Source organism: Curtobacterium sp. MCBA15_004, from assembly GCF_001865055.2.
Taxonomy (GTDB): Bacteria; Actinomycetota; Actinomycetes; order Actinomycetales; family Microbacteriaceae; genus Curtobacterium.
This window is the reverse complement of the sequence record NZ_CP126266.1, coordinates 2,854,759-2,910,882: the sequence shown is the minus strand read 5'-3', so window position 1 is coordinate 2,910,882 and position 56,124 is coordinate 2,854,759. Positions and strand designations below refer to the sequence as shown.

The following is a 56,124-nucleotide window of genomic DNA, read 5'->3' as shown; positions in this document are numbered from 1 at the left end:
GCAGCCGGCGACCGAGCAGGGCGCGGCGTGACCGACGCGGCGGACGCCTCGCACGTCCGGGCCCGTGGCGACGGCTCGTCGGGCGGGTCGAAGCGCGACCTGAGCTACCCGCCGCTGCCGCAGGCGCTCGTCGTCCCGGTCTACGACAACCACACGCACATGGAGATCGCCGACGGCGTCGGTGACGGCGGTGACGGTCCGCTCGACTACCGCGAGCACCTCGACCGTGCGTCGAGCGTCGGGGTCCGCGGTGTCGTGCAGGTCGGGACCGACCTGGCGACCTCGGAGTGGTCCGCGCAGATCGCCGCCCGCGAGCCCCGTGTGCTCGCCGCGGTCGCGCTGCACCCGAACGAGGCACCCGTCCTCGACGAACAGGGGCTGCTCGCCGAGCACCTGGCCGGCATCGAGCGGCTCGCGGCGCTGCCCCGGGTGCGCGCGATCGGCGAGACCGGACTCGACTTCTTCCGGACGGGCGAGGACGGCCGTGCCGCCCAGGTGCGCTCGTTCGAGGAGCACATCCGGATCGCCAAGGAGCACGACCTCGCGCTGACGATCCACGACCGCGACGCGCACGACGCCGTGGTCGAGGTCCTCGACCGTGTCGGCGCCCCCGAGAAGACCGTGTTCCACTGCTTCTCGGGCGGGCCTGACCTGGCTCGCCTGTGCGCCGAGCGCGGCTGGTACATGTCGTTCGCCGGCACCGTGACGTTCAAGAACGCCGAGCTGCTCCGCGACGCCCTGCGGGTCGCGCCGCGGCACCTCGTGATGATCGAGACCGACGCGCCGTTCCTCACGCCCACGCCGTACCGCGGCCGGCCGAACGCGCCGTACCTGATCCCGCACACGCTGCGGTCGATGGCCGAGACGCTCGGTACCGACGCCTCGATGCTCGCCGCGCAGATCGCGTCGAACACCGAGCTCGTGTACGGCGCGTGGGACGCCGAACCCGTCACGGTGGACGAGTAGCCGTGGGCGCCCTGCTCGGCCCCGCGGAGATCCGCGACCTGGCCGCCAAGCTCGACGTCACGCCCACCAAGAAGCTCGGGCAGAACTTCGTCCACGACGCCAACACCGTGCGCCGCATCGTCGCCGCGGGTCGGGTCACGGCCGATGCCCGCGTGCTGGAGATCGGCCCGGGGCTCGGGTCGTTGACGCTCGGGCTCACCGAGACCGGCGCTCCCGTCACCGCCGTCGAGATCGACGGTCGCCTCGCCGCGCAACTGCCGGACACCGTCGCTGCCATGCAGCCCGACGCACGCCTGCGGGTCGTGCACCAGGACGCGCTGACCGTCACGGTCGACGACGTGCCCGAGGCACCCACGCACGTGGTGGCGAACCTGCCGTACAACGTGTCCGTGCCGGTGCTCCTGCACCTGCTCGCGACCTTCCCGTCGATCGAGCGGATCCTCGTGATGGTCCAGGCCGAGGTCGGGTACCGGATCGCCGCGGGACCGGGCAGCAAGGTCTACGGGGCGCCGAGCGTCAAGGCCGCCTGGTACGGCTCCTGGTCCACCGCCGGCCAGATCAGCCGCCAGGTGTTCTGGCCGGTGCCGAACGTCGACAGCGTGCTCGTCGGGTTCGACCGGCACGACCAGCCGGGCGACGAGACGCTGCGCGCGCAGGTGTTCGCCCTGGTCGACGGAGCGTTCCAGCAGCGCCGGAAGATGCTGCGGCAGAGCCTGTCCGGTGTGCTCGGCAGCAGTGCCCGGGCGTCCGAGCTGCTCACCGCCGCCGGCATCGACTCCACGGCTCGGGGTGAGGCGCTCGCGCCGGAGGACTTCGTCCGACTCGGTCGGACGGTGCTCGCCGCGTCCTGACCGGCCCGCACGACCCGGTCCGGCCGCGGGGCGCTCTCCGCGTCCTGACCGGCCCGCACGACCCGGTCGGGCGGTGCTCGCCGCGTCCTGACCGGCCCGTGCGCCCCGGTCCGGCCGCGGGGCGCTCTCCGCGCGGCGCGGTGCGCTCCTGCGCTCGCGGAGCCCCCGGTACCCGCGCCCCCGGCGCCGTGGTCCCGGCGCCGTGGTCCCGCCGTGGCGCGACGTGCTCCCGCACAACGAGAAGCACGTCGCACCACGGAAACCCGTGGTGCGACGTGCTTCCTCTTGTGCGAAGGCTCGGAGGCCCGGCGTCCCGTTGGCACGGAGACCTGGAGTCACGAATACAACATGTTCGTGGTTCAGGAACGACGCTGGGTACGGTCGCTCCACCTCATCGAAAGGAGCACCCATGACGACGACCGACCCTGCCCTGGCCGCGTCCCGCCGCACAAGGCCGACCAGTACGCGGGTCTTCTCGCGCGAGGAGATCGACGCCATCACGGCGCGGACGCCCGCGCCCGTCGGCACGCCAGAGGAGCGCCGGGCCCGCCTGCACCGAGCGCTCAACACCTTCGCGTCGGACAGGGAGTTCACGCCGACCTCTCGGCTCCTCCGCCGAGGATGATCACGGATGCCGTCGTTCGACGACCCGGGCGCGCGTGGCGTGCTCGCGTTCGAGCAGTACGTCGACGTGCCGCGCAGGGTCGTCCTCGACTCCTGGTTCCTCCGACGGGCGATCGACACGACCGTCTGCGGGCACAGTGCGCCGGCGGCGTTCCTGCAGCGGTTGGACCTCATGGCGACCGATTGCTTCTACAACGGCCTCTCCGAGCTGGAGATGATCGAGTCCGCCTACTCGATGGGACGACGCGGGTTGCTCGTCGAGTGGGAGACGGTCAAGTCGACGACACGCGTGCACTGGGTGGGGGTGGACGAGGTCGCTGACGACGTCGAGGCGCTGGTGGACCGGTACGGTCTGACGGCGAGCGGTGCGATCCAGGTCGCCACGACAGTCGCGGTCGACGCAGACGCGCTCGTCAGCGTCGATCCGGGCCTGGGTGTCGTCGACGCCGGGACGCTGCCCCTGCTCGTGGACGCCGACAACGTCGACGCCGCACGACGTCATCGCGGACGGTCGAGCTGAACCGTGCTCACCGGGATGCGGGGTCACCGGCGTCCGTGCTCGTCGAGCTGTGCTCCCACGCCGCCGTGGCGCGACGTGCTCCCGAACTACGAGAAGCACGTCGCACCACGGAATTCCTTGGTGCGAGGTGCTTTCCCTTGTGCGAAGGCGCGCCCGCCCGTCGCCCGTCGCCCGTCGCCCGTCGCCCAGCGCGGCGCCCGCCCGTCGCCCGTCGCCCAGCGCGGCGCCCGACGCGCGCCCGCGGCCTCAGTGCCCGCGGCCGGCCATCGCCTCGAGGATCTGCCGGTGCGTCCCGTCACGCTCGGCCCACCGCAGCGGCTGCACGTTCTCGACCAGGACCTCGTCGGCCCCCGAGGCCAGCAGCGTCATGACCTCGTCCGCGAAGACGTCGAGCGGCATCCCGCCGAAGTCCTGCCCGCCCATCAGGTCGGTCTCGACGGCGGGCGGCGCGAGCTCGACGACCGCGACGTCCGATCCGACGAGCTGCTGCCGGAGCGCCTGCGTGTAGGAGTGCACCGCGGCCTTGGTCGCGCTGTAGGTGGGGGTGGCGGTCAGCGGCACGAACGCCAGGCCGGAGGAGACCGTGACGACGGTCGCGGTCGGTCGGGTGAGCAGGTGCGGCAGGAACGCGTCGATGAGGCGGATGGTGCCGAGCAGGTTCGTCTCGATCGTCGCGACGGCGTCGTCGATGTGCCCGGGGTCGCGCAGGTCCTCGTTGCGCATGATGCCCGACATGGTCACGAGGGTGTCGAGGTCGGGGTGGCGTCCGAGCACGGCGGACGCGGCCTCGCGGACGGACGCGGCGTCGGCGACGTCGACCGCCACGGTGTCGAAGCCGTGCTCGGCGGCCAGGGCGTCGAGCCGGTCCTGCCGACGGCCGCCGATGACGACGGTGCTGCCGGCGGCCTGCAGGCGCTGGGCGAGGGCGAGCCCGATGCCGGAGGTGGCGCCGGGGATGAAGACGGTGCTGTTCGTGGTGTCCATGCGCTCCAGCGTGCTCCGCCGCACGGGCGGCCACCAGGGCGCGCGCATCGGGGGACCGGCGATCCCTGGCTCGACCGTGGCCCAGGCGGCACGATGGGCACATGGACCGTCCCGCCCTCGCCGACTTCCTCCGACGCCGCCGCGAGACGCTCCGCCCGGACGACGTCGGACTCGGCACCGGGCCCCGTCGGCGCACGCCCGGCCTCCGCCGTGAGGAGGTCGCCGCACTCGCCGGCATGAGCGTCGACTACTACACCCGGCTCGAGCAGCAGCGCGGCCCCCAGCCCTCCGAGCAGATGGTCGCGGCGATCGCCCGGGCGCTCCGGTGCAGCCTCGACGAACGGGACCACCTGTTCCACCTCGCCGGTCACACCGCCCCGGTCCGGATGCACCGTAGCGACCACGTCGACCCGGCGATCCTGCGGGTGCTCGACCGCCTCGAGGACACCCCGGCGATCGTCGTCAGCCTGCTCGGCGAGACGCTCGTCGAGAACCGGTTGGCGACCGCCCTCCTCGGCACCTCGGTCGGCCTGCCCGGCAACGAGCGCTACCAGGCGTGGCGCTGGTTCGTGACGGGGACGGAGCTCGCGAAGTACGCCCCCGAGCAGCACGACCGGCTCGGGCGCGTCGTGGTGGCGTCGCTGCGCGCAGCGGTCGGCCTCGCGGGTCCGGGCGACCGCCGCGCCACCGAACTGATCGCGGACCTGCTCGACCGGAGCCCCGCCTTCCGCGAGCTCTGGGAGCGGCACGAGGTCGCGACCCGGTGGTCGGACAACAAGACGATCGTGCAGCCGGAGCTCGGGCGCATCACCGTCGACTGCCAGGTCCTGCACACCGACGACCAGGCACAGGCCCTGCTCCTGTTCACCGCGCCCCCGGGCAGCGAGGACGCTCAGAAGCTCGAACTCCTCGGCGTCCTCGGCACCCAGCAGTTCGGCTCCGAACCGGCGCGGTAGGACTGCAGCACGTCGCCGAGCGTCGTGGGGAGCCGGTGATATGATGGAGGAGCAGGACGCTGCAGAGCCTCCCGCACCCAGCCAACGCCCCGCCATCGGCGGGGCGTTGTGTCGTTCGGGATCAGGATCATCCCGGTCTCACGGTGCCCAGACGTAGTCCACGATCGTGATCCGTTCGAGGATCGCCACGATCTTCGCGACTGCTGCGGCCGCCCGCTCGTCCTTCTCGACAACTGTTCGTGAGCGGTTCATGAAGTAGGTCGCCAGGTCTGCTCCCTGCAGCATGCGACTCTCGTGCGAGGGGCCGAAGTAGATCGTGTCCGCGATCCGGGTGAGCGGCTTCTTCGTGTAGCCGGGAACGCTCTCGACCTTGAAACTCCGGAGGCTCCGGCGAGCGCCCGCCGCCGAGTGGTGTTCGTCTGCGAGCACGAGACCGAGACCGTCGCTGCGGTCCAGCGAGCCCAGCCGCTCGTGCACGCACTCGAGCAGCTGGGCGAGAGTGAGGAGGTGCGGAGGGAATGCGCGTGAGCCGTAGCGGCGGCGGTGGGCCTGCAGGTCGATGCCGCGGAGGACGTACGAGGCCGAGGACCGCGCCAGGACCTTCGCAGCCAGGGTGCACGCCTTGACCCGCCACCCGACGGGGACTCCCTTCCACGGACCCTCGCCGTGGAACATCTCCACTCCGTGGAACTCCCCATCCGGCTCGAAGCCTCCGACATGTGCGGCCACCAGTCGGCCGATGTCGTCGAACCCCCGCTCGATGGACCTGATCGCGTCGGCGTCGGCGACGAGCGCGCCGAAGAAGTAGAAGTCGTCATCCCTCGCTGATTCGTCGATGAAGATGAGGCGCACCACGCAACCGTACTGATGTTCCAGAACATCACCGGCCGAAGCAACGGCGCGTCACACTCCTGGCACCGCCCGACCACCCGTGCCTAGGGTGGGGCGGTGAGCACTCCGCGCGTGTACGTCATCCACGAGAACCCCGAGTGGTTCCCGCCGCTCGCCGCCGCCTTCGCAGCCGAGGGCGTCCCGGTCCAGGAGGTCCTGCTGACCGAGGGCCGGATCGACCTCGGCGCCGATCCGGAGCCGGGCGTGTACTGGAGCCGGATGTCGGCGAGCAGCCACACCCGCGGTCACGAGCACAGCAAGGAGTACACCCGCGCGGTCCTCGGCTGGCTCGAGCGGGCCGGTCGCACGGTCGTCGGCGGCAGCCACGTCCTCGAGCTCGAGGTCTCCAAGGTCGCCCAGCACGGACTCCTGCGGGCCGCCGGCTTCGACGTGCCGCGCACCACGGCCGTGTTCGGCACCGAGCAGCTCTCGGCGGCCGCTCGGGACTTCACCGGCGGGCAGGACGTCCCGTTCATCACGAAGCACAACCAGGGCGGCAAGGGCCTCGGGGTCCGCCGCTTCGACTCGCTCGCCGAGTTCGACGCGTACGTCGGCAGCCCCGAGTTCGAGGCGCCCGTCGACGGCATCACCCTGCTGCAGGAGTACCTCACCGCGCGCGAGCCGTTCATCACGCGTGCCGAGTTCGTCGGCGGCGAGTTCGTCTACGCCGTCCGTGTCGACACGAGCGCCGGCAGCTTCGAGCTCTGCCCGGCCGACGCCTGCGCCGTACCGTCCGGAGCGGACACCCCCCAGGTCATCGCCGGAGCCGTCTGCGACGTGCCCGGCACCGGGACCGAGACCGGGACGCCCGGCGCACCCCCGGCCTTCAGCCTCCGGGACGAGGTCACCGCCGAGCACCCGCTCGTGCAGCGCCTGCGCACGTTCCTCGCCGAGCAGGGCATCGCGATCGCCGGTGTCGAGTTCATGGAGACCACCGACGGCCGCACCGTCGTGTACGACATCAACACGAACACGAACTACAACCCCGCCGTCGAGGCGGTCGCGCCGGTCTCCGGCCCGCGCGCGATCGCGCGCTTCACCGGCGCGCTCCTCGAGCGCGAGTACGCGGCCGCGACCCCCGCCTGAGGCGGCACCACCCACCGGACGGGAGGCGCGGCGCGGCCCTGCACCGCGCCTCCCGTCCGTCCCACCACCGGCCGGGAGGCGCGGGTCGGGCCCGCCCCGCGCCTCCCGGCCGTCACTCCCCACCAGCAAGGAACCACTCGTGCGATTCGGATACTGGACCCCGCTCTTCGGCGGCTGGCTGCGCAACGTCGAGGACGAGGCGATGCCCGTCACGTTCGACTACGTGAAGCGGCTCGCGCAGCGCGCCGAGCGCATCGGCTTCGACCTGACGCTCGTGCCGGAGCTCAACCTCAACGACATCAAGGGGACGGCGGCGCCGAGCCTCGAGGCGTGGGCCCTCGCGGCGGCGCTCGCGGCGACGACCGAGCGCCTGGAGATCATGGCGGCGATGCGCCCCGGCTACCACCTGCCGGCCGTGACGGCGAAGCAGGCGGCCACGATCGACGAGATCTCGTGCGGGCGGTTCACGTTCAACGTGGTGAGCGCCTGGTGGGCCGAGGAGGCACGGCAGTACGGCGGCATCTTCTCGGAGCACGACGACCGGTACGCGCGCACCGAGGAGTTCGTCGCGATCCTCAAGGGACTGTGGGCGGAGACGCCGTTCTCGTTCTCGGGGGAGTACTACGACGTGCAGAACGCGCACCTCGAGCCGAAGCCCCGCGTCACGCCGCGCATCTACGCGGGCGGCGAGAGCGAGGCGGGCAAGGGCGCGATCACCCGCTTCGCCGACGCGTACCTGACGCACGGCGGCACGGTCGACGACCTCCGGACGAAGATCGCCGAGATGCGACGTCGGCGCGAGGAGGCCGGGGCCGCGCCGTTCGAGGCGTTCGGCATGGCCGCGTACGTCATCGTGCGCGAGACCGAGGCGGAGGCGCAGGCCGAGCTCGCGCGGATCACCGACGTGCAGCACGGGAAGGCGTACGAGTCGTACCAGGACTTCATCTCGAAGTCGCAGCTCGAGCACGTGCCCTCGCTCGAGGACTACTCGGTGTCGAACCGTGGCCTGCGTCCCGGGTTCGTCGGGACGCCGCAGCAGGTGGCCGACCGGATCCGCGCGTTCGAGGACGCCGGGGTCGACACGCTCCTGCTGCAGTTCTCGCCGCAGGCCGAGGAGATGGAGCGCTTCGGCGAGCAGGTCATCCCGTTGGTGCGGCCGACCGTCTGAGTCGCGGGCGTGCGCGGTCCGGCGGCGCAGCGTGCGACGGCGGTCCGTCGTCGGGAGGATAGGTTGGTGCCATGACCACGCCGGCCGCTCCGACCCGCGTACGGGTACGCGCCCCCGGCAAGATCAACGTGTACCTGTCCGTCGGGGCGCTGCAGGACGACGGGTACCACGACGTCGCCACCGCGTACCAGGCGGTCTCGCTGTACGAGGACGTCACCGCCGAGCACGCCGATGACTTCTCGGTGCGGTTCACCGGCCCGATCGACACGAGCGGGGTGCCGACCGACGAGTCGAACCTCGCGATCCGGGCGGCCCGCATGGTCGCCGACGCGTCCGGACACCGCGGCGGGGTGCGGCTGACGATCGACAAGCAGGTCCCGGTCGCCGGGGGCATGGGCGGCGGGTCGGCCGACGCGGCTGCGACCCTGCTCGCCGTCGACACGCTCTGGGGCACCGCGCTCGGGCGCGACCAGCTGCTCGGTCTCGCGGCCCGGCTCGGCGCCGACGTGCCCTTCGCCTTCGCGGGCGGGACCGCGGTCGGCACCGGCCGCGGCGACGAGCTGAGCCCGGCGCTCGCCAAGGGGGAGTTCCACTGGGTGCTCGCGCTCAGCGACTCCGGGCTGTCCACGCCGGCGGTCTACCGCGCGCTGGACGCCCACCGCGAGCGGTACCGGGCGGACATCGCGCCCGCGCCGACGACCCCGGTGGTCGAGGCCCACGTGCTGCAGGCGCTGCGGGCGGGCGACCCGGGCCTCCTCGCGGACTGCCTGCACAACGACCTGCAGGCCCCCGCGATGCGGCTGCAGCCGGCCCTGGCGGCGACGCTCGAGGTCGGCGAGAAGGCCGGCGCGCTCGCGGGCATCGTGTCCGGGAGCGGGCCGACGGTGGCGTTCCTGGTCGCCGACCGGGACACCGCGCTCGAGGTGCAGGTCGAACTGAGCGCCGCCGGGTTCGTGGCGCTGCGGGCGACCGGGCCGGTGCACGGCGCGCGCGTCGTCCACCAGTGACGACGGCGCCCGGGCACTGACGGCGGGGGTCAGCCCTTGACGTACTCCGTCAGCACGACGCGGCCGGTCTTCCAGTGCTGCTCAGCGTGGAAGCCGTGCTCCGCCAGGACCGCGGCGGTCTCCGGCTCGATGTTCCGCGCCTTCGGGGTCCCGCCGACGAACCACACGGTGTCGATCTCGCCGAGTCGCTCGGGGATCGTCGTGGCGAGGTCGCCGTTCTGGTTCCACAGCACCCCGGTCTCGGCGCCGATCTTGCGCGCGCCGAGGTCGGTCATGCCGGTGAACGCCCACGGGTAGGAGATCCGGATGATGTCGGCCGTGGTGCCGGGGTGGCCGTAGACGCTGCCGAACACGACGCCCTCGTTCGCACCCGCACGCCCGGCACGCTCCGCGGAGACGATCGAGGCGGCGTTCGCCCAGGTCGAGTCCTGCTTGGCGCGGGGCATCTTGACGGCGCTCGCGGTCGGGATGCTCAGCACGAGGCACACGGCCAGCGCGGCGCCGAGCAGTGCCTTGGGCCGCACGAGCGTGATGGCGAGGGCGATGAGGAGCGCGACGAACGGCAGGCTCAGCGACGCGTACTTCGGCGTGTACAGGTGCTTGCCGAACGCGGTCGCCAGGAGCAGCACCGCGGTGGGCAGCACCACGAGGGGGAGGGCGACCCGGACGGCCTGGGCACGCAGGAGCGCGCGCACCGAGGGCGAGCGGCGGTGCATCTGGACCGCCGCGGCGACGACACCGACGACCATCAGGGCCCACGCGACGGCCGCGTACAGGTCCGAGCCACCGAACCAGGCGGTCGCGAAGACCTGCGGGATCGTCCGCTCGCTGATCGGGCCGATCCACCCGACCTGCTTCGACTGCGCGGTGATCTCGAGCACGAGCGGCGAGACGGCCACGGCGGCGATGCCCGCGGCCACCGCCCAGCGCACCACGACGTCGCGGGTGACGAGCGGTGCCGGGCCACGGCCGGAGCGGCGCTCGGCGAGCATGGTCCAGCCCAGCGCGACGGCGTGCGCGACGACGGCGAGGGCGAGGTACGCGTTGAAGGTGACCGCGACGAGCGCCACGGCGCCGTAGGCGATCCACCAGCGCAGGCTCCGACCGGTGCGGGTCCGTCGGACGGCGGTGAGGCCGACGAGGGTCAGGCAGACGGCGAGCGTCGTGACGGTGGCGTAGGGGCGACCCTCGGAGCCGGCCCACTGGACGCGGGGGAGGGCGATGAAGACCAGGCCGGCCGTGATGCCGAGCCGTCTACCGCCCAGACGACGGCCGAGTGCGACGACCAGCCCCGCCGCGACCCCGATCGCCAGGGCGCTCGGGAAGCGGAGGGTGAACGGGGTGTACCCGACGAGCCAGAACCAGGCGTGGATCATCGCGTAGTACAGACCGTGCACCGCGTCGACGGAGTGCAGTTCGGCCCAGAGCTGCGGCCAGCTGCGCTGCGCGCTCGTGACGGTCGCGGCCTCGTCGTACCAGAGCGAGGGCACCCAGGCGAAGGCCGCGGCGACGAGGACGCCGAACGCCCCGATCGTCAGCTCGGGGGTGCGGACGAGGGCGAGTCCGACGGCCGCCGAACCGGTGCGCAGGCGCGACCGGACCGGCGCGACGCCCGCGGACGCGGGGACGCGGATGCTACCGGTCTGTGGTGTGCTCACGCTCAGGACGCTAGCGGGGTCGGCTGGACGGCTGCCCGGTACCGGACCGGTCTGCGTGAGAGTTCGCCATGCCGTAGGGTCGCGTCCACCATGACGACACTCCGCATCCGCGACGCCGCACGGTACCTCGGCGTCAGCGACGACACCGTCCGCCGCCTGGTGGAGTCCGGCGCACTGCCCCGTGCCGAGGACGCCGCGGGGCGCACGGTCGTCGCGGGCAGCGACCTCGCCGCGTACGTGCGGGGGCGGGACGCCGGGTTGGACGACCCGTCGGGCGTCCGCAGCTCCGCCCGGAACCGGTTCGTGGGGATCGTGACGGACCTGGTCGTGGACGGTCTGGTCGCGCAGGTCGAGCTGCAGGCCGGGTCGAACCGCGTCGTGTCCCTGATGACCGCCGAGGCGGTGCGCGACCTCGGGCTCGAGGTCGGGTCGGTCGCCGTGGCCTCGGTCAAGGCGACGATGGTGACCGTCGAGGTCCCGGGCGACACGGAGGTCGGTCGGTGACCACCGACGGCGCCGACGCCCTCGCGGCCCGGGACGCGCGGCGTGCGGTGACGTCCCGCACGGCGGTGCTCCCCGGCGCGGGCCCGTCCGCGCTCGACGCCCTCGCCGCAGCGCGGGTCCTGGTCGTCGGTGCCGGCGGCCTCGGCTCGCCCGTGCTCACCCTGCTCGCCGGCGCCGGCCTCGGGCGGATCACGATCGTCGACCACGACGTCGTCGACGCGTCGAACCTGGCGCGGCAGACCCTGTTCTCGCTGGCGGACGTGGACCGCCCGAAGGCCGAGGTCGCCGCCGCACGGGTCCGCGGGGTCGACCCGGTCGTCGAGGTCGTCCCGCTCGCCGAGCACTTCCGCCCCGAGCACGTGACCGGGCACGACGTCGTGGTCGACGCGGCCGACAGCGTCGAGGTCACCCGGGCGGTGTCCGACGCCTGCGCCCGTGCGGGGGTCCCGTTCGTGTGGGGCACGGTCCTCGGCTACGACGGCCAGGTCTCGGTCTTCCACGACGCCGCACCGGAGCCGGTCGACTTCCACGACCTGCACCCCGACGCACTGCCCGACGAGGGGTCCTGCGCGCGGGACGGCGTGCTGCCCGCGCTCTGCGGTGCCGTGGGTTCCGTGATGGCGGCGCAGGTGACGGCCCTGGTCGCGGGACTCGGTGAACCGCTGCTCGGCCGCGTGCTCACGGTGGACGCCCGACGCTGGCGGTGGACCGAGAGCCCGCTGCGGCGCGGACCGGGGTCGCGGCGCCCGGAGGCGTCGGCGCTGCCGGAGCCGGCACGGGTGTCGCCGGCCGGACTGGCCGCGTGGCTGGACGACCCGGCGCGGCGGGTGGTGCTCGTCGACGTCCGCACCGAGGAGGAGCTGGCGACCGGGATCGTCCCCGGCTCCGTGCGACCGACCGACCTCGACCCGGCCGCCGGGACCGCTGCGGGGGACCCGACGCTCGTGGTCGTGTGCGCCAGCGGCGGTCGGGCCACCGCGTGGGCCCGGGCGGCGGCGGACGTGGGACGGGACGCTGTGGTCCTCGACGGCGGCATCACGGCCTGGCGGCACGAGGGACGTCCGACCACCGACCGGTCCGCGTCCGACTGAACGAGCGGCGGGTGGTCGGCACCCCCGGCGACCGCGCGCCCGTGGAGCACCACGACGACCGCGCGACCGTGGAGCACCACGACGACCGCTCGCCCATGGAACACCACGACGACCGCACCTGCGGCTAGGATCGCCCCGTGAAGCCGCTCCTGCGTGTCGCCGTCCTCGTCGCCGTGGCGTCGCTCGCCGTCGCCGGCTGCTCGACCCAGGCCGCGACGACCGGCGGCAGCGCACGGACCGCGGACCCCGCCGGCCCCACTCCGTCCACCGGCCCCACGGGCACGATCACCGTGCTCGCCGCCGCCTCGCTGCAGCGCACCTTCACGACCCTCGGCGAGCGGTACGAGCAGGCGCACCCCGGCACCACGGTGCAGTTCTCGTTCGCCGGGTCGAGCGACCTCGTCACGCAGGTCCGCAACGGCGCGCCCGCCGACGTCGTCGCGACCGCCGACGAGGCCACGTTCCGGAAGCTGTCGGCGGGGGACCTCGCCGACGGCTGGCCGCAGGACTTCGCCACGAACACGCTCGAGATCGCCGTCGCCCCCGGCAACCCGCTCCGCATCCACGACCTCCGCGACCTGACCGCCCGGGACGTCCAGCTCGTCACGTGCGCCGCCCCGGTGCCCTGCGGTGCCGCGACGGCCGCGGTCGAGCGGGCCTCCGGGGTCGACCTGCACCCGGTCAGCGAGGAGCAATCCGTGACCGACGTCCTCGGCAAGATCGAGTCCGGGCAGGCCGACGCCGGGCTCGTCTACGTGACCGACGTCCGCGGTGCCGCGGGCAGGGTCGACGGCGTGCGGTTCGCCGCGGCGGCGAAGGTCGTCAACACGTACCCGATCGCGGTGCTCGACGACGCGGCCGACCCGGCCCTCGCGGCGTCCTTCGCCGCGTACGTCCGTTCCGACGCCGGCCGCCGGGTCCTCACCGACGCCGGCTTCGGCACCCCGGCCCGGTGACGGCGCAGGACGGCGGCCCGACGACGGGCCGGGACCAGCGCCAGCGCCGCCGCCGCACCACCCGCCCCCGCCTGCCCGTCCCGTGGTGGCTCCCCGTCCCCGCGGCCCTCGGCGGCCTGTTCGTCGTCGTCCCCGTCCTCGCGATGGTCGGCCGCGTCGACTGGGGTTCGTTCGTCGCACTCGTCACCTCGCCCGCGTCCACCACGGCGCTCGGGCTGTCCCTCGGCACCGCCGCCGCGACCACGGGCATCGCGTTCGTGCTCGGCTACCCCTTGGCCGTCCTGTTCTCCCGCTCGACGGCCCGGTGGGTCGGGGTCCTCCGCGCCCTCGTGCTCCTGCCGCTCGTGCTCCCGCCGGTGGTCGGCGGCCTCGCCCTCCTCGCGGCGTTCGGGCGGCTCGGCCTGCTCGGCGCGTTCCTCGACGAGCACGGACTCCGCATCGCGTTCACCACGACGGCCGTCGTGATGGCGCAGGTGTTCGTGTCGATGCCCTTCCTCGTGTCGAGCGTCGAGGGTGCCCTGCGCGTCGGTGGCGACCGGTACGAGCGGGTCGCGGCGACGCTCGGCGCCGGACCGACCCGCACGTTCCTCACCGTGACGACCCCGCGCGTCCTGCCGGGCATCGTCTCCGGCCTGGTGCTGTGCGGCGCGAGGGCACTCGGTGAGTTCGGCGCCACGCTCACCTTCGCGGGCAGCCTGCAGGGCGTGACGCGGACCCTCCCGCTCGAGGTCTACCTGCAGCGCGAGGTCGACCCGGACACCGCGGTCGCGCTCGCCCTGGTGCTCGTGGTCGTCGCGGTCGTCGTCATCGGGGTCACGTCGCTGCGCACCCGGGCGGTGGTCGCGTGACCTCGCCGGCAGCGGGACTCCACGCCCGCGTCGTCGACCCGTCCCGCGGCGTCGACGTCACCGTCACGGTCGGCCCCGACGAGTGCGTCGCGCTCGTCGGTCCGAACGGCGCCGGCAAGTCCACGGTCGTCGAGACCGTCGCCGGGCTCCTCCGCGGCACGGACAGCACGGTCCACCTCGACGGTCGCGACCTCGCCCGGCTCCCCGCGCACCGCCGCCGCACCGGCCTCGTCGCGCAGCGGGCCGACCTCTTCCCGCACTTGTCCGTCACCGACAACGTCGCCTTCGGTCCGCGCGCTGCCGGGGCGGGCGGACGGGAGGCGCGGCACCGGGCCGCCACGGCCCTCGCGCTGGTCGGCGTGGCCGGGCTGGGCGCCCGGGCGCCGGCGACGCTCTCCGGCGGGCAGGCCCAGCGCGTCGCGATCGCCCGGGCCCTCGCCACCGACCCCGCGGTCCTGCTCCTCGACGAGCCGACCTCGGCGCTCGACCTCGACGCCCGCGCGGCCGTCCGCGAGGCCCTCGCCACCGCACGGACCGGCCGGCCGACGCTCCTCGTCACGCACGACCCGCTCGAGGCCGTCGCGCTCGCCGACCGCGTCGTGGTGCTGCAGGACGGCCGCGTCGTCGAGCAGGGGCCGGTCGAGGCGGTGCTCCGGCACCCGCGGACGCCGTTCGCGGCGTCCTTCTCCGGGCTCGCGCTCGTCCGCGGGACCGCCACCGCGGCGGGGATCGCACTCGACGGCGGGGGCGAGCTGGCGTCGTCGACCCGCACCGTGCCTCCCGGCCGACCCGTCGTGGCCGCGCTGCACCCGACGGCCGTCCGCGTGGGCCGGGACGGCACCGGGCCGGGACGCACCGTGACCGCGCTCGAGCCGCGGGACGGCCTCGTGCGCGTGCGCACCGCCGACCTCGTGGCGGACGTGACGGTCGCGACGGCTGCCGCACTCGGCCTGGCTCCGGGCGTCACCGTCCGGATGACGGTCGCACCGGACGAGGTCGCGGTGTACGAACCGGCGGGCTGAGCGCTACCCGCCCGCGAAGGGCGGCATCACGTCGACCGTGCCGACGCCGACGAGGGACGTCGAGCGGTCGCGCGTGGTGACCCCGTCGACCAGGTAGGAGCAGCGCTCCTGCAGGGCCGTCCAACGCTCGGCGTCGGCGGCGGGGACGGCGCGCAGGGCGTCGTCGAGCGTCGGCGCGGACGTCGTGGTCTCGTCGGTCCCGACGGCGGCGCGTGCCGCCGCGAAGAAGCGCAGGGTGGTCACGGTCATCCTCCGATCGCGCTCATGCCGCGTGCCGGGTGCACGATGCCGTCCACGTCGTCGCCGTGGTCGCGGGGCTTGGCCCACATCGCGCGGCGCCAGGTGTCGGTCAGGACGGCGTCGTCGGCACCCGCGCGGAGCGGTCCGAGCAGGTCGACCTCGTCGTCCGAGAACAGGCACGAGCGCACGTGGCCCTCGGCGGTCAGGCGGGTGCGGGTGCAGTCGCCGCAGAACGACTCGGTGATGCTCGCGATGATCCCGACTGTCCCGAGCAGGGCGCCGTCCCGGGTGTGCACGCGGTACCGCTCGGCGGGGGCGCCGTCGCGCGGGGCCTCGTCCGGGGTGAGCACGTACCGCTCGCCGAGGACCGCGCGGATCTCGGTCGCGGTGATCATCGTCGCGCCGTCCCAGGCGTGCCCGGGGTCGAGCGGCATCTGCTCGATGAACCGCAGTTCGTGGCCGCGCTCGAGGCACCACGCGAGCAGGTCGGTCGCCAGGTGGTCGTTGACGCCGCGGAGCAGGACCGCGTTCACCTTCACGCCGAGCCCGGCGGCGGCCGCGGCGGCGATGCCCTCGAGCACGCGGTCGAGGAACGGGCGGCGCGTGACCTCGGCGAAGACGTCGGGGTCGACGGTGTCGAGGGAGACGTTGACGCGGCGGAGTCCGGCGTCCGCCAGGGCCTGCGCCCGGTTCGCCAGGCCGATGGCGTTCGTCGTGAGCGAGAGCTCGACGCCGTGGGCGGAGCACCGCCGGACGATGTCGGCCAGGTCGGCGCGGAGGAGCGGTTCGCCGCCCGTGAACCGCACCTTGCGGACGCCGAGGTCGCGCGCCGCGAGCCCGACCAGGCGGTCGATCTCGTCGGCGGTCATCAGGGCGTCGGAGGGGATGACGGGCAGTCCCTCGGCCGGCATGCAGTACGTGCAGCGGAGGTTGCAGCGCTCGGTGAGCGAGACGCGCAGGTCGACGGCGCGGCGGCCGAACCGGTCGACCAGCGACGGGTCGTCGGCGGGGCGCGGTGTCAGCCCGGCGGTGGTGGCGCGCGCGCGGCGCAGCAGCGAGGCCGCGGGCACGGCGGTCGCCGTGGGCCGGTCGCCCGTCGCGGGCAGGATCCTCGCCGTCACCGGGCCGATGCTACCTGCCGACGCCGGTGCTGCGGGGCACGGCCGACGGTCGGTGGCCACCGACGTCGTCCCGCCAGCTCCGCGGGTCGAGCCGTCGGCCCCACCGGCGCCAGGTGTCGCGGTCGGTGCGGAGGAGCGTGACGACCAGGATCACGAGGACCGCTGCGCCGAGCCACCAGCGGAAGGCGTCGACCGAGGGCCACACCCCGCGGAGGGCGATCGCCAGGCCGAGGGACAGCCACTCCCACCGGCCGGAGAGCACCACGAACGGGATGAGCAGCAGCGCGTACCAGGGGTAGCGGGGCGTCACCGCGAGGAACGTGACGCCGATCATCAGGACCTCGGCGGACCACGGGCGCGCCGGGTCGGCGAGGCGCCACGACACCACGGCGGCGAGCAGCACGGCGAGCCCGACCAGGACCGTCGCCCCGTCGCCGGGCACGAGCAGCGACACGAGGGCGAACCGGGAGCCGTCCTCGTAGCCCTCCTCCGAGAGGTACCCGGGCAGGTAGCCGAGCACCTTCACCCCGGTCGTCAGGACGTACGGCACGTAGAGCAGGCCGAACACGGCGATGCCGACCGGGACCGCCCACCAGTGCCGCCGGCGGGAGAGCAGCGGCGGGTACACGATCGCGGGGATGAGCTTCGTCGCGGTCGCGGCTCCGAGGGTGATCCCGCCCCAGATCGGTCGGCCGAAGGCGACGAGCACGACGCCGGCCGTCGCGAGCGCGGCCCCGACCACGTCGACGTGCGAGTTCGTGACGGCCTCGGACGCGACGAGCGGCGACCACGCCCAGAGCGCGGCCCACCAGGTCGGCCGCCCGATGCGACGCAGCACCGCGACGAGCCCGACCGAGACCCCGAGCGACACGAGCAGCCCGGCCACCTGGAACGGCAGGTACTGCGCGGTCGCGGGGACGAACGCCCGAACCCCGGCGAACCAGAGCTGGGCCATGGGCGGGTAGATCGTCACGACGTCCGGCCGGTTGATCGCGACGCAGTGGCCGTCGGCACCGTCGCCGAGGCCGCGCATCCGCGGTTCGAGTGGTTTGCACGTGCCGTCGACCTTGTCCGGGAACAGCCAGTCGGGCCGCAGTCCGGCGAGCGCCCCGGACTGCGGCGTGTGCGCGTAGGGGGAGATCCCGGCGTGCTGCACGATCCCGTCCCAGGCGTACCGGGCAGAGTCGGTACTGGTGTTCGGGGGTCCCACGAGCGCCGCGACCCCGACGACGACCGCGCCGCCGAGGACGATCCGGGTCGCCCACGCACGGGGGACGGACCGGAGCGCGAGGGCCGCACCTGCGAAGACGGTCCAAGCGATGAGCGTCCAGCCTACGAATGGTGCACGATGACCGGCACGGAGGAACCCCAGATGCGTGACGCCGTAGGCGATGACACCGGCGAGCACCAGCACGCCGACGACGGCCAGGACGGTCGGCAGGAGTCGGGCGGCGCGCTGTCGGTGGCTCATGGTGCCCCGAGGGTATCCGTGCTGCGACGGCTCCTGCTGGACGCCCGTGCCGCGATGGCCTCGCCGAACCGGAACGCCCGCTCGGCGGTGGTGTGGGGCCGACTGCTCGGCGTCGCGTTCCTCGTCTGCTTCGTCACCGGCGTCTACAGCCACCTGCTCCAGGACCCGCTGCCGGGCATGCGCTTCCCGACCCGACCGGTGCAGCTCTACCAGTTCACGCAGGGCCTGCACATCACCGCGGGCATCGCGATCATCCCGCTCCTGCTCGCGAAGCTGAACGCCGTGATGCCGGCGCTGGCCCAGGTCCCGCCGGTCCGGGGCGTGCTGCACCTGCTCGAACGGCTGTCGATCGCGGTGCTCGTCGCGTCGGCGCTCGTGCAGGTCGCGACCGGCCTGGTGAACACGTACCAGTGGTACCCGTGGCCGTTCCCGTTCCGCCAGGTGCACAACGCGCTGGCCTACGTCATCATCGGCTCGATCGTGCTGCACGTGGGTGTGCAGCTCCGGATCATCGCGCGGTACTGGCGGGCGCGCGACTCGTACGACGCCGAGGGCCGCTTCGTGGTGGACCCGTCGGTGGGCAGCGAGCTGCTGCCGCCGACCGGCCTGGAGGCGCACCCCACCGCCGGCGCGTCCGCTGCGGCCGTGCCGGCGGCCGGGCCCTACCCCCGTGGTCTGACCGGACGCGTGCTGCGGTGGGTGGACGGGCCGGCTGCGCCGGCCAGCGGCGCCCAGGAGGCCGCGCCGGACGCTGCGCCGACCGGTGACGGCCCGTCGGCCGACGCGACGGACGCGGGGCGGGCCTCCCGTCCGTCCACCGAGGCGACCACCGGTCGTCGTGAGCTGGTCGCCCGACGCGGGTTCGTGGCGGGCGTGACGGCCGCGACCGTCGGGGTCGTCGCCCTGACCGCCGGGCAGTCGAACCGGCTGCTCGAACCGCTCAACGTCTTCGGCGCGCGGCAGCGGCACGTCGGCCCGAACGCGCTCCCGGTGAACCGCACGGCACGCGCCGCCGGGGTGCTCGCGACCGCGACGGCGGCCGACTGGACCCTGACGGTCGTCGGACCGGACGTCACCCGGTCGTTCTCGCGGGCGGAGCTCGTCGCGCTCGGCACCGACACCGCCGAGCTGCCGATCTCGTGCGTCGAGGGCTGGAGCCAGACGGCGAGCTGGCGGGGCGTGCGGATGCGGGACCTGCTCGCGGCCGTCCAGGCCGACCCGGCGTCGTCGCTGCGGATCACGAGCCTCGAACGGAGCGGTGGGTACCGCGTCACCGAGATGGGGCCCGAGTACGCCGCCGATCCGACGACCCTCGTGGCGCTCGAGGTGAACGGCGCGACGCTCGACCTCGACCACGGGTTCCCGGCCCGGGTCATCGCACCCGGCAGACCCGGCGTGCTGCAGACGAAGTGGATCGGGAAGATCGAGGTGATCCGATGAGGGCCGCACGCATCGTGCTCGTCGTGCTCGGCGTGCTGGTGATCGCGTTCGGGGCGACCGTCCTCGTGACGACGGTCCGACCGAACCGCATCTGGGGGCTGGCGACGTGGTTGCTCGGCGCGGTGGTGCTCCACGACGTCGTGCTGTCGCCGTTCGTCGTCGGCGTCGGGCTGCTGCTCCGCCGGGCGGGACGGTCGCTCCGCGCCTGGGTGCTCGTCGTCGTGCAGTCGGCGGTCGTGCTCGGCAGCGTGCTCGCCCTCGTCGTGGTGCCCGAGATCGCCGCGAAGGCGCACGGGCAGAAGAACACCACGGTGCTGCCGTTCGACTACACGACGCGGCTGCTCGTCGTCGAGGGCGTGCTGCTCGCGGTCGTCGTCGTCGCGCTCGTGGTCGGGGTCGTCCGCGCGCGCCGGACGCCACCACTGGTTGCATCGACAACCAATCAGTAGGGTGGGTGGATGACCGACGAGACACCGTGGCTGACGCGTGCGCAGCTCCGCGCCTGGATGAAGCTCGTCGCGGTCATGGAGCTGCTGCCGGCGGCGCTCGACCAGCAGCTGCAGCGGGACGCCGACCTGACCCACTTCGACTACATGGTGGTCGCGATGCTGTCCGAGACCGAGTCGCGCACGCTCCGGATGTCGGCGCTCGCCTCGGCCACGAACGCGTCCCTGCCGCGGCTGTCGCACGTGGTGTCGCGGCTCGAGAAGCGCGGCCTGGTGCGGCGCTGCCCCTCGGTCGACGACCGGCGGGCCACCGATGTCCGGCTCACCGACGCCGGGTACGACGCGATCGTCGCCGCGGCCCCGGACCACGTCCGCACGGCACGGCGGTTCGTCGTCGACGCCCTGACCGACGAGCAGGTCGGGCAGCTCGACGACATCACGCGGGCGTTGCTCGAGCGCCTCGACCCCGAGGGGCGGTTCGCGGCGCTGACGTACCCGCGGGGTGACGACGAGGTGCTGTGCGAGCAGCGGCTGACCGGTGCCGGGGAGGCGGCGCCCGGTGCGGAGGCGGGGGCGGAGCCCGGCGCGGGGGCGGCGGTCCCCGGCAGTGCAGCGGCCGCGCTGCCGGAGGTCGACGGCGTGCGCTTCCGTGCCGTGACCGCGGACGACGAGCAGCTGCTGCGCCGTGCCACGCTCGCCGCGATGAACTGGCAGGCCGCGACCTTCACGGACGCCGACCTGGACCGGCCGGAGTTCGCGCACTACTGGCAGGGCTTCGACCCCGCGCGGGACCACGGCGTCGTCGCGGTCGACGACGACGGGCCGGTCGGGGTGGTCTGGGCGCGCTTCCTGCCCGAGGACGACCCCGGGTACGGGTTCGTGGCGGCAGACGTGCCCGAGCTCACCATCGCGGTCGAGCCGCGGGGGCGGGGGCGGGGGATCGGTGGTGCGCTCCTGGCCCGGCTGCTCGACGCCGGACGCGCGGCCGGGTGGCCCGGCGTCAGCCTGAGCGTCGAGGACGGCAACACCGGGGCGCGGATGCTCTACGAGCGGGTCGGGTTCCGGACCGTCGGGCGGAACGGCGACTCGGACACGCTGCTCGTCCGGTCCTGAGGGGCAGGGGCCGGCCGGGCGGGGCCGACGGGGCGTGCCGGACGCGGCCGGGGTCCGACCTGGCGGGGCTGACGGAGCCGGCCGGACGCGGCCGGGGCGGGCCGGTGGTGCTGGTACACCAGTAGGCTCGCCGCATGACCGAGCGCGCCGAGCCGACCGACACGTACTCCTACCTCGGACCCGCCGGCACGTTCACCGAGGCGGCGCTCAAGCTCGTCGAGGCCGCCGCGGGCAAGCCCTGGCGCAGCGTCAACAACGTCGGCGAGGCGCTCGACGACGTCGTCACCGGCCGCTCGGTCGGCGCGGTGATCGCGATCGAGAACAGCGTCGACGGCGGGGTGAGCGCCACGCAGGACGCCCTCGCGCGGATCCCCGGCGTGCGGATCGTGGGGGAGTACCTCGTCCCCGTCGACTTCGTGCTCGTCGCCCGGCACGGCACGACACTCGCCGACGTCCGGACCGTGAACGCGCACCCGGTGGCGTACGCGCAGACCCACAAGTGGCTCGAGGCGAACGTGCGGGGGCACGGGCACATCCCGGCGTCGTCGAACGTGGCCGCCGCGACGGCACTGCTCGACGAGCACCCGGTCGCCGACGCCGCCGTCGCCCCGCCGGGGATCACCGACCACCACGACCTCGCCGTGCTCGCGACGTCGATCGGCGACAACGCGAGCGCGGTCACCCGGTTCGTCCTGGTGTCGCGCACGCTCGCGATCCCACCGCGCACGGGCGCCGACAAGACGAGCATCATCGTCGAGCTGCCCGCCGACCACCCCGGTGCCCTGGTGGACATGCTCGAGCAGTTCGCCACGCGGGGGATCAACATGGGCCTGCTGTCCTCGCGGCCGATCGGCGACGAGCTCGGGCGGTACCGGTTCGTCGTCGACCTGGACGGGCACGTGCACGACGAGCGGGTGGCGGACGCGCTGCTCGGCCTGCGCCGGTTCAGCCCGCGCGTGACGTTCCTCGGGTCGTACCCGCGGGCCGACGGCTTCCGCCCCGAGGTGTCGGCGCGCTACTCCGACGAGGCGTTCGTCGAGGCGCGGGACTGGCTCCGCGCGATCGTCTCGGGCGAGCCCGAGCCCGACCCCGACGCGGCCTGAGTCGCGCAGCGCGTCGCCGGTGCCCGCGCGCTGGTTCGACGCGCTCACGAACAACGGAAGGCACGCCGCGCCACGGTTTCCCGTGGTTCGACGTGCCTTCCGTTGTGCGGAGCGCGCCCGGCCCGGCGCGACCCCGTCCGGCCCGAGCGGCCCCGCCCGGCCCCCGTCAGCTGTGGTCGTGCTCGACGCGGCGGGTGTTCCGCGTCTGGTCCTGGGGACCTGCGACCCGCACCGTGAGGCCGCCGGCGTCGATCCTCGCCCGGAACGCGACGACCTCGCCGACCGGGTCGCCGTCGATCTCGAACTCGTCGGGCCGCTCCAGGCGTGCCACGAAGTCCTTGCCGCGGATGTAGCGCAGGGGGCGTTCCTCGCGGGCCGCGGTCGCGATCCGCTTGCCGACCTGGGTCTGCCCGATCTTCGAGCGGCGGAAGGAGCGCAGGATCGCGTTCTCCCAGAACACCCGGGCCCCGATGCGGACCCAGCCGAAGAAGCCCCGGGGCCGCATGACGACGACGTCGAACACGCCGTCGTCGATCTCGGCGTCGGGCAGCAGCGTCGCGCCGGCCTGGAGCATGCCGCAGTTCCCGACGATCAGGGAGTGCGCGCGGACCGACTGGTTGCCGTCCCCGTCGAGCCGGTACCGGAACTCGAACGCGTCGGCGTCCCGCACCGAGCGGAACAGCGAGTCGACGTAGGCGAGCCAGCCGACCTTCTTCTTGAGCTCCGGCTTGGTGTTCGCGAGCATGCGGGCGTCGAGCCCGAGGCCGGCCATCACGACGAAGCCGTACTGCTCGCGCTCGCCCCCGGGCCGCTCGATCTCGAGCTCGCCGAAGTCGATGGCGCGGTCCTCGCCGCGGAAGATCGTCCGGATGCTCGCGCCGATGTCGTCGATCGGCGCGGGGATGTTCCGGGCGAGCAGGTTCCCGGTGCCGCTCGGGAGGAGGGCGAGCACGGCACCGGAGCCGTGCACGACCTCGGCCACGGCGCGGACGGTGCCGTCCCCACCGGCGGCGGCGACCACGTCGGCACCGGCCTCGAGGGCGGCCTTCGCCATGCCGCCGCCCGGGTCCTCCTCGCTGGTCTCGAACCACAGGGTCTCGGCCCAGCCGGCCTCCTGCTCGTGCTTCGCGACGGTGCGCTTCAGGGTCTCCAGGTGCACCTTGACCGGGTTGTAGACGACCGCGGCGGTCTTCTGCTCGGTCGGGAGGGCGTCCTGGCCCGCGGGCGCGGTCTCCGATGGTGTCGACATGCCCTCGACGTTACCGATCGGGCCCTGCGAGCGGACGGCCGCCCGCGCAGACCGGCACCGCCCGGCCGCCCGCCGCCCCGCCGCTCCGCCCGTGTCAGCGCCGGTCGTGCAGCGTGATCGTGTAGCCGTCCGGGTCGGCGAAGGCGAACGTGCGCCCGAACGGTCCGTCGAACGGCTCGGTGACGATCGTGTGCCCGTCGGCGACCAGTGCGTCGTGCACGGCCTGCACGTCGGTCGCGTGGAACCACAGCGCGACGCCGAGGGCCGGCTGTCCGGCGGTCAGGTCGGTCCCGGGCACGAGGTCGCGCAGGGCGAACGCGATCGGCTCGGTCTGGAACACGACGGCGTGCGGCGGTCCGGCGGGGGACCGGACGAGTCCGAGGTACTGCTCGTAGAACGCCTGCGAGGCGTCGAGGTCGCGGACCTGCAGCGAGGTGAAGTCGATCCCGGTGGCGGGCATGGTGTGCTCCTTCTTCTGTGTCAGATGACTGACACGCACAACCTATGTCAGACTCCTGACATGCGTCAAGACGACCACGCCGCACCCACCCGGACCGACACCGTTGCCGACACCGGTCCCGACGCCGCTCCAGGCGCCGACCGCATCGAGCTCGACACCTCCGTCGGCTACGTCCTCAAGCAGGCGGCCAGCGCCCTCCGTGCCGCGATGGAGGACGCCCTCCGCCCCCTCGGCATGACCGTCACGCACTACTCGTGCCTGGAACTCCTGGCCCAGCGCCCCGGCCTGTCGAACTCCGAGCTCGCGCGCGGCACGTTCGTCACCCGCCAGTCCATGAACACGCTCCTGCAGCAGCTCGAGCGCGACGGCGTCGTCACGCGCTCCGCACCCACCGCGGGCAGGGTCCAGCCGACGACGCTGACCGCCGCCGGGCACCGGCAGCGCGAGCAGGCGAGTGCCGCCGTCCGCGGCGTCGAGCTGCGGATGACGCGCGACCTCGACGACGCGGGCCGCGCAGCGGCCTTCCGCCTGCTCCGCGGGATGGTCGCCGCCCTGCGCGACCAGCCGCCGACGGACGCGACCGACTGACGGACGGGAGGCGCGGTGCACGCCCGCACCGCGCCTCCCGTCCGTCACCCGGTCCCGCCGAGGGGCCGTGACCTGCGCTGGGTAGGATGACCCGGTGATCGATCTCCAGCTCCTGCGCGACCACCCGGACGTCATCAAGGCCTCGCAGGAGGCGCGTGGCGCCTCCGTCTCCGTCGTCGACGACGCGGTCGCCGCGGACGCCGCCCGACGCAGCGCGATCACCGCGTTCGAGGCGCTCCGCGCCGAGCAGAACGCGTTCGGCAAGACCGTCGCCAAGGCCCCGAAGGACGAGAAGGCCGCGCTCGTGCAGCAGGCGCAGGCGCTCGCCGCGAAGGTGAAGGAGGCGCAGGCCGAGGTCACCGCGGCCGAGGAGTCGTTCGACCGCGTCGTCCGGTCCATCCCGAACGTCGTGCTGCCGGACGTGCCGAAGGGCGGCGAGGACGACTTCGTCACGCTCCGCACCGTCGGCACGAAGCCGTCGTTCACGTTCGAGCCGAAGGACCACGCCGACCTCGGCGAGCACCTCGGCATCATCGACATCCCGCGCGGCGTGAAGGTCTCCGGCTCGCGGTTCTACTTCCTCCGCGGCCTCGGTGCCCGGCTCGAGATCGCGCTCATGAACCTCGGACTCGACCGCGCCGTCGAGCACGGCTTCGAGCCGCTCATCACCCCGACGCTCGTCCGCCCCGAGACCATGGCGGGCACCGGGTTCCTCGGCGAGCACGCGGCCGAGGTCTACCGGCTCGAGGCCGACGACCTGTACCTGACCGGCACGAGCGAGGTCGCCCTCGCCGGCTTCCACGCCGACGAGATCCTGTCGTTCCCGGAGTCGGGCGACCCGATCCGCTACGCCGGCTGGTCGACCTGCTACCGCCGCGAGGCCGGCTCGGCGGGCAAGGACAACCGCGGCATCCTCCGCGTGCACCAGTTCAACAAGCTCGAGATGTTCTCGTACGTCCTCCCCGAGCAGGCCGAGGCGGAGCACCAGCGTCTCGTCGCCATGCAGGAGTCGATGATGCAGGACCTCGGGCTGCACTACCGCGTCATCGACGTCGCCGGGGGGGACCTCGGCACGAGCGCCGCGCGCAAGTACGACATCGAGGCGTGGGTCCCGACGCAGGGCACCTTCCGCGAGCTGACCTCGACCTCGAACTGCACGACGTTCCAGGCCCGTCGTCTCGATACCCGCTACCGCACCGAGAGCGGCAAGACCGCCCCGGTGGCGACGCTGAACGGCACGCTCGCGACCACGCGCTGGATCGTCGCGATCCTCGAGACGCACCAGCAGGAGGACGGCTCGGTCGTCGTGCCCGAGGTGCTGCGGCCGTACCTGGGCGGCGTCGAGGTCATCGAACCCCGATGAGTGCGCAGGGACGGTTCGTCGACGGGTCGGCGCAGGGTGGCGGGGCTGCCGCTGCGGGCGGTGCTGACGCTGCTGGTGGCGCGGTTGCCGCGGGCGCGGCTCCTGGCGGCGTGGTTGGCGCGGTTGCGGGTGCAGGCGCGGGTCTCGCTGCTCCGGCGCGGACGAAGCGCTGGCTCGTGGCGCTCGACGTCGACGGCACCACGATGCGCGAGGACGGGGTCATCACCGAGCCCGTCGCCGCCGCGGTCCGTGCCGCCGAGGCCGCCGGGCACGAGGTCATGCTGAGCACCGGGCGCAGCGAGGGCATGACGATCCCGCTGCTCGACCGGATCGGCATCCGCCCGAAGTACGTCGTGTGCGCGAACGGGGCGCTGATCCTGGGGCGACGCGAGGACGGCTCGTACGAGCGCGTGCACGTCGAGCGGTTCGACCCGACCGAGGTGCTGCAGACCATCCACGGGGCACTCGTCGACGCGGCGTTCGGCGTCGAGGACGAGACCGGGCACTTCCTGCTCTCCGGCAACTTCCCCGACGACACCATGACGGTCTCCGGCGAGCACGTGCCGTTCGAGCAGCTGCTCGGCGTCGAGGCCACCCGGGTCGTCGTCATCTCGCCCGGGCACGACACCGAGGACTTCCTGCAGGTCGTCGAGCGGATGGGCCTGCACAAGGTCTCGTACTCGGTCGGCTGGACCTCGTGGCTCGACATCGCTCCCGAGGGCGTGACGAAGGCCACGGCCATGGAACGGGTCCGCGAGTGGCTCGACATCCCGCGCTCCCGCGTCATGGCGGCGGGCGACGGGCGGAACGACATCGACATGCTGCGGTGGGCCTCGACCTCGGGTCGTGGCGTCGTGATGGGGCAGGCGCCGTCCGACGTCGTCGACGCCGGGAACGAGCTCACGGGCGGGGTCGCTGACGACGGGCTGGCCGCGGCGCTCGACGCGCTGCCACGCTGACGGTCGATGCGCTGCTGCGCTGATCGTCGACAGGGCTGCCGCGCCCGCGGTCGACGCGGCCGGTAGACTGCTCGGGACGCGATCACGTCTCGCCACGTGGTCGCGTCGCTGGAGGGTTGTCCGAGCGGCCGATGGAGCCTGTCTTGAAAACAGGTGGGCAGTGATGTCTCGTGGGTTCGAATCCCACACCCTCCGCAACCGTCCTCAGGGGCGCGCAGCTTGCTGTGATCACGGGAGGGGCAGATCGCTCATGAGTTCGTCGTACGACTTCCGCCTGATCGATGCAGATCTCCCGCAGGGAGAAATCGACGTAGACGACGTCCTGCAGATCCTCGGCAAGCTGCAGGAAGTGGCAGTCCGCGTCGGGAGGGTCGCTGCCGACGCGGCGCATCGCGGTCGCCCATCCGCGCAGGTCGAGCGGCTGTCGAAACTCCGGCTGACTGGTCTGTCCGCGGGGAGCACGGTGATCCAGGTCACGCGAGCGTCCGAGCACTCGAAGCTCGACTTCGACCTCGCTGAGGAGCAGGACTTCGATCGACGCTTCGACGCCCTCCTCTCGGGAATTCTCGTGAACGAACGCCCGCAGGACGCCAACGAGAGCACCGCAGCTTCGGTGGCAGACCTGATCGCCGCCTTCCGGCGAGCCGCCCCGCGCCTCGAAGTCCGCGTTGATGGCAGGTCTCGGGGAGAGGCGTCCACCGAGTCGCTGCGCGCCGACGTCTGGCGGCCAGGGCTGCGAGAGACGGAGGATGTCGTCATCGAAGGTTGGCTCGAGAAGGTCGACATCCGCTCGGGTGGCTTCCGGGTTCGCGATGCCGTCGGGATCGCATACCCGCTTCCGAAGGTCCGGTCCGCTGCGGAGACGTCCGCGCTCATCGGTCGCCGCGTTCAGGTGGAGGGGACAGCAGAACGGAACGAGCGCGGAGAGGTCGTTGCCATCCGCTCAGCGGTCGTGCGTCCCGCGCCTGACCACCTCAAGGGTGCGGCGCTCGCACGGGCGATACCGGTGGAAGAGATCCTCAGCCCCGAGGCGTCACTCGGAACGGCGGAAGCACTGGCCTTGACCAGGGAAGAGCAGGACAGCTTCCTCGACGCGATGGGCCTCTGATGTCCGGGCCGGTCGTCATCGACACCGACGTCTACAGTCACGTCATCGTTTCTCCTGAGGCGGCCGCAGCCCGAGGTGTGCCGGTTGACGACTGGCGACGTGCACTCGCGGGGAGGCCGGTGTTGCTGTCGTTCCAGACCCGGGCCGAACTCATCAGTGGCTTTCGCGCCGCTCGATGGGGTGAACGGCGTTTCGGTGAAGCGTTGCGTTCCCTGGAGGCTTACCCGACCATCGGCGTCGATACCGAAGTGCTGTCATCGTTCGTCGACCTGACGATCGCTTGTCGGGCCTCGGGTCATGCGCTCCATGCAAAGGTGCACACTGCCGACCGTTGGGTTGCTGCGTGCGCGATCGCGAAGAAACTTCCGCTCCTTGCCGCTGATCGGATCTACGCGTCCGCACCCGGTCTCGATCTCCTGCCATTGTGAGACGCGATGATGATCCTGACCGCGTTTCATCCCTCGGATCCGCGCGACGGGATGTGAGCACCCGCCTCCGCCTGGTCGAGTCCGGCGACGCCGCCGAACTCGCGGCCGTGGTGCGCGCGAGCGCCGACCACCTGCGGCCGTTCGAGCCGAGCCGGACGCCCGAGTACTACACCGAGGCGGGACAGCGTCGCACGATCGGGCTGCTGCTCGCGGCGGCGCAGACCGGGAGCTCGGTGCCGTTCGTCATCACGGACGACGACGGCGAGCTGCTCGGGCGCATCACGCTGAGCGGGGTCACCCGAGGGGCGCTGCAGTCCTGCGCGCTCGGGTACTGGGTCCGCGCGGACCGCACCCGGCAGGGACACGCGACGCGGGCGGTCGGGCTCGCGGTGGACCACGCGTTCGGGAAGCTCGGGCTGCACCGGGTGCAGGCCGAGACCCTGCCCGAGAACACCGCGTCGCAGCGGGCGCTCGAGCGCAACGGGTTCGTCCGGTACGGGCTCGCGCCGCAGTACATCCACATCGACGGGGCGTGGCGCGACCACGTCATGTTCCAGCTGCTCGCGCCGTCGGCCTGACGCCGGCCGGCAGCGGCCCCGGGGGTCGGCCCCGCCGTCCGCACAACGGGAAGCACGTCGCGCCGTGGAACGACGTGGTGCGAGGTGCTTCCGGTTGTGCGCGAGCACGTCGCACCAGCACACGGCGGACGGAGACACGACGCGCGGCCGATCGGCGCGGCGGACGGAGACGCCGGCACGCCGGCCGACCGGTCAGGCGCGGGCGCCGAGGGCGGCGAGCTCCGCGCGGGTGCGGGCACCGTGCTTCCGGAGCAGGTTCGCCACGTGGTACTTGACCGTGTTCGGGCTGATGCCGAGGCCCTCGGCGATCTCGCGGTTGCCCACGCCGGTGACGACGAGCCGCAGCACGTCGCGCTCGCGGTCGGTCAGGTCGGCGTCCTCGGGCACGTCGACGGCACCGGGCGCGGGGTCGAGGGGGAGCGCGATGTCGAGCGTGGACCCCCACCCGGGCGTCGAGTCGACGTGCAGGGTCCCGTCGAGGGCGACGACCCGCTCGGCGATCGGCCGGACCGCGTCGTCGTGGGCGTCGAGCGTGCCGGCGCCGTCGTCGCGGAGCTGCACGAGCAGGTTCCGGCCGTCGCAGTCCCACTGGATCCGGACCCGCCGCGCGACGCCGTCGTCGACGAGGGCGAGCACGGCCGTCCGGACGATCGCGCGGGCCCCGTGCGCGACGTCCCCGGGGAGTGCCCGACCGGTCGCGGGCGGCTCGACGAACTGCACGTCGAGGTCGCCGAAGCGGACGAGCGGGCGCAGGTCGGCCCGGAGCCGTGAGAACGCCCCCGTGACCGGTTCGAGCAGCGTGCTGCGCTGCCGGTCCGTCACCGTGCGGAGTTCGACGAGCGCGGCCGAGGCGATCTCGACGGCCTCGGTCCGGGCTGCCGTGTCCGACAGGCGCGGGGAGCGGAGCACGGCGAGGACGGACTCGAGGGTCAGCGCGTGTCGGTCGGCCTGCTCGGCCACGGTGCGGGCGTGCTCCGAGGCGGCGAGCCGACTGGCGGGGGTCCGGGTGGTGTCGGTCACGGGGACCGAACCTACCCGCCCCACCCCGTGACGCGGCCCCCTCCCACCCGATCGGACGGGACGGCAGCCCGGCCGGGCGGCGGCGGACCCAGGCGCACCGGAGCAGCATCGTTGCCATGCACAACAGCAGCACGGCCGACCACGGCAGCACGGGCGACGGCGCCGGCACCGCCGACCACGGGAACGCGGGCGACGACGCCACGACGGCCGACGCCCTGGAGCTCATCGCCGACGAGCTCCAGGACCTGGCGGACGCCGTCCTCGACGCCGACCAGGCCCCGTCCGAGCGCGCCCTCGAGCTGCTCGCCGACGCCGAGCGCGTGTTCGTGCACGGCGCGGGCCGGTCGGGGCTCGCGCTCCGGATGACCGCGATGCGCCTCATGCACCTCGGGCTCGAGGTGCACGTCGTCGGCGAGGTCACGACCCCCGCGATCGAGCGGGGCGACGTGCTCCTCGTCGCGAGCGGCTCCGGGACGACGAGCGGCATCGTGCAGGCCGCGCGCACCGCGGTCGACGTCGGCGCGCGGGTCCTCGCGGTGAGCACGACCGACGACTCCCCGCTCGCGGCCCTCGCGGACACGACGCTCGCGCTGCCCGCGGCGACGAAGACCGACCGCTCCGGCACGGCCTCGGCGCAGTACGCGGGGAGCCTCTTCGAGCAGGGTGTCGTGCTCCTCGGGGACGCCCTGTTCCACGCGCTCTGGCAGCGCAGCGGTCACGACGCCGACGACCTGTGGCCGCGGCACGCCAACCTCGAGTGACCGCCCCGCGGCACGCCGCCCGAGCGTGGCCGCCCCGGGGCACGCTGCGCGAGCGTGACCGCCCCGCGGCACGCCGCGCGAGCGTGACCGCCCCGCGGCACGCCGCCCGAGCGTGACCACCCGTTCCGACACCCCCACAAACCACCACCGGAAGGACACCACCATGCAGCTCCAGTTCGCCATGGACACCCTCACCACCGAGCACGCCCTCGAGCTCGCCGGCAAGGCCGCCCCGTACGTCGACGTCATCGAGCTCGGCACCCCGCTCATCAAGAGCGCCGGCCTCTCCGCGATCACCGCGGTCAAGCAGGCGCACCCGGACAAGGTCGTCTTCGCCGACCTCAAGACGATGGACGCCGGCGAGCTCGAGGCCGGCATCGCGTTCGACGCCGGTGCCGACCTCGTCACCGTCCTCGGCGTCGCCGGGGACAGCACCATCGCCGGCGCCGTCAAGGCCGCGAAGGAGCACGGCAAGGGCATCGTCGTCGACCTGATCGGCGTCGAGGACAAGGCCGCCCGCGCCAAGGAGGTCGTCGCACTCGGCGCCGAGTTCGTCGAGATGCACGCCGGGCTCGACGAGCAGGCCGAGGAGGGCTTCACCTTCGAGACGCTGCTCCGCGACGGCGAGGCCTCGGGCGTGCCGTTCTCGGTCGCCGGCGGCATCAAGCCCGAGACGGTCGGCGCCGTCCAGGCGTCCGGCGCCCGCATCGCGGTCGCCGGCAGCGCGATCTACAGCGCCGACGACGTCGCGGCCGCCGCGAAGGCGCTCCGCGACGCGATCACGGAGTCGGCCTCGGCCTGATCCGCACCAACCTGACGGACGGGAGGCGCGGTGCCGGCTGGCACCGCGCCTCCCGTCCGTCACACGGTCACCCCGGTGCGCGACCGGAACGAGGCGACCAGCGCCTCCCGTCCGTCAGCCGGTCGCGCCGGTGCGCGACCGGAACGAGGCGACCAGCGCCTCCCGTCCGTCAGTCGGTCGCGCCGGTACGCGACCGGAACGCGGTGACCAGCGCGTCGACCAGCAGGAACCCGAGCAGGGTGACGCCCACCGTCGGCAGCAGCAGCGCGAGCCCGATCGCGACGACCACGACGGCCACCGCACCCCACCAGGGCGCGCGGGCGAGCGCACCCTCGGCCGGTGCGCGGCCGACCCGGCCGCCCGGGACACGGCGCTGCCACCACATCACGTACCCGAGGACGACCATCGCGGCGATCCCGAGCGCGGCCAGGAGCAGGACGATCTGGTTCGGCAGCCCGAACAGTGCACCCATGTGTGTGTTGACGCCGAGCTTCGCGGCCTTGGCCATCAGCGGGTAGTCGTCCCACGAGACCCGTGACACCGCGGTCATCGTGCCCGGGTCGACCGCGACGGCGTTCATCGCGACCGGCCAGCTGAGCTTGATCTCCTCGACGGTCCACGCCTGGTCGGTGGTCGCGGCCGGTCGGATGCGCACCTCGTCGGCACGCACGCCGGACGCGCGGGCGACGGCGAGGACCTCGTCGAACTGCTCGGGCGTGACCGTGGCGGGGGAGCCGGCGGCGGTCGTCCCGCCGCCGTGGTGCTCGGCGTGCTCGCCGGCCGACATCGACATCGCCGCCGCGCTACCGAGTGTGGTGTCGACCGTGGGCGCCTGCCAGCTCAGCGCCGAGCGGAGCGCCGTCACGTTGTCCCCGGCGAAGTGCGACCACGTGATGCCCGTCGCCGACAGGAAGAGCGTGCCGAGGAGCACCCAGGCGCCCGTGGCGGCGTGCCACGAGAACGTGCGGCGGTACCCGCGGGCGCGGTTGTCGGGCACCACGAGGTCCCGCTTGCGGCGTGCGCGACGGATCCGGAAGGCCTTGAGCGCGATCCCGGCCAGCGACACGATCCCCAGCCAGGACGCGGCCGTCTCGCTGTAGAGCCGTCCAGCGTCGCCGAGGAACAGGCTGCGGTGGAACGTGCTCACCCAGGTGCGGAACGGCAGTGACCCGGACGTGCCGTACACGGGCAGGTCGCCGCGGACCTCGACGTCGCCCGGGTCGACGAACACGGCGCGGGTCTGCGACTCGAGCAGCCCCGCCTCGCTGAACTGCACGCGGGTGGTCGCGCCGGGCCCGGGGGCGGGACGGACCTCGACGACGGTGTCGTCCGGGTGGTGGGCGGCCACGTACCGCTCGGCGGCGGCGACCTGGTCGGCGAGCGGCCGTGCGGACGCGGTCGACGACGCCGTGAGCTCGTGCTGGTACAGGACCGGTTCGATCGACGGGGCCAGCGCGTAGACGGCTCCGGAGAGCGCGGCGACGAGGATGAAGGGGCCGACGAAGAGTCCGGCGAGGAAGTGCAGGCGGAGCAGGAGCTGGGCGTACCAGCCCCGTGACGGCGGCGGAGCGGTGCTGGGCATCGGGGCGCGGGGTCCTGTCGGGCGGAGGGCGCGACACCGTGCCGCGCGACCATGATTCTACGAGATGTAGAAGCACGATGCGAACCGGACCCGAGCGGCGCGCCCATCCGGTCTCCGCACTCGGGTGCGGTGTGCGGACGACCGCGTTGACCGGTGTCCGCGGGTGGACGGAGACTGGCGCCGATGACATCGCTCTCCTCCCACGTGTACATGTCCGTCGCGGTCGACGACCTGACGGACGACGCCCTCGTCGCCATGCTCCGTGAAGCCCGACTGCGCAACGAGGCGCTCGGGGTCTCCGGGCTCCTGCTGGCCAAGGGCGGGCGGTTCATGCAGGTGCTCGAGGGGCCGACGTGGAGCGTCGCCGACCGGTTCGCCGCGATCGAGCGCGACCCCCGGCACCACGGCGTCAAGTCGCTGTCCCGCGAGACGATCGACGCCCGCCGCTTCGACGGCTGGTCGATGGCGTTCGGCAACCCCTCGGACGTCGAGGTCCGCGACGAGCCCGGCTTCAGCACGTTCCTGACCGAGCGCTCCGGGCTGCCCGCGGGGCTCGCCGGAAGCCCGGCCGACTGGCTGCTCCGGTGGTTCCGCGGGCGCGAGCTGCTCGACCTGCCCGAGGAGCGCGTCTCCCTCGCGCGGCACGCCGCGTAGCCCGACCGCAGGGCGTCGCACGCCCGGCCCGGGTGGCGACCACCCCCTGACTGGAGGCGCGGGGCTGGCAGGCACCGCACCCGGCGTCCGTGAGACTGGACCCGTGGACCGACGCGAGCAGATCCTGGTGGCCGCGGCCGAGGAGATGGACCATGTCGGCTACGCCGCCACGACCATCGCCGCCGTCGCGCGCCGCGCCGGCGTGCCGCAGGGGACGCTCCACTTCCACTTCCGGACGAAGCTCGCGCTCGCCCTCGCGGTGATCGACGAGCAGAACGCCCGGACCTTCGCGTCGGTCGAGCACGCCGACGCGTCGCCGACCGCGGCGCTCGTGCGGGCGTCGAAGGGCATCGCCGACCAGCTCCGGACCGACCCGATCGTCCGGGCCGGCATCCGGCTCTCGCTCGAACGCGGGGAGTTCGCCGGGGCGACGTCGTCGTTCTACGAGCAGTGGATCGGCGGGATCGTCGACGTCTTCCGCCTCGCGCTCGCGAGCGGGGAGCTGCGGACCGACCTGACCGCCGAGGAGCTGGGCGGGTCCGTCGTGCCGTACTTCACGGGGGTGCAGCTCGTGGCCGAGGTGCGGAGCGGCCGGGCCGACCTGGACCCGGCGGTCGCCGTGATGTGGCGCGTCGTCCTGGCTGCCACCGCGGCTCCCGCGCACCGGGCACGGTTGCTCGCGGTGGTCGAGGAGACCTTCGACAGGGCCGGGGTCAGCGGTCGGTGACGGGTCCCTCGCGGACGGGTCGGGTCAGCGGTCGGTGAGCTCGCGGTCCCGGAACCACTTGAGCAGCCAGGCGGCGCTCGTCCGGTCGAACTCGCGCGTGAAGTCCATCGTGCCGGACAGGAACGGGCTGAAGCCCTCCTCGCCGTGCAGGTCGGCGTCGTCGAGCGAGCGGTAGGCCATCGACCACCCGTCGAACCGGCGGCGCTCGATGTCCTCGCGGACGAGCGACTTCACCTCGCCGTGCCGCGGGTCGCGGGAGATCGCGGCGAAGCGGTCGTCGACGCTCCACGCCGGCCCCTCGAGCAGCTGCATGAACCGGCCGCCCTTCGCCACGAGCAGGCCCGAGACGCCGAGGGCCTCGTTGCGCAGCCGTGACCCGTGCAGGAGCTCGGCCAGGGCGTCGTCGTCGAAGGGCACCGCCGAGCGGCTCATGTAGACGATCGAGACGAGCACCGGACCATGATGGTGCATCGCCCCGGGAGTGCCGGACACTGTCCGCGAGCCGCACGGCACGAGCCCGCCCCGGCGGCGCCCGGGCACGCGGTGGCCGCCTAGGATCGAGCGCATGGCGACCGTCCTCCTCCTCCGGCACGGGCGCACCACGGCGAACGCGACCGGTGTGCTCGCCGGCCGGACCGCCGGGGTGTCCCTCGACCGCGTCGGCCGCGAGGAGGCCGACCGTGCCGCGGCCCGCATCGCGCCGATCCCGCTCGCCGCCCTCGTCACGAGTCCGCTCGAACGCTGCCGCCAGACGGCCCGCGCGGTCCTCGCCCAGCAGCAGGGCGACCCCGAGGTGCGGGTCGAGCGCGCGATCACCGAGGCGGACTACGGGCAGTGGCAGGGCCGGAAGCTCGCCGACCTGGCGAAGGAGCCGCTCTGGCGGACCGTGCAGGCGAACCCGAGCGCGGTCGTGTTCCCCGGCGGCGAGTCCATGCAGACCATGCAGTCCCGCGCGGTCGCGGCGATCCGCCGCATCGACGCCGAGGTCGAGGCGGTGCACGGCCCGACCGCGGTCTGGGTCGCGGTGAGCCACGGCGACATCGTGAAGTCCGTGCTCGCCGACGCGCTCGGGATGCACCTCGACCTGTTCCAGCGGATCGCGGTCGGACCGGCCTCGGTGTCCGTCGTGCGCTACGGCGAGCACCGGCCCGAGGTGGTCGCGACGAACACCGACTCGGGTGACCTCGCCTGGCTCGCCGCGGCCCCGGCGCCGTCGGGCGACGCCGCGGTCGGCGGGGGAGCGGGCCACGGGGAGCCGGACTCCGCGCGACCCTGAACACGTGCACGCGGGCGCTCCTACAATCGGGGCATGCCCACCATCGTGCACGGCTTCGACTGGCCGGAACGTCTCGTCGTCGGGACGGTCGGCCGCCCGGGTGAGCGCGCCTTCTACCTGCAGGCCCGGGACGGCAAGCGGGTGACGAGCGTCGCCCTCGAGAAGGAACAGTCCGCGGTCCTGGCCGACAAGGTCGCCGAGCTGCTCGACGAGGTCGCCACCGTGGAGGACAACCGCTTCAGCGTGCCGCCGTCCGCGCCGACCGAGCTCCGGGACGCCGGACCGCTCGACCAGCCGGTCGAGCCCGAGTTCCGCGCCGGGGCCCTGAGCCTCGGCTTCGACCCGGCGACCGCGCAGGTCGTCATCGAGGCGTACCCGATCGACGACGAGCTCGAGATCGTCACCGAGACCGACGAGGACGGCGACGAGGTCGAGTCCGTGGTCGAGATCCCCGAGCCGGCCGAGGTCTTCCAGGTCAAGATCCCCGTCGGCAGCGCCCGCGCCTTCGTCGAGCGGACGCGCGAGGTGGTCGCCGCCGGACGACAGCCCGGCGACGCATGAGCGACGGGTCGCCCGCGCCCGACGGGGCCCTGACGATCCGCGCCCGGATCCGCGAGGCGTCGAACGCCACCTTCCTCGCCGAGCTGGACGGCGAGTCCGTCGTCTACAAGCCGGTGCAGGGCGAGAAGCCGCTCTGGGACTTCCCGGACGGCACGCTCGCCGGCCGCGAGGTCGCCGCGTTCCTCGTCTCCGAGGCGTTCGGCTGGGGCGTCGTCCCACCGACCTGGCTCGGCGACGGCCCCTTCGGCCCCGGCATGGTGCAGCGCTGGCAGGACGTCGACCCCGACCAGGACGCGGTCGACCTCGTCCCGACCGAGGAGGCCGACGCCGAGGGGTCGCCCTGGCTGCCCGTCCTCGAGGCGATCGACGAGCACGACCGGCCGGTGACCCTCGTGCACGAGGACACCGCGGCCCTGCGCCGGATGGCCGTGTTCGACGTCGTCGTGAACAACGCGGACCGCAAGGGCGGGCACGTCCTCGCGATGCCCGACGGCCACCGGTACGGCGTCGACCACGGGCTCGCCTTCCACGTCGAGCACAAGCTCCGCAGCGTGCTGTGGGGCTGGATCGGCGAACCGCTCGACGCCGACGAGCTCGAGGGACTCGACCGGGTGTCCGAGGCGCTCCGCGGGGACCTCGGCACCGCGCTCGAGGAGCACCTCACGCCGGCCGAGATCGACAACACCCGGGCCCGCTGCGCCGCGCTCCGCGCGGTCGGGGTGTTCCCGCCGCCGCCGGGGCACGGCCCGGCCGTGCCCTGGCCCCTGTTCTGACCCGCCGCCGCCCCGTCGGTCCCGCCGGGTCGCGCGCGAGGTGCGTGGCGACGGACGGGAGGCGCGGTGTCGACCGGCACCGGGCCTCCCGTCCGTGGGGTGGTCGCGTCTAGGTCCCCCACTCGTCGCGGGGGAACCCGCTGGTCCCGCCGTGGCGGGACCCGAGGTACGAGCCGACGACGGCGACCCCGAGGTCGTCGTTCTCCGGTGCCACCACGGTGCCGTCGACCCGGCGTGCCATCGCGTCGACGAACCGCGCGAGCCCGGGGTCGTCGCCGAGGCGGAAGAACGTCGTCTGTGCCCCGAGCCGTCCGGCGTTCTCGAGCTCCCGGACCGACAGGGCGATCGTCACCGGGTCGGGCGGGTAGCCGAACCACACCTGGCCGTCCGGCTCGAGGTGCGACGTGGGCTCGCCGTCCGTCACGATGAGCAGCACCGGCTGGGCGGCGGGGTGCTTGCGGAAGTGCCGGTTCGCCAGGAGCAGGGCGTGGTGCAGGTTCGTGCCCTTGTCCCACTGGGCGTCGAGGCCGACGAGCTGCTCGACGTCCATCACCTCGGCTTCGCGACCGAACGCGATGAGCTGCAGGTCGTCGCCGCGGAACCGGGTGCTCACGAGCGTGTGCAGCGCGAGGGCGGTGCGCTTCATCGGGACCCAGCGGTCCTCCATCGCCATCGAGAACGAGGTGTCGACGAGGAGCGCCACGCACGCCTGCGTCCGGGCCTCGGTCTCCTGGACCTCGACGTCGTCGATCGTCAGTCGGACGCCGGGGCCGCTCCGGCCGTCGGCGGCGGTGCGGACGAGCGCGTTCGTGATCGAGCGGGGGAGGTCCCACGTCTCGGTGTCGCCGAACGCCCACGGACGGGTGGCGCCGGACGGCTCACCGGACGCCCCCGAACGGCGGAGGTCACGCGCGCCCTGCCGGCCGGACATGCGCTCGGCGACGTCCTTGAGCAGGCTCTTGCCGAGCTGTCGCATGGCCTTCGGTGTGAGGCGGAGCTGCCCGTCGGTGCCGCGCTTCACCGCGCCCGAGTTCCGCAGGGCCTGTTCGAGGGCCTGCAGGGTCTTCGCGTCGACGGCCGCCTCGTCGCCGAGCTGCCGCTGCAGCGCGTCGAGGTCGAGGTCCGCCAGGTCCGAGCCGGGGCCGGACTGCGCGAGCTGGTCAGCGAGGGCGTCGAGGTCGGCGATGTCCTGGAACACCCCGGTCCCGTCGCCGAGCCCGAGGCCCTGCTCGCCGTCCATGCGCTCCGAGCCGCCCCAGTCCTCGCCGGGACGGAGCGAGCGGAGGGTGTCGTCGAGCTGGCCCAGCTCGCGCATCAGGTCCGGCGAGCCGAAGGCCTGCTGCGCAAGGGCGTCGAGCTCGTCACGCTGCTCCTGCGTCATCGAGTTGCGCATCCGCTGCGCGGCCGCGGCCCGGGCGGCCAGGTCGTCGAGCAGTTCCTCGACGTTCGCCGGGTCCGACGGGAAGTGCTGCCCGTGCCGGGCCATGAACGCGTCGAACTGCTCCTGGGTGTCGGTCCCGTCGCGGTGGTCGGCGAGCAGCTGGTTGAGGTCCCGCATCATCGCGGCAACGGCGGCGCGGTCCTCGTCGGTCGCACCCTCGAGGGCCTGCTTCATGCCGGCGAAGCGCTGGTCGAGCACCTCCCGGCCGAGCAGGTCCTTGATCGCCTCGTACCGCTGCCGGGCCTGCGGGCTCTTCCAGTCGTAGCCGCTGAGTTCCTGCACGGCGGCCGCGGGCGAGGGTGACAGGCTGTCGAGCTGCACCTCGGCGAGGGCACGGTCGGCGTCGTCGATGTCGACGTTGCGCGCGAGCTCGCCCCGTTCGGCGAGGACGGCCTCGTCGAGGAGCCGCTGCACCTGCTGCAGCGTGCCGTCGAGGTTGTTCCGGCTCGTCAGCTCCCGGCGCCGCTCGGCGACCCGGCGCATGAGGTCGTCGAGGCCGCGCTGGGTCGCGCCGCCGCGGCGGAGGAACTCCCGGATCGCCCGCTCGGGCGAGGTGCCGCCCATGACGTCCTCGCCGATGGCGTCGAGCGCCTCGGACAGGTCGACCGGGGGCGCGAGCGGGTCGGGCCCGCCCTCGTACGGGCCGTACCGGGCGTCGCGGCTGAGGCGCCGGTTCTGCCTAGCCATAGACGGCCTCGCCGCCGCCCGACTCCTTGCTGATCCGGCGGGCCAGGAAGAGTCCTTCGAGTGCGAGTTCGATCGCGCCGGCACGCTCGCCGTCGTCGGTCGCACCGAGGCGCTCGCACACCTGGTCGTACAGGTCGGACTCGCCGATCGACGGCAGCCCCTCGAGGAACGCCCGCGCGCTGACCTGCTCGCCGGTGGTCACCATGGTGCCGCCGTCGAGGGCCTCGATGAGCACGTCGAAGTCGAGCCCCCGGAAGCGGGAGCGGACCGTCTCGGCCGTCGCGGTCCGGAGCAGGTGCTCGAGGACCTCGTCCGCGCGGTCCTCCTCGCCGTTCTCGAACTCGATCTTGCCGCCGAGCACGTCGACCGCCGTCTCGAGGTCGATCGGCCGGGCCACGGCGTGCTCCTCGCCCTGCCGTGCGGCACGGTGCACGGCCGCCGCGGCGATCGTCTCGGCACCGGCGATCGCGAACCGGGCGCTGACACCGCTGCGCTGGTCGACCGCGCTGGACTGCCGGAGCGCACGGGTGAACCGCGCGAGGATCTCGACCAGCGCGTCCGGCACGTCGGCGGTGAGCTGGGCCTCCTGGCGGATGACGGCGACCTCGTCGGCGAGCTCGATCGGGTAGTGCGTGCGGATCTCGGCGCCGAAGCGGTCCTTGAGCGGCGTGATGATCCGGCCGCGGTTCGTGTAGTCCTCGGGGTTCGCGCTCGCGACGACGAGCACGTCGAGCGGGAGGCGCAGCACGTAGCCGCGGACCTGCACGTCGCGCTCCTCCATCACGTTGAGCATCGCGACCTGGATGCGCTCGGCGAGGTCGGGCAGCTCGTTGATCGCGACGATGCCGCGGTGGCCGCGGGGGATCAGCCCGAAGTGGATCGTCTCCGGGTCGCCGAGGCTGCGGCCCTCGGCGACCTTCATCGGGTCGACGTCGCCGATGAGGTCCGCGACGCTCGTGTCCGGCGTCGCGAGCTTCTCGACGTAGCGCTCGTCACGGTGGCGCCACGCGACGGGCAACGCGTCGCCGAGCTCGGCAGCGCGGCGGATGCTCTCGGTCGTGATCGGGTCGAACGGGTGCTCGCCGAGCTCGGAGCCGTCGATGACCGGCGTCCACTCGTCGAGCAGGCCCTGCAGCGAGCGGAGCAGGCGGGTCTTGCCCTGCCCGCGTTCACCGAGCAGCACGAGGTCGTGCCCGGCGATGAGCGCACGCTCGAGCTGGGGGACGACCGTGGTCTGGAAGCCGTGCAGGCCGGGCCAGGGGTCGCGGCCCTCGCGGAGAGCCTGGAGGAGGTTGTCGCGGATCTCGGCGCGGACCGACTTCTGGACGTGTCCAGCAGCGCGGAGCTCGCCGACCGTGCTCATGGTTGGTCGGGTCACGCTTCCGACGGTACGCCCGCGCACCGACACGGCGGACGGGAGGCGCGTGGCGGGCCCGCCACGCGCCTCCCGTCCGCTTTCACTGCACTTCCCTGAACCTGTGAGGCCGTAAAGCTGCGACTGATCTGGCAACCCGCCTTGAGAACCCGGAGTACGTTCCGCCCTCGTGAGCAGTGCGACGAACGGGGCGATCACGAGCCTGGTCCCCGCCAGGATGGACAGACTGCCGTGGACGCGGTTCCACTGGAGCGTGGTGGTGGGGCTGGGGGTGTCGTGGGTCCTCGACGGCCTCGAGATCCAGATCGTCTCCAACGCAGGGTTCCAGGCGGACCTGCACCTGTCGACGCAGCAGGTGACGCTGCTCGGCACGATCTACCTGGTCGGCCAGGTGGTCGGGGCGCTCGTGTTCGGGCGCATGTCCGACCGGCTCGGGCGCCGGAAGCTCTTCATCCTCACGCTCGCGATCTACCTGATCGGTTCCGGCATCGCCGGGCTCGCGCAGGACTTCTGGTTCCTCGCGGCCTTCCGGTTCGTCGCCGGGCTCGGCATCGGCGGTGAGTACGCGGCGATCAACTCGGCGATCGACGAGCTCATCCCGTCGAAGTACCGCGGCCACGTCGACATCGCGATCAACGGCACCTACTGGGGTGGCGCGGCGCTCGGCGCCTTCGCGAACATCTACCTGCTCGACACCGCGAACTTCTCGGAGGACATCGGCTGGCGCATCGGGTTCTTCCTCGGGCCGGTGCTCGGCATCGCGATCATCTTCCTGCGACGCCACATCCCGGAGAGTCCGCGGTGGCTGATGACCCACGGCCGCGAGGACGAGGCCGAGCGGACGGTCTCCGAGATCGAGGACTCGGTCGAGCGCTCGACCGGGCAGCGGCTGCCCGAGGTGGACCGGTCGAAGGCCCTGACGGTGACGCCGCTCGACAAGGTCGGCTTCCTCACGATCGCGCGCGTGCTGCTCAAGCAGTACCCGACGCGCACGCTCGTGGGCGCGACGATGATGATCACGCAGGCGTTCCTCTACAACGCGATCTTCTTCACGTACGCACTCGTGCTCACGAACTTCTTCGGGCTGAAGACCGCGGAGACGTCGATCTACTTCTTCCCGTTCGCCATCGGCAACCTGCTCGGCCCGATCATCCTCGGTCGCTTCTTCGACACCTGGGGTCGCCGGCAGATGATCTTCCTGACGTACCTGGTGTCCGGGCTCGTGCTCGCGACATCGGCGTTCCTGTTCCGCGCCGACGCGATCAGTGCCACGGTCCAGGTCGTGTTCTGGTGCGTGTCGTTCTTCTTCGCCTCGGCCGGGGCGTCGAGCGCGTACCTGACGGTGAGCGAGATCTTCCCGCTCGAGCTGCGGTCGCAGGCCATCTCGTACTTCTTCGCCCTCGCGCAGATCTTCGGTGCCGTGGCACCCGCGATCTACGGCGCCTTCATCGGGGACGGGTCGTCGCGTGAACCGCTCTTCTGGGGGTACCTGCTCGGCTCGGCGGTGATGATCGCCGGCGGGGTGGTCGCGCTCGTGTTCGGCGTGGACGCGGCGCGCAAGGGCCTGGAGGACATCACCCAACCGCTGTCGGTCCTGACGGAGTCGAGCAAGAAGTAGCATTTCGTACTCAGAATGTTCTGCGACGAGGGTCCCGTGCTGGGACCCTCGTCGCATGTCCTTCCTCCACAGGCCGACCGCAACCGTCCCGGTCCACGGGTCACCCGATGCCGCACGCACTGGTGGTCGTCGTGCTTGAGCCTGGGTGGATGGACCACGCACCGACAGCAGCCTCCGGGGGGAACGGCGACCCCACCGGCATCCAGCGCGGGCTGCTCCGGGACGCCGTCTTCCTGAAGCTGCTCGAGAACGTGCTGCGCGGGGTGTACCGGAAGGGGCAGCGGCTCCGGCTCGACGACATCGCCCGGGACATGGGGGTGTCGCGGACGCCGGTGCGCGAAGCCCTCGTGCCGCTCGAGTCGCTCCGGCTCGTCAGCGTGCAGCGGTACGTCGGGGTCGTCGTGGCGCCGTGGACGGTCGCGCAGATGGTCGAGCGGCTCCGGCTCGCCCGTGCCGTGCTCGGTGACCCGCCCGTCGGCGGTCCCGCGGAGCCCGGTGCGTTCGACGCGTGGCTGCTCCGCGACTGCCGGTCCGAGGCCGGGGCGCTCGTCGAGCTCGGCACGTGGTGCCTGCGGCGGCGCGGGTCGATGGTGAGCGCCGACTGGCTGTTCGCGCAGCGGCCCGTGCTCGACACGTTCTTCACCGACGACGTCGCGGCGGCGAACGGGATCGATGCCGTGGTCGGGCGACGGGTCCGGGCCGAACGGGTCGAGCGTGCGGTCTCGGCTGCCGAGCGGGACGACCTCGACGGGTGTGCCGCGGCGCTGGTGGAGCTCGCGTCGGACCTCATCGCGTTGCCGGGGCGGTTCCGTTCGGTGGCGTGAGGAGGGCGGCGGTGTGCGCGAGGACTGCGGCGACGGGGGCGCGCTTCTCGGCTGTGTGCAGCCGGCCGAGCGGGAGCGCGGGAGGTTGTCCGGCGTGCTGCTCGCGCGTGCTGCGCCCGCCGTGAGGAGCGCCCCGAGCTCGTGCGGAGCACCCAGAGCGGGGGCGCGGACCGGGTCCGCGCCCCCTGGCCGTCCCCGTCCCGGCGCCGCGATCGGGTGCGCGGGGCTCGGGTCGCGTGGGAACGACGTCCGGTGCTGTGTCGCGACTGCGGGGGAACCCCGGAATGTGATGGTCGCGGCTCGATGAGACTACGGACCGGGGTACGTCTCGACAACCCCCTCGTGTCCCCACTTGAGGGGACCGGCGGGATCGAGGGGTGCGGCGGTGCGTCCGGCGGTTGTGGTGCGGCGGTCTCTCGGCCGTGTCACCGGGTCGAGAGGACGCCCGTCCTCCTGTATGGTGGGGTGAGCGTTCGCGAGAGCGCACGGAGACGTCGCATAGTCCGGCCGAGTGCACCACCCTGCTAAGGTGGAGTCCCCTTTGAGGGGACCGAGGGTTCAAATCCCTCCGTCTCCGCACATGACGAAACCCCCGCCTCGGCGGGGGTTTCGTCGTTCCAGGTGTCAGTGCGCGCGCCCTATGTGCGCGCTCCGTGCGCAAGCTTCGAACGTTTCGTGCCCGTGTTCACTTTTAGGCGTAGTTCAACTATTTTGAACATGTGGACCCATTGAACGCCGAAACGCACGGCATCGTGCGAGAAGTGGAAGAACGCCTCAGAGTCATGGGGCTGGACATCTCTGCGTCGGGTCAGATCGATGGGGTCCAGAACCTCGGGATCTGGGATGCCGAGTTGCAGCGACGGGATACCTCGTGGCGGCGCCCGGTGCTCGCCGCGATCGTGCCGTCGATGACGCTGAGTTCCTACGATCAGATCCCCTGGCCTGCGGGGGATGGACGGCCGCGGCTGCTCATCGGTCCGAGGGTCACCACTCAGAGCGCAGACCGCTTCCGTGCGCTCGGTGTGAACTTCGTCGACACCGTCGGGAACGCCTTCATCCGGGACGAGGCGCTCCTCATCGATGTACGGCGTCCCGGAGGTGCAGCCGTGTCAACCGCTTCCGCGCCTGGAGACGTCAACCTCTTCAGTATCAAGCGCTCGCAGGTGCTGTTCGCGCTCCTCACATGGCCGGGTCTGGTGGACGCTCCACTCCGCCGCATAGCCGAGGCTTCCGGTGTCTCGATCGGCTTGGCGAAGGAGGTCGTCGATCACCTGTCGCAGCGTTCGGGAGATGTGCGCGACCTATGGCCGGGCGGCCGGTCGCGCGACCGCTTCGTCGATCAATGGGTGGCGGCTTTCCCCAGCGGGCTTGGAGCGTCTCGACGGACGCGCCGCTTCGTCGCGCGGACACTGGACGTCGGGCCTGCCGACGGCGTCCAGATCGCGGTCAGTGGCGAGCGTGGAGCGCCGTGGATCCGTAGCCCTGAGACTCTCTCTGTCTGGGTCCGTCCGTGGGACCCGATGGTCGCCGTCCGGAATCGTTGGCGGAGCATCGGCGAGCCGAACGTCTTCGTGCGTGAGATGTTCTGGCGAGCGCCGTCCGCGGGCGATGCATCGATCACGCTCGCGCCGCCGTTGCTCGTGTTCGCGGAACTGATGGCGATGAACGACAGCCGTGCGCGAGAAGCCGCCGAGGAGGTCCGCTCTCGAACCGGGCTCGTCGATGCCTGAGGGGGATCGGTTGGCGGTCGTGGACGCCGTCGTGACGGAGCTCGTCGAGGGAGCTGGCGTCGTGTCCGAGAAGCTGATGGTGATCGGAGCGGAAGCCCGAGACCACCTGCACCACGACGTCTTCGTGTCCGATCTCCCGGTGAGAGGAACACAGGACGTCGACGTCGACGTCGCCCTCGCGATCGATTCGTGGACCGACTACGAGAGGGCGACCTCGGGCTACTCTCCGACGGGGGCCAACGGGGTGCGCTACCTGGTTGCCGAAATCCCCGTCGACTTCATGCCGTTCGGCGATGCTGTCGAGGAACCGGACGGCGTTGTCGTGCCCGCATCTCGTCGGGAGGAGATGAGCGTGTTCGGTTTTCAGGATGTCTTCGCCGACGCCGCGGAACTCGTGCTCCCGAGTGGGTACCGGGTGCGCGTTCCATCGGCCCCGGGCTACGTGGCTCTGAAGCTCAGAGCTTGGGTCGACCGGTCATCGTACGACGACAAGGACGCGCGAGACCTGGCGCTCGCAGTTGAGTGGTACTGCTCGTCCCCAGAGATGGTCAACGAGCTGTGGGACGAGGTCGAGGACGCCGTGTTCCTCGAGTACGAGTCCGATACCGACCTGGTCGCGGCCAGGCTGCTCGGACGGAGAGCCGCCGCCGTGCTCAGCCCACCTCGAGCTCGCGAACTCGTCGACCTTCTCAACCGCACGCCCCTCCTGCCGACGCAGTTCCTCGCGACGTCCACCGACAGGCGGCCGCTCCGAGAACGGCAGGCCCGGGCTGATGCGCTCGTGCGCGGTTTCGTCGAGACCGCTGTCGGGGGATGATCGACGACCGACAGCGCCCTCGTTGACGTGGCTGGGTGGTCGAACCGCACGGGGACCGGACGCCACGCCTGAACGACGGTCTCGAGCTGCACCGCCCCCGTGTGCCACTCACCAGACCCGGGTCTCCCGAGGTCGGCACAGCGAGGCTGCTCAGCGGCCGACCGATGGCGCTCGGCATGCAGCCGCAGGTGGATCGACGGGCCGGTCGAAGTGGCCGCATCTTGCGGCCCGCCGGCCGACCGGCGGACGCGACCGGCGCCTCCCGGCCGATGGTCCGACCACCGCCGGCCGACCGGCGGGCGCGACCCGCGCCTCCCGGCCGTCCCGCGACGACCGTCGCGTTCCCGGACACCTGCCTGGCGGCGTACCGGTGGCTGTCACCGCCCCGATGTAGCATCACCGGACCTGTCCCGAGACGAGGAGGCCCGCGTGCCGGACCCGACCGACCCCGCCTTCCCGATCGAGCACGTCCGCGCAGTGGGCGACGACATCGTCGAGTCGGTCTCCACCGTGGTCGACGGCAAGGTCGAGGCGATCCGCACCGCGCTGACGGTGATGCTCGCCGAGGGGCACCTGCTCGTCGAGGACGTGCCGGGCGTCGGCAAGACCGTCCTGGCCAAGGCGCTCGGCGCATCGGTCGGCGGGACCGTGAACCGCATCCAGTTCACCTCGGACATGCTGCCGTCCGACGTGACGGGCGTGAACGTCTTCGACCAGTCGTCGGGCACCTTCCGGTTCTCGCCGGGGCCCGTGTTCGCGAACGTCGTCATCGGCGACGAGATCAACCGCACGAGCCCGAAGACCCAGTCGGCACTGCTCGAGGCGATGGCCGAGGCGCAGGTCACGGTCGACGGCGTGACGCGACCGCTCGACTCACCGTTCATGATCGTGGCGACGCAGAACCCGATCGACATGGAGGGCACCTACCCGCTGCCCGAGGCGCAGCGCGACCGCTTCATGGCCCGGATCACGATGGGCTACCCGAGTGCCGACGCGGAGCGCCACATGCTCGCGAGCCGCGGGACCCGCGACCCGTTGACCTCGCTCCGGCCGATCGTCGACGTCGCGACCCTGCGTGCCGTCGTGCACGCGGTCCGCGGTGTCCACGTCGCCCCCGACGTCGAGGCGTACATCGTCGCGATCGTCCGGGCCACGCGGACCCATCCCGACCTGCTGCTCGGCGCGAGCCCCCGGGCGACGCTGCACCTCGCCCAGGCCGCCCGCGCGCACGCCGCCCTGCTCGGACGGCCGTTCGTCACCCCGGACGACGTCGCGCACCTCGCGCCGGTGATCCTCGCGCACCGACTCGTGCCGGTCGCCCGCGGCCTCGGCGGGAGCGGCGACGACACCGCCCGCGACATCGTGGTGCGCGTCGTGTCGGAGACCGCCGTGCCGTTCACGGCGGCGCCGGTCCGCTCCTGATGTCCCGCCCCGACGGGCCGTCCGCGGTCGCCCTGCGCTCCGGGGCCGTGCGGTCGTGGGGGACGCGGTACGGCCGGCGCGGGCTGGCGCTGCTGCGGCGGACGCCGTTCCCACGGCCGACCGCCCGCGGGTGGACCGTCCTCGGGTCGGGCGTCGCGCTCGTCGGCGGCGGCCTCGTCTCGAGCACGAGCGTCGCGGTGTCCGCGGGGCTGCTCCTGCTCGTCCTGCTCGTGCTCGGCGTCGTGATGGCGCTCGTCGTCGCCGCACCGCTGCGCGCGACCCGGACCACCGCGCGGGGCATGGTCCAGGTCGGCGAGGTGCACCGCGAGCGGATCACGCTGCGCGGGACCTCGCTGCCGATCGGCCCCCGCTCCACGCTCCTCGTCCGGGAGCAGCTCGACGACGCGTTCGCGAGCGTGTCCGACGCCGAGGTCCTCGCGCTCGTCGGACCGAACGTGCCGCCGGCCGTGCTCGACGTCGAGGCGCTCGCGGTGCACCGCGGCCGTGCGGTCGTCGGCCCCGTGACGATCCGCGTCGAGGACCCGTTCGGCCTGCTCCGCATCGACCGTCCCGTGGTCGCCGCCGAGGAGGTCGTGGTCGTCCCCGCGTCGACCCCGCTCGGCGCGATCGACACGGGTGCCCTCGCGGGTGCGGTGTCCGCCGACGAGGGGCGCGTCGGTCAGGGCGGCTCCGCCGACGACAGCGAGCTCCGGCCCTACCGGCAGGGTGACCCGATCCGCCGCGTGCACTGGGCACAGAGCGCGCGCCGCGGCGAACTGCACGTGCGGCAGACCAGCCAGGCGCAGCCGCCCGAGGCCGTCATCGCCCTCGACGTGCGGCGGGAGTCGTACCAGAGCCTCGGTCGCGACGACCTCGCTGAGCTCTCCGACCTCGGCGGCGACGCGGCCTTCGAGCACGCGGTCGTGGTGGCGGCGAGCGTCGCGCGGGCGCTGAGCGCACGGACGTCGCGGGTCGTGCTCGTCAGCGACGCCCCGGACGGCCGCTCGCGCCACGCGGGCGACGCGGGTGGCCTCACCGACGTGCTCGTGGGGCTCGCCGACGTGCGGGTGCGGTCCGACGCGCGCGACGTCGCCGAGGTGCTGCCCGACGTCCGCGGGCGGGACGTGCACGGGATGACCGCCGTCGTCACCGGGCGGATCACCGCCGAGCAGGCGGCCGAGCTCGTCTCGCAGACCAGCGGGTCGAGCCGGGGCATCCTCGCGACGATCGTGCCGCCCGAGCCGGCGGTGCGGGGGATCCTCGACCGCGGTGGGTGGCGCACCCTGGTCGTGCCGGTCACCGGTGCCCGTGCACCCGGGAGCCTCCGGTGAGCGGGGAGCGAACCACAGGCGGGGGACGTCCGGGGCGCGGGCCGTCCGTCGCTGACCGGGACGGTGTCGGCGGCCGCGGTCCCGGGACCGGGTCCGGACCCGGCGGCCCTCGTCGCGACCGTGCCGTCGACCGACCCGACGCACCGAGCGCCTGGCTCGTCGCGCTGGCGCCGGTCCCCGTGCTCGTCGCCGCCCTCGCGATGCGTCCGCTCGTGCAGGGGATCGGGTGGTGGCTCTCCGGTGTGGTGTTCGCCGCCGTGCTCGTCGCAGCGCTGCTCACCGTTCGCCGTCGCGCCCCCGGCGTCCGCTTCGTCGTGCTCGTCGCGGTCCTCGTCGCCGGGTCCTGCGCCGCCGCGGTCCTGAACGACGTGCACCCGCTCGGGTGGCTCGACCGGCAGGGGGCACTCGGCGAGGCCATGGCGGCCATCCGGCTCAACCCCGCGCCGCTGCCGCAGACCGACGCGATCCGACTCGTCGTGACGATCGCGATCGGGTGGGTCGCGGGCGTCGCGCTCTTCCTCGCGGCCATCGCACCGACCGTCGCGCTCGCCGCGGTCCCGGCGCTCGTCGTGCTCATCGTGCCCGGCGTGATCACCGGGCAGCCCGCACCGGCGGTCCTCGTGGTCCTGGTCGGGATCGCCTTCCTCGCGTTGCTGTGGCTGTCGGTACGACCGGTGCAGCGAGCGTTCCCCGCTGCGGTGGTCGGCGCCCTCGGCCTGGTGGTCGCGGTCGGCCTCCCCGCCGTGGTGCCGCTCAACGCGGGCTGGTTGTCGGGCGTCACCGGGTCGCTCCAGTCGCCGATCCAACCCGGACGTCCCGGGACGCTGCTCGAACTCGGGCAGGACCTGCGCCAGCCGAATGAACTCGAGGTGCTGCGCTACCGCTCCGCCGACGGCCGCCCGGAGTACCTCAAGCTCGCCGACCTCGACGAGTTCGGCACGGGCGACTGGATCCCGACGGTGACCGACGCGAGCACCTCGTCCACGGCCGACCGGCAGCGGTACGCCCTCGGGGTCAACCCGCGGCTGGCGAACCGCGGCGACGTGACGATCCGCATCACCGGACTGTCGAGCAACTACCTGCCCGTGCCCGCCGGTGCCATGTCGCTCACGTCGCAGTCGACGAACCTCGACCTGGCGCAGTGGCGGTGGATGGGGGACTCGAACACCGTCCGGTCGACCGGACCGACGACGCAGCGCGGGTCGACGTACGAGGTCTACGGTGCGTCGACGTCGTCCGGCGAGTACCTCGACACGATCGCCGAGTCCGGCCTGCTCGGTCGCGCCGACGGCCGGGGCTTCGAGACCCCGAGCCGCGCCCAGCTGAAGACCGACCTGGCCCTGCCGAAGGACCTGCCGGAGGACATCCGCTCCGCGGCACAGCGCGTCGCCGGCAGCGGGTCGAACGACTACGAGGAGGCCCGGGCGCTCGAGCAGTGGTTCCGCAGCGACCTGTTCACCTACTCGGAGACCGCCCCGGTCGAGCAGGGCTACGACGGCGACAGCATGGACGTGATCGACACGTTCCTCAAGGTCCGCGAGGGCTACTGCGTCCACTTCGCCTCGTCGATGGCGGTCATGGCCCGCACGCTCGGCATCCCGTCGCGCATCGCGGTCGGGTACCGGGCGAGTGGCGAGCGCACCGAGGACGGCGAGTACACGGTGTCGAACCGGCAGCTGCACTCGTGGCCCGAGCTCTACATCCGCGGCGCCGGGTGGGTCTCCTTCGAGCCGACCCCCGACTCGGACGCCGCCGCGCAGCCGTCCACCGGTTCCTCGGCCACGCCCGCACCGGCCGACCCGGAGACGCCGTTGCCCGCGCCCGGCCAGACCGCCCCGGCGGAGGCCACCCCGACCCCGACCGCCTCGGCCTCGGCGGCCCCGGATGCGACGGCGTCCGGCACCGGTGGCGGAGGCTCCGGTCCGGCAGGACTCGTGGTCGGGCTCGTCCTCGCGCTCCTCGTGCTCGCCGCTCCCGCCGTGGTCCGGGTCACACGGCGACGGCGACGGCTCGCAGCGATCCGAGCCGGTCGCGCTCCGGCTGCGCACGCGTGGCGCGAGGTCCTCGACGACGTCGCCGACCACGGCTTCGCGCCCGGCTTCGCGCCGCCCGGCGACGCCGCCGCGGCCGCCCGCACCGCACGCGCGGTCCTCGGCCGGTTGGCGCCGAGCATGCCGGTCACGGTGCTGCCGCACCTCCGTGCCGTCGTCGACGCGGTCGACACGGAGCGGTTCGCGCCAGACGGGGCAGCTGCGGTGGACGTCGGTGCGGTGCACCGGGCCGTCCTGGAGGCGCGGATCGCCCTGGACGCGTCGGTCTCCCGTGGGCGCCTGGCCCGGGCACGGCTGCTCCCGCCGAGTCTGCTGCCGTCGTCGGCGTGGTCGCACGAGGGGCGGCGGAGCCGCCGCACCGCGTAGCGGCGGCGCCCGCCCGCCGCTGCCGACGCCGATCGGCGCCGCGCACAACCGGAAGCACGTCGCGCCACGGAATCTCGTGGCGCGAGGTGCTTTCCGTTGTTCGCCGCGTAGCGGCGGGAGAGCTCCGCTGTCGGCGCCCCGCGCGCGGCGCGCCGCGCGCACAAGCGGAAGCACGTCGCGCCACGGAATCTCGTGGTGCGAGGTGCTTTCCGTTGTTCGCCGCGTAGCGGCGGCGGCGCTCCGCTGTCGGCGCGCCGCGCGCCGCCTGCGCGGGCGACGCGCGCACAGGCGAAAGCAGGTCGCGCCACGGAATCTCGTGGTGCGAGGTGCTTTCCGTTGTTCGCCGCGCAGCGGCGGCGGCGCTCCGCTGTCGGCGCGCCGCGCGCCCCCGCGCGCCGCCTGCGCGCGCGACGCGCGCACAACCGGAAGCAGGTCGCGCCACGGAATCTCGTGGTGCGAGGTGCTTTCCGTTGTTCGCCGCGCAGCGGCGGCGCGGCGGCGCGGCGCCGCGCGCCCCGCGGCGCCAGCCGCCGCCGCCGACGTCGTCAGCGCGGCCGGATGACCGCCTCGACCACGGCGGCGATGACGTCGCCCGGGTCGACCCCGGGCAGCGCGGGCTCGTCGAACACGATCCCGACGTTGGCGGCGACGAGCAGGACGGCGAGGTCCTCCCGCGGCATCCCGGCATCGACCTCGGGGTGCGCGTCGAACCACAGGTCCACGAGGCCGAGCACCCCGTCCTGCAGCTCGCGCCGCTGCCGGACGAACTCGGGCGTGAACTCGGGGTGCTGCACGGCGTAGCCCCGGAACTCGGCGAGCAGCGCGAACTGGGCGCGCTGGTCGTGCCGGCCGAACGCGGCGCGGACGACATCGCCGAGGCGTGCCGCCGTGACGTCGACCTGGACGACCTCCTGCAACGACGCGAGCACGCGGTTCGTCTGGCGCTGCATGACCGCCGCCACGAGGTCCTGCTTCGACGCGAAGTTCGAGTAGACCGCGCCCTTGCTGAACCCCGCGCGCGCGGCGACGTCGTCGAGCCGGGCCCCGGCCAGGCCGGACTCGGCGAAGACCTCGGCGGCGGCCACGAGCAGGCGCTCCCGCACCTCGGCGCGCGGGGTCCGCGGGGTGGATGTGGCGTCGTCGCGCATCTGATCCTGGTTCGTGATCGTCGTGGCGGTGCGGGGCAGAGCTGGTCGGGTGCGATCCCCGCGCTCGGTGGTGGCGTGCGCGGTCCGTCGGGGACCGTCGCGCCGCGCGCTGATCCCGCGCGGCACCGACCTGGTCCCCGACCTGACGTCCGTGTGGCGGACCGGCACGTTCGGGTCGTGTCGGTGCGTCAGCGGGCGGCGGTCACCGGGTCGATACCCGGCGGTACCGATGCTACTGCCGGGGTGGCAGCGGAGACAGGTTCAGCTGCCGGAGTGCGTTTCCTGGTCGGTCGGACCGCCCTCGGCGCCACGACCCCGACCGGCCGCGTCGCCCCGACCGGCCGCGTCGCCCCGACCGCCCGCGTCGCCCCGACCGCCCGCGTCGCCCCGCGCGCCCGAGTCGCCCTGACCGCCCCAGGACCCACCTCCGTCGACCGTCGCCACCGTCCCGGTACCGTCCCCGCCCCGCTCGCTGTGGACGCTCCCCGCCCCTGCACGCCGACCCGGCCGCCGCAGCAGCCGGATCGCGTCCGGCCGCAGCCGCCGACCCCGTTGCAGCAGCGACCCGAGCGTGGACTTCGGCTGCCAGTCGCGGCCGTTCGGCAGCCCCCAGCCCCGGCGGACCGCGCCGTAGCGCAGCCCCAGGGACAGCACGATCGCGGCGATGATCCCGATCGTGGGGGAGCCGAGGTGCGACGCGACGACCATCACGGCCGACGCGGCGACGGCGACGGTCGCGTACAGCGCGTTCCCGCCGAACACCGCCGGCACACGGCGGAGGAGCATGTCGCGCATCGCTCCGCCGCCGACCGCGGTGATCGTCCCCATGATGATCGCGGCCGGCCACTCGAGCCCGGCGTCGAAGGTGCGCTGCACGCCGACGACCGCCCAGAAGCCGATGACCGCGGCGTCGAGCACGGTGAACAGGCGGTCCCACGTGAGCTCGGAGAAGGACACGAGGAACGCGATGAGCGCGCCGACGATCGCGACCGGCACGTACAGCGGGTCGACGAGCGCGACCGGGGGACCGTTCTGCAGCAGGGTGTCGCGGAGCATGCCGCCGCCGAGGCCGGAGACGAAGCCGACGACGAGGAACCCGAACAGGTCGAAGTCCATGGTGCGGGCGAGCGATCCACCGAGCAGCGCGGACGCGAACACGCCCGCGAGGTCGAGGACGTTCGTCACCGACGCCAGGCCCTCGGGGGTGAGCAGGTTCATGAGAACAATCAAACCCCACGGGCCGCAGGTGGCGGATCGCGGTTCAGTTAGGTTAGCCTCACCTACGCCATGATCGCCACACTCGTCATCGGCCTCCGCGAAGGCCTCGAAGCGACGCTCATCGTCGGCATCATCGCCGCGTTCCTGCGTCGCAACCGCGCGCCGCTCGCCCCGATGTGGGCCGGGGTCGGCCTCGCCGTCGCGCTGAGCATCGCCGTGGGCTTCGGCCTCCAGGCCGTCGAGCAGGCGCTGCCCCAGGCCCAGCAGGAGGGCATGGAGACCGTGATCGGCGTCGTCGCCGTGGTCTTCGTCACCGGCATGATCGTGTGGATGCGGACGCACGCCCGCACCCTGTCGCAGGACCTCGAGGCGAGCGCGACCGCCGCCCTCGGCCGCGGCACCGCCTGGGCACTCGCCGGCATGGCGTTCCTGGCCGTCCTCAAGGAGGGCTTCGAGACCTCGGTGTTCCTGCTCGCCACGTTCCAGGCGTCCGCGGACACCGGCACGGCGGCCCTCGGCGCCGTCATCGGCATCGCCGTCGCGGTCCTGGTCGGCTACGGCATCTACACGGGCGGCGTCCGGCTCGACCTCCGCCGGTTCTTCACCGGCACGGGCGTCTTCCTCGTCTTCGTCGCGGGCGGCCTCGTGCTCACCGCGATCCGGCACGCGCACGAGGCCGGGTGGATCGTGATCGGCCAGCAGCGCACGGTCGACCTCGGGTGGCTCGCGCCGAACGGTTCGCTCCGCGGCGCCCTCGTCACGGGCGTGCTCGGCATCCCCGCGGACCCGCGGGTGATCGAGGTGCTCGGCTGGGTCCTCTACGTCGTCCCGGTCCTCGCGATCTCGCTGTGGCCGCGGGCATGGCGCCCCGCGCCCGCTCGCGTCCCGCGGCTCCGAGCGGTCCTCGCCGCCGCCTTCGCCGCGGCCGCCGTCGTGCTCGCGGTCGCCGTCCCGTCCGGGACCGGACCCGACGTGCCGCGCACGGTCGCCGTCACCGGCGACGCCACGTCGGTCACGGCGTCCGTCGACGGTGCGGCGGCGGTCCTCCGCGTGGCCGGGAGCGGCCGGGAGGCGCGGCTCACCCTGCCCGCGTCGGCCCACCGCCGCGTCGCCCGCGCGGGCACCACCGCGGACCAGTGGCAAGTGACCGAGGACGTCCCGTCCGCGGACCGGCCGACCAGCCTGACGCTCGACCAGCTCGTCGGACTGTTCGGGCGGGTCCCGGTCGGCGTCTCGCCGTCGACGAACCCCGGCCCGTTCGCCGCCACCTGGACCGTCCGCGCCAGCACGACCCTCACGACCGTCGCGGGGGGCGTCCTGGACGCGACCCGCTCGGAACGCGACGTGCTCACGCTGCGCGGTGGGGGCCTCCCGGCCGCTCGGACGACCACGCTGGAACGCGACGTGTGGGCCGTCCCCGGCGCCACGGCGGACCGCACGGCCGCGGCCGTCGCCGCCGCACAGACCCGCGCTGCCGAGCTCCGGCTCTGGAACGCCTGGCTGCCGATCGCCCTGCTCGTCGCCGCTGCAGCCCAGGCCGCGCTCGCGGTGCGCGACCGACGCCGCCTCCCCGCCCCCACGACCACCACCCCCGGAACCGACCCGTCGCGCGGACCACCCGCCGACGTCCCTGCAAGGAGCCTCGACCATGCCGTTCGGTAGGACCGTCCGACCCCTGATCGCCCTCGGTGCCCTCGGCACCGTCACCGCCCTCGCGCTCACCGGCTGCGCCGCGAGCACCCCCGCCGACGACGCCACCGGCGGCACCGGGAAGGTCTCGCGCGTCACCATCACCCTGACGAACGACGGTTCCGACGCCTGCGCCGTGTCGACCACGAAGGTCCCCGCGGGCCCCGTCACGTTCCGGGTCGAGAACCAGAGCTCGACCGCGATCACCGAGGTCGAGCTGCTGCAGGACCAGCGGATCCTCGGCGAGAAGGAGAACCTCGCGCCCGGTCTGGCCCCGGTGACCTTCACCGCGACGCTCACGGGTGGGAAGTACCAGGTGTACTGCCCCGGGGCGACCGAGGAGCTCACCGACTTCACCGTCACCGGCAAGGCCGCCGCGACCGCGGGGAGCAGTGCCGCGGCCCTGCTCGCCGACGGTGCGAAGGGCTACGCGACGTACGTCGACGGCCAGGTCACCGACATGGTGACCGCCGTCCAGCAGCTCCAGGCCGACGTCGACAAGGGCGACCTCGAGGCGGCGAAGCGGGACTACGCGGCTGCCCGGCCGTTCTACGAGCACGTCGAGAGCGACGTCGACGGCTTCGTGAAGAAGGGGCACAGCGCGACCGACAACGCCGGCAACCTCGACTACCTCGTGGACATGCGTGCGTCGAACCTCGACGACGCCGTGGGCTGGAGCGGCTTCCACGCCGTCGAGAAGGACCTGTTCCAGGCCGGTGCGATCACCGCGTCGACGAAGCAGACCGCGGCGGACCTGACCGAGAACGTGCAGCTCCTCGCGAAGCTCGTGCCGACGCTGCAGTACAAGCCCGAGGACCTGGCGAACGGCGCGGCCGGGCTCCTCGAGGAGGTCCAGTCGAACAAGGTCACCGGCGAGGAGGAGGCGTACAGCCACATCGACCTCGTCGACCTCGCCGCGAACGTCGAGGGCGCCCGGCAGGCCTTCGCGTACCTCAAGCCCGGCCTGACGAAGGTCGACCCGGCGCTCACGAAGCAGATCGCTGCGCAGTTCGACGCGACGAACACGATGATGGACGGCTTCCGCGACGGCAACGCCCTCGGCGGCTTCACGACGTGGGACGACGCCGCGAAGGCGAAGGACGCCAACCGCATCTCGCAGCAGGTGCAGGCGCTCCAGGACCCGCTCTCCCGCCTGGCCGAGAAGGTCGCGACCGCGTGACCGCACCGCACGTCTCCCGCCGAGGGCTCTTCGGTGCCGGCCTCGCCGCCGCGGGTGCCGGGGTCGGGGCGGCCGCCGGGATCGCCGGTTCCGCGGCCGCGACCGGGGTGGACCCGTTCCGTGCCGCGGGGAACGCCGACGAGTCGATCGACCTGTCGCAGCAGGTGCCGTTCTACGCGACCGCCGCGCGGCAGCCGCAGGGCGGCATCCGGACGACCCCGCAGCGGCACTGCGTCTTCATGGTGTTCGACCTGACCGCGTCGACCGCGACC

56 protein-coding genes and 2 tRNA genes (2 of these 58 cut by a window edge) are annotated in these 56,124 nt (G+C 73.3%); 43 read left to right on the top strand and 15 right to left on the bottom strand.

The features are described 5' to 3' along the window. The 5 genes from metG to QOL16_RS13670 form a co-directional block, all read left to right on the top strand. Window positions 1–31 carry the final stretch of a methionine--tRNA ligase gene (gene metG, locus QOL16_RS13690; protein WP_071246710.1) on the top strand. It extends 1,553 nt beyond the left edge of the window, so only the last 31 of its 1,584 coding nucleotides appear in the window; its start codon lies beyond the left edge, outside the window; its stop codon occupies window positions 29–31. Further along, the gene (locus QOL16_RS13685; RefSeq protein WP_175473029.1) at window positions 28–966 is read left to right on the top strand and encodes a TatD family hydrolase; all 939 of its coding nucleotides are present in this window, start codon (window positions 28–30) and stop codon (window positions 964–966) included. The genes metG and QOL16_RS13685 overlap by 4 nt, the downstream gene beginning before the upstream one ends. A gap of 2 nt (window positions 967–968) precedes the next feature. Further along, window positions 969–1,817, top strand: coding sequence for a 16S rRNA (adenine(1518)-N(6)/adenine(1519)-N(6))-dimethyltransferase RsmA (gene rsmA, locus QOL16_RS13680; protein ID WP_065962611.1), 849 nt, complete (start codon window positions 969–971; stop codon window positions 1,815–1,817). Between the two features lie 409 nt (window positions 1,818–2,226). Beyond that, complete coding sequence (locus QOL16_RS13675; protein ID WP_071246681.1) at window positions 2,227–2,442, top strand: hypothetical protein; 216 nt, start codon at window positions 2,227–2,229, stop codon at window positions 2,440–2,442. A gap of 6 nt (window positions 2,443–2,448) precedes the next feature. Continuing rightward, entirely contained in the window at window positions 2,449–2,961 is a 513-nt protein-coding gene (locus QOL16_RS13670) for a hypothetical protein (RefSeq protein ID WP_065962608.1), read from the top strand. Between the two features lie 246 nt (window positions 2,962–3,207). Here QOL16_RS13670 and QOL16_RS13665 read toward each other — a convergent pair whose 3' ends face one another. After that, window positions 3,208–3,945, bottom strand: a complete 738-nt coding sequence (locus tag QOL16_RS13665) for an SDR family oxidoreductase (protein WP_071282232.1) — start codon at window positions 3,943–3,945, stop codon at window positions 3,208–3,210. 101 nt (window positions 3,946–4,046) lie between these two features. Between QOL16_RS13665 and QOL16_RS13660 the strand changes: the two genes are divergently transcribed. Further along, window positions 4,047–4,901 (top strand): helix-turn-helix transcriptional regulator, encoded by an 855-nt coding sequence (locus QOL16_RS13660; RefSeq protein ID WP_065962605.1) that lies wholly within the window; start codon window positions 4,047–4,049, stop codon window positions 4,899–4,901. 138 nt (window positions 4,902–5,039) lie between these two features. Here the strand turns inward: QOL16_RS13660 and QOL16_RS13655 are convergent, their stop codons facing one another. Beyond that, window positions 5,040–5,753: a DUF3800 domain-containing protein gene (locus QOL16_RS13655; RefSeq protein WP_071282230.1), complete on the bottom strand. Its 714-nt coding sequence runs from the start codon at window positions 5,751–5,753 to the stop codon at window positions 5,040–5,042. Window positions 5,754–5,849: 96 nt separating this feature from the next. On the opposite strand from QOL16_RS13655, the gene QOL16_RS13650 reads away from it, so the two are divergent. The 3 genes from QOL16_RS13650 (at window position 5,850) to QOL16_RS13640 (ending at window position 9,053) form a co-directional block, all read left to right on the top strand. Further along, window positions 5,850–6,878, top strand: a complete 1,029-nt coding sequence (locus tag QOL16_RS13650) for a RimK family alpha-L-glutamate ligase (RefSeq protein WP_071282228.1) — start codon at window positions 5,850–5,852, stop codon at window positions 6,876–6,878. Between the two features lie 139 nt (window positions 6,879–7,017). Then, entirely contained in the window at window positions 7,018–8,046 is a 1,029-nt protein-coding gene (locus tag QOL16_RS13645; RefSeq protein ID WP_071282225.1) for an LLM class flavin-dependent oxidoreductase, read from the top strand. Between the two features lie 71 nt (window positions 8,047–8,117). Then, complete coding sequence (locus QOL16_RS13640; protein ID WP_065962598.1) at window positions 8,118–9,053, top strand: 4-(cytidine 5'-diphospho)-2-C-methyl-D-erythritol kinase; 936 nt, start codon at window positions 8,118–8,120, stop codon at window positions 9,051–9,053. Between the two features lie 29 nt (window positions 9,054–9,082). On the opposite strand, the gene QOL16_RS13635 is transcribed toward QOL16_RS13640, so the two are convergent. Then, window positions 9,083–10,711 (bottom strand): glycosyltransferase family 39 protein, encoded by a 1,629-nt coding sequence (locus QOL16_RS13635; protein ID WP_071282223.1) that lies wholly within the window; start codon window positions 10,709–10,711, stop codon window positions 9,083–9,085. A gap of 90 nt (window positions 10,712–10,801) precedes the next feature. Here QOL16_RS13635 and QOL16_RS13630 point away from each other — a divergent pair, with 90 nt between their 5' ends. The 5 genes from QOL16_RS13630 (at window position 10,802) to QOL16_RS13610 (ending at window position 15,132) form a co-directional block, all read left to right on the top strand. Beyond that, entirely contained in the window at window positions 10,802–11,215 is a 414-nt protein-coding gene (locus QOL16_RS13630; RefSeq protein WP_071282221.1) for a molybdopterin-binding protein, read from the top strand. Beyond that, window positions 11,212–12,306 carry a HesA/MoeB/ThiF family protein gene (locus QOL16_RS13625; protein WP_083394865.1) on the top strand — a complete coding sequence of 365 codons (1,095 nt, stop codon included), beginning with the start codon at window positions 11,212–11,214 and terminating at the stop codon, window positions 12,304–12,306. Before QOL16_RS13630 ends, QOL16_RS13625 begins: the two co-directional genes overlap by 4 nt. 137 nt (window positions 12,307–12,443) lie before the next feature. After that, window positions 12,444–13,262: a molybdate ABC transporter substrate-binding protein gene (modA, locus tag QOL16_RS13620; protein WP_071282219.1), complete on the top strand. Its 819-nt coding sequence runs from the start codon at window positions 12,444–12,446 to the stop codon at window positions 13,260–13,262. 71 nt (window positions 13,263–13,333) lie between these two features. Continuing rightward, window positions 13,334–14,110, top strand: coding sequence for an ABC transporter permease (locus QOL16_RS13615; RefSeq protein ID WP_071282375.1), 777 nt, complete (start codon window positions 13,334–13,336; stop codon window positions 14,108–14,110). Then, window positions 14,107–15,132 (top strand): ABC transporter ATP-binding protein, encoded by a 1,026-nt coding sequence (locus tag QOL16_RS13610; RefSeq protein WP_071282217.1) that lies wholly within the window; start codon window positions 14,107–14,109, stop codon window positions 15,130–15,132. The genes QOL16_RS13615 and QOL16_RS13610 overlap by 4 nt, the downstream gene beginning before the upstream one ends. Window positions 15,133–15,135: 3 nt before the next feature. Here the strand turns inward: QOL16_RS13610 and QOL16_RS13605 are convergent, their stop codons facing one another. The 3 genes from QOL16_RS13605 to QOL16_RS13595 all read right to left on the bottom strand — a co-directional run bounded on the left by QOL16_RS13605 (window position 15,136) and on the right by QOL16_RS13595 (window position 17,964). Continuing rightward, the gene (locus QOL16_RS13605) at window positions 15,136–15,381 is read right to left on the bottom strand and encodes a MoaD/ThiS family protein (protein WP_065964891.1); all 246 of its coding nucleotides are present in this window, start codon (window positions 15,379–15,381) and stop codon (window positions 15,136–15,138) included. Continuing rightward, window positions 15,378–16,442 (bottom strand): GTP 3',8-cyclase MoaA, encoded by a 1,065-nt coding sequence (moaA, locus tag QOL16_RS13600; RefSeq protein WP_083394879.1) that lies wholly within the window; start codon window positions 16,440–16,442, stop codon window positions 15,378–15,380. The genes QOL16_RS13605 and moaA overlap by 4 nt, the downstream gene beginning before the upstream one ends. A gap of 61 nt (window positions 16,443–16,503) precedes the next feature. Continuing rightward, window positions 16,504–17,964: a glycosyltransferase family 87 protein gene (locus QOL16_RS13595; RefSeq protein ID WP_071282215.1), complete on the bottom strand. Its 1,461-nt coding sequence runs from the start codon at window positions 17,962–17,964 to the stop codon at window positions 16,504–16,506. A gap of 18 nt (window positions 17,965–17,982) precedes the next feature. Here QOL16_RS13595 and QOL16_RS13590 point away from each other — a divergent pair, with 18 nt between their 5' ends. The 4 genes from QOL16_RS13590 (at window position 17,983) to pheA (ending at window position 22,066) form a co-directional block, all read left to right on the top strand. Continuing rightward, window positions 17,983–19,404, top strand: a complete 1,422-nt coding sequence (locus QOL16_RS13590; RefSeq protein WP_254780144.1) for a molybdopterin-dependent oxidoreductase — start codon at window positions 17,983–17,985, stop codon at window positions 19,402–19,404. Next, complete coding sequence (locus QOL16_RS13585) at window positions 19,401–19,853, top strand: hypothetical protein (protein ID WP_071282213.1); 453 nt, start codon at window positions 19,401–19,403, stop codon at window positions 19,851–19,853. The genes QOL16_RS13590 and QOL16_RS13585 overlap by 4 nt, the downstream gene beginning before the upstream one ends. 9 nt (window positions 19,854–19,862) lie before the next feature. Beyond that, a complete protein-coding gene (locus QOL16_RS17275) occupies window positions 19,863–20,963 on the top strand; it encodes a GNAT family N-acetyltransferase (protein ID WP_370692525.1) in 1,101 nt (366 codons plus the stop codon). A gap of 134 nt (window positions 20,964–21,097) precedes the next feature. Beyond that, entirely contained in the window at window positions 21,098–22,066 is a 969-nt protein-coding gene (pheA, locus tag QOL16_RS13570; protein WP_071282211.1) for a prephenate dehydratase, read from the top strand. A 166-nt stretch (window positions 22,067–22,232) separates the two neighbouring features. Here pheA and QOL16_RS13565 read toward each other — a convergent pair whose 3' ends face one another. Both QOL16_RS13565 and QOL16_RS13560 read right to left on the bottom strand, forming a co-directional pair. Then, on the bottom strand, window positions 22,233–23,315 hold the full coding sequence (locus QOL16_RS13565; RefSeq protein ID WP_083394864.1) for a diacylglycerol kinase family protein: 1,083 nt from the start codon (window positions 23,313–23,315) through the stop codon (window positions 22,233–22,235). 94 nt (window positions 23,316–23,409) lie between these two features. Continuing rightward, on the bottom strand, window positions 23,410–23,775 hold the full coding sequence (locus QOL16_RS13560) for a VOC family protein (protein WP_071282209.1): 366 nt from the start codon (window positions 23,773–23,775) through the stop codon (window positions 23,410–23,412). A 60-nt stretch (window positions 23,776–23,835) separates the two neighbouring features. Between QOL16_RS13560 and QOL16_RS13555 the strand changes: the two genes are divergently transcribed. From QOL16_RS13555 to QOL16_RS13525, 7 genes are all read left to right on the top strand, one after another. Beyond that, window positions 23,836–24,363: a MarR family winged helix-turn-helix transcriptional regulator gene (locus QOL16_RS13555; protein WP_083393938.1), complete on the top strand. Its 528-nt coding sequence runs from the start codon at window positions 23,836–23,838 to the stop codon at window positions 24,361–24,363. A gap of 94 nt (window positions 24,364–24,457) precedes the next feature. Then, window positions 24,458–25,726, top strand: coding sequence for a serine--tRNA ligase (gene serS, locus QOL16_RS13550; RefSeq protein WP_065964767.1), 1,269 nt, complete (start codon window positions 24,458–24,460; stop codon window positions 25,724–25,726). A gap of 110 nt (window positions 25,727–25,836) precedes the next feature. Beyond that, window positions 25,837–26,685 carry an HAD family hydrolase gene (locus QOL16_RS13545; RefSeq protein WP_139197424.1) on the top strand — a complete coding sequence of 283 codons (849 nt, stop codon included), beginning with the start codon at window positions 25,837–25,839 and terminating at the stop codon, window positions 26,683–26,685. A 110-nt stretch (window positions 26,686–26,795) separates the two neighbouring features. Beyond that, window positions 26,796–26,880 (top strand) — tRNA-Ser (locus QOL16_RS13540). Between the two features lie 55 nt (window positions 26,881–26,935). Then, window positions 26,936–27,793 carry a hypothetical protein gene (locus QOL16_RS13535; RefSeq protein WP_071282206.1) on the top strand — a complete coding sequence of 286 codons (858 nt, stop codon included), beginning with the start codon at window positions 26,936–26,938 and terminating at the stop codon, window positions 27,791–27,793. Next, window positions 27,793–28,221, top strand: coding sequence for a PIN domain-containing protein (locus QOL16_RS13530; RefSeq protein ID WP_139266278.1), 429 nt, complete (start codon window positions 27,793–27,795; stop codon window positions 28,219–28,221). Before QOL16_RS13535 ends, QOL16_RS13530 begins: the two co-directional genes overlap by 1 nt. A 53-nt stretch (window positions 28,222–28,274) precedes the next feature. Further along, entirely contained in the window at window positions 28,275–28,799 is a 525-nt protein-coding gene (locus tag QOL16_RS13525) for a GNAT family N-acetyltransferase (RefSeq protein ID WP_175473028.1), read from the top strand. 192 nt (window positions 28,800–28,991) lie between these two features. On the opposite strand, the gene QOL16_RS13520 is transcribed toward QOL16_RS13525, so the two are convergent. After that, on the bottom strand, window positions 28,992–29,819 hold the full coding sequence (locus QOL16_RS13520; RefSeq protein WP_071282204.1) for a LuxR C-terminal-related transcriptional regulator: 828 nt from the start codon (window positions 29,817–29,819) through the stop codon (window positions 28,992–28,994). Between the two features lie 116 nt (window positions 29,820–29,935). On the opposite strand from QOL16_RS13520, the gene hxlB reads away from it, so the two are divergent. Together hxlB and hxlA are read left to right on the top strand one after the other, a co-directional pair. Further along, on the top strand, window positions 29,936–30,580 hold the full coding sequence (hxlB, locus tag QOL16_RS13515) for a 6-phospho-3-hexuloisomerase (protein WP_083394863.1): 645 nt from the start codon (window positions 29,936–29,938) through the stop codon (window positions 30,578–30,580). 163 nt (window positions 30,581–30,743) lie between these two features. Further along, on the top strand, window positions 30,744–31,382 hold the full coding sequence (gene hxlA, locus QOL16_RS13510; protein ID WP_071246722.1) for a 3-hexulose-6-phosphate synthase: 639 nt from the start codon (window positions 30,744–30,746) through the stop codon (window positions 31,380–31,382). Between the two features lie 169 nt (window positions 31,383–31,551). Here hxlA and QOL16_RS13505 read toward each other — a convergent pair whose 3' ends face one another. Continuing rightward, entirely contained in the window at window positions 31,552–32,964 is a 1,413-nt protein-coding gene (locus QOL16_RS13505; protein ID WP_071282202.1) for a PepSY domain-containing protein, read from the bottom strand. Window positions 32,965–33,147: 183 nt separating this feature from the next. On the opposite strand from QOL16_RS13505, the gene QOL16_RS13500 reads away from it, so the two are divergent. Both QOL16_RS13500 and QOL16_RS13495 read left to right on the top strand, forming a co-directional pair. Then, window positions 33,148–33,618: a BLUF domain-containing protein gene (locus QOL16_RS13500; protein ID WP_071282200.1), complete on the top strand. Its 471-nt coding sequence runs from the start codon at window positions 33,148–33,150 to the stop codon at window positions 33,616–33,618. Between the two features lie 103 nt (window positions 33,619–33,721). Next, window positions 33,722–34,345 (top strand): ScbR family autoregulator-binding transcription factor, encoded by a 624-nt coding sequence (locus QOL16_RS13495; RefSeq protein WP_071282198.1) that lies wholly within the window; start codon window positions 33,722–33,724, stop codon window positions 34,343–34,345. Window positions 34,346–34,369: 24 nt separating this feature from the next. Here QOL16_RS13495 and QOL16_RS13490 read toward each other — a convergent pair whose 3' ends face one another. Further along, window positions 34,370–34,798 (bottom strand): BLUF domain-containing protein, encoded by a 429-nt coding sequence (locus QOL16_RS13490; protein WP_175473027.1) that lies wholly within the window; start codon window positions 34,796–34,798, stop codon window positions 34,370–34,372. A gap of 112 nt (window positions 34,799–34,910) precedes the next feature. Here QOL16_RS13490 and QOL16_RS13485 point away from each other — a divergent pair, with 112 nt between their 5' ends. The 3 genes from QOL16_RS13485 to QOL16_RS13475 are packed head-to-tail and all read left to right on the top strand — an operon-like array spanning window position 34,911 to window position 36,955. Beyond that, complete coding sequence (locus tag QOL16_RS13485; RefSeq protein WP_071282196.1) at window positions 34,911–35,621, top strand: MSMEG_4193 family putative phosphomutase; 711 nt, start codon at window positions 34,911–34,913, stop codon at window positions 35,619–35,621. Window positions 35,622–35,654: 33 nt separating this feature from the next. After that, window positions 35,655–36,182: a DUF3090 domain-containing protein gene (locus QOL16_RS13480; RefSeq protein ID WP_065963798.1), complete on the top strand. Its 528-nt coding sequence runs from the start codon at window positions 35,655–35,657 to the stop codon at window positions 36,180–36,182. Further along, window positions 36,179–36,955, top strand: coding sequence for an SCO1664 family protein (locus QOL16_RS13475; RefSeq protein WP_071282194.1), 777 nt, complete (start codon window positions 36,179–36,181; stop codon window positions 36,953–36,955). Before QOL16_RS13480 ends, QOL16_RS13475 begins: the two co-directional genes overlap by 4 nt. Before the next feature lie 109 nt (window positions 36,956–37,064). Here the strand turns inward: QOL16_RS13475 and QOL16_RS13470 are convergent, their stop codons facing one another. Next, window positions 37,065–39,083 carry a VWA domain-containing protein gene (locus tag QOL16_RS13470; protein WP_071282192.1) on the bottom strand — a complete coding sequence of 673 codons (2,019 nt, stop codon included), beginning with the start codon at window positions 39,081–39,083 and terminating at the stop codon, window positions 37,065–37,067. Further along, a complete protein-coding gene (locus QOL16_RS13465; protein WP_065963792.1) occupies window positions 39,076–40,446 on the bottom strand; it encodes an AAA family ATPase in 1,371 nt (456 codons plus the stop codon). Before QOL16_RS13465 ends, QOL16_RS13470 begins: the two co-directional genes overlap by 8 nt. A gap of 181 nt (window positions 40,447–40,627) precedes the next feature. Between QOL16_RS13465 and QOL16_RS13460 the strand changes: the two genes are divergently transcribed. From QOL16_RS13460 to QOL16_RS13425, 8 genes are all read left to right on the top strand, one after another. Next, on the top strand, window positions 40,628–42,076 hold the full coding sequence (locus tag QOL16_RS13460) for an MFS transporter (protein WP_366556886.1): 1,449 nt from the start codon (window positions 40,628–40,630) through the stop codon (window positions 42,074–42,076). A 149-nt stretch (window positions 42,077–42,225) separates the two neighbouring features. Then, on the top strand, window positions 42,226–42,900 hold the full coding sequence (locus QOL16_RS13455) for a GntR family transcriptional regulator (RefSeq protein ID WP_065963789.1): 675 nt from the start codon (window positions 42,226–42,228) through the stop codon (window positions 42,898–42,900). Between the two features lie 487 nt (window positions 42,901–43,387). Further along, window positions 43,388–43,477: transfer RNA gene (locus QOL16_RS13450), tRNA-Ser, on the top strand. A 184-nt stretch (window positions 43,478–43,661) separates the two neighbouring features. Next, window positions 43,662–44,630 carry a type IV toxin-antitoxin system AbiEi family antitoxin gene (locus QOL16_RS13445; RefSeq protein WP_071282190.1) on the top strand — a complete coding sequence of 323 codons (969 nt, stop codon included), beginning with the start codon at window positions 43,662–43,664 and terminating at the stop codon, window positions 44,628–44,630. Beyond that, window positions 44,575–45,447, top strand: coding sequence for a hypothetical protein (locus tag QOL16_RS13440; protein ID WP_139266276.1), 873 nt, complete (start codon window positions 44,575–44,577; stop codon window positions 45,445–45,447). The genes QOL16_RS13445 and QOL16_RS13440 overlap by 56 nt, the downstream gene beginning before the upstream one ends. Before the next feature lie 429 nt (window positions 45,448–45,876). Continuing rightward, complete coding sequence (locus tag QOL16_RS13435) at window positions 45,877–46,869, top strand: MoxR family ATPase (protein WP_071247748.1); 993 nt, start codon at window positions 45,877–45,879, stop codon at window positions 46,867–46,869. Then, complete coding sequence (locus QOL16_RS13430; RefSeq protein WP_071282186.1) at window positions 46,869–48,200, top strand: DUF58 domain-containing protein; 1,332 nt, start codon at window positions 46,869–46,871, stop codon at window positions 48,198–48,200. Before QOL16_RS13435 ends, QOL16_RS13430 begins: the two co-directional genes overlap by 1 nt. A 179-nt stretch (window positions 48,201–48,379) precedes the next feature. After that, window positions 48,380–50,617, top strand: a complete 2,238-nt coding sequence (locus QOL16_RS13425) for a DUF3488 and transglutaminase-like domain-containing protein (protein ID WP_139266275.1) — start codon at window positions 48,380–48,382, stop codon at window positions 50,615–50,617. Between the two features lie 545 nt (window positions 50,618–51,162). Here QOL16_RS13425 and QOL16_RS13420 read toward each other — a convergent pair. Together QOL16_RS13420 and QOL16_RS13415 are read right to left on the bottom strand one after the other, a co-directional pair. Continuing rightward, window positions 51,163–51,765, bottom strand: coding sequence for a TetR/AcrR family transcriptional regulator (locus QOL16_RS13420; RefSeq protein WP_065965222.1), 603 nt, complete (start codon window positions 51,763–51,765; stop codon window positions 51,163–51,165). A gap of 261 nt (window positions 51,766–52,026) precedes the next feature. Next, a complete protein-coding gene (locus tag QOL16_RS13415) occupies window positions 52,027–52,983 on the bottom strand; it encodes a trimeric intracellular cation channel family protein (protein ID WP_254780140.1) in 957 nt (318 codons plus the stop codon). Window positions 52,984–53,052: 69 nt separating this feature from the next. On the opposite strand from QOL16_RS13415, the gene efeU reads away from it, so the two are divergent. The 3 genes in view from efeU to QOL16_RS13400 are tightly spaced (each overlapping or abutting the next) and all read left to right on the top strand, a layout consistent with a single transcriptional unit that may run on beyond the window. Continuing rightward, a complete protein-coding gene (efeU, locus tag QOL16_RS13410; RefSeq protein WP_071282179.1) occupies window positions 53,053–54,645 on the top strand; it encodes an iron uptake transporter permease EfeU in 1,593 nt (530 codons plus the stop codon). Further along, entirely contained in the window at window positions 54,632–55,852 is a 1,221-nt protein-coding gene (gene efeO, locus QOL16_RS13405; RefSeq protein ID WP_065961327.1) for an iron uptake system protein EfeO, read from the top strand. The genes efeU and efeO overlap by 14 nt, the downstream gene beginning before the upstream one ends. Next, window positions 55,849–56,124 carry the beginning of a Dyp-type peroxidase gene (locus QOL16_RS13400; protein ID WP_071247763.1) on the top strand. The gene runs 1,005 nt beyond the window's last position, so 276 of the gene's 1,281 nt are visible here — the first part of the coding sequence; its start codon is at window positions 55,849–55,851; its stop codon lies off the right edge, out of view. The genes efeO and QOL16_RS13400 overlap by 4 nt, the downstream gene beginning before the upstream one ends.

Coding starts and splice junctions, on each gene's coding strand:
- QOL16_RS13455 (WP_065963789.1), top strand. CDS start 42,226: ATGGACCACGCACCGACAGCAGCCTCCGGGGGGAACGGCGACCCCACC.
- QOL16_RS13585 (WP_071282213.1), top strand. CDS start 19,401: ATGAGGGCCGCACGCATCGTGCTCGTCGTGCTCGGCGTGCTGGTGATC.
- QOL16_RS17275 (WP_370692525.1), top strand. CDS start 19,863: ATGACCGACGAGACACCGTGGCTGACGCGTGCGCAGCTCCGCGCCTGG.
- QOL16_RS13480 (WP_065963798.1), top strand. CDS start 35,655: ATGCCCACCATCGTGCACGGCTTCGACTGGCCGGAACGTCTCGTCGTC.
- hxlA (WP_071246722.1), top strand. CDS start 30,744: ATGCAGCTCCAGTTCGCCATGGACACCCTCACCACCGAGCACGCCCTC.
- pheA (WP_071282211.1), top strand. CDS start 21,098: ATGACCGAGCGCGCCGAGCCGACCGACACGTACTCCTACCTCGGACCC.
- QOL16_RS13555 (WP_083393938.1), top strand. CDS start 23,836: ATGCGTCAAGACGACCACGCCGCACCCACCCGGACCGACACCGTTGCC.
- QOL16_RS13665 (WP_071282232.1), bottom strand. CDS start 3,945: ATGGACACCACGAACAGCACCGTCTTCATCCCCGGCGCCACCTCCGGC.
- QOL16_RS13535 (WP_071282206.1), top strand. CDS start 26,936: ATGAGTTCGTCGTACGACTTCCGCCTGATCGATGCAGATCTCCCGCAG.
- efeU (WP_071282179.1), top strand. CDS start 53,053: ATGATCGCCACACTCGTCATCGGCCTCCGCGAAGGCCTCGAAGCGACG.
- QOL16_RS13530 (WP_139266278.1), top strand. CDS start 27,793: ATGTCCGGGCCGGTCGTCATCGACACCGACGTCTACAGTCACGTCATC.
- QOL16_RS13470 (WP_071282192.1), bottom strand. CDS start 39,083: ATGGCTAGGCAGAACCGGCGCCTCAGCCGCGACGCCCGGTACGGCCCG.
- QOL16_RS13605 (WP_065964891.1), bottom strand. CDS start 15,381: ATGACCGTGACCACCCTGCGCTTCTTCGCGGCGGCACGCGCCGCCGTC.
- QOL16_RS13640 (WP_065962598.1), top strand. CDS start 8,118: ATGACCACGCCGGCCGCTCCGACCCGCGTACGGGTACGCGCCCCCGGC.
- efeO (WP_065961327.1), top strand. CDS start 54,632: ATGCCGTTCGGTAGGACCGTCCGACCCCTGATCGCCCTCGGTGCCCTC.
- QOL16_RS13560 (WP_071282209.1), bottom strand. CDS start 23,775: ATGCCCGCCACCGGGATCGACTTCACCTCGCTGCAGGTCCGCGACCTC.
- QOL16_RS13420 (WP_065965222.1), bottom strand. CDS start 51,765: ATGCGCGACGACGCCACATCCACCCCGCGGACCCCGCGCGCCGAGGTG.
- QOL16_RS13465 (WP_065963792.1), bottom strand. CDS start 40,446: ATGAGCACGGTCGGCGAGCTCCGCGCTGCTGGACACGTCCAGAAGTCG.
- QOL16_RS13485 (WP_071282196.1), top strand. CDS start 34,911: ATGGCGACCGTCCTCCTCCTCCGGCACGGGCGCACCACGGCGAACGCG.
- QOL16_RS13415 (WP_254780140.1), bottom strand. CDS start 52,983: ATGAACCTGCTCACCCCCGAGGGCCTGGCGTCGGTGACGAACGTCCTC.
- QOL16_RS13475 (WP_071282194.1), top strand. CDS start 36,179: ATGAGCGACGGGTCGCCCGCGCCCGACGGGGCCCTGACGATCCGCGCC.
- QOL16_RS13675 (WP_071246681.1), top strand. CDS start 2,227: ATGACGACGACCGACCCTGCCCTGGCCGCGTCCCGCCGCACAAGGCCG.
- QOL16_RS13500 (WP_071282200.1), top strand. CDS start 33,148: ATGACATCGCTCTCCTCCCACGTGTACATGTCCGTCGCGGTCGACGAC.
- QOL16_RS13430 (WP_071282186.1), top strand. CDS start 46,869: ATGTCCCGCCCCGACGGGCCGTCCGCGGTCGCCCTGCGCTCCGGGGCC.
- hxlB (WP_083394863.1), top strand. CDS start 29,936: ATGCACAACAGCAGCACGGCCGACCACGGCAGCACGGGCGACGGCGCC.
- QOL16_RS13660 (WP_065962605.1), top strand. CDS start 4,047: ATGGACCGTCCCGCCCTCGCCGACTTCCTCCGACGCCGCCGCGAGACG.
- QOL16_RS13595 (WP_071282215.1), bottom strand. CDS start 17,964: ATGAGCCACCGACAGCGCGCCGCCCGACTCCTGCCGACCGTCCTGGCC.
- QOL16_RS13565 (WP_083394864.1), bottom strand. CDS start 23,315: ATGTCGACACCATCGGAGACCGCGCCCGCGGGCCAGGACGCCCTCCCG.
- QOL16_RS13670 (WP_065962608.1), top strand. CDS start 2,449: ATGCCGTCGTTCGACGACCCGGGCGCGCGTGGCGTGCTCGCGTTCGAG.
- QOL16_RS13505 (WP_071282202.1), bottom strand. CDS start 32,964: ATGCCCAGCACCGCTCCGCCGCCGTCACGGGGCTGGTACGCCCAGCTC.
- QOL16_RS13630 (WP_071282221.1), top strand. CDS start 10,802: ATGACGACACTCCGCATCCGCGACGCCGCACGGTACCTCGGCGTCAGC.